47 protein-coding genes and 1 pseudogene (2 of these 48 only partly in view) are annotated in these 57671 nt (G+C 62.9%); 40 read left to right on the top strand and 8 right to left on the bottom strand.

What is annotated here, in order from left to right; all coding sequences use genetic code 11:
• The 12 genes from ACHMXK_RS14515 to ACHMXK_RS14460 all read left to right on the top strand — a co-directional run.
• A protein-coding gene (locus ACHMXK_RS14515) for an ABC transporter ATP-binding protein (protein WP_397441258.1) crosses the window boundary here: on the top strand, positions 1-511 show its 3' portion. The gene continues 281 nt to the left of window position 1, outside the view; 511 of the gene's 792 nt are visible here — the last part of the coding sequence; its start codon lies beyond the left edge, outside the window; it ends in the stop codon at positions 509-511.
• Between the two features lie 24 nt (positions 512-535).
• Positions 536-1117 carry a cob(I)yrinic acid a,c-diamide adenosyltransferase gene (gene cobO, locus ACHMXK_RS14510; protein ID WP_397441257.1) on the top strand — a complete coding sequence of 194 codons (582 nt, stop codon included), beginning with the start codon at positions 536-538 and terminating at the stop codon, positions 1115-1117.
• A 134-nt stretch (positions 1118-1251) separates the two neighbouring features.
• The gene (gene bluB / locus ACHMXK_RS14505) at positions 1252-1938 is read left to right on the top strand and encodes a 5,6-dimethylbenzimidazole synthase (RefSeq protein WP_397441256.1); all 687 of its coding nucleotides are present in this window, start codon (positions 1252-1254) and stop codon (positions 1936-1938) included.
• Positions 1939-2020: 82 nt separating this feature from the next.
• A complete protein-coding gene (locus ACHMXK_RS14500) occupies positions 2021-4147 on the top strand; it encodes a TonB-dependent receptor (protein ID WP_397441255.1) in 2127 nt (708 codons plus the stop codon).
• A gap of 10 nt (positions 4148-4157) precedes the next feature.
• Positions 4158-5672, top strand: a complete 1515-nt coding sequence (locus tag ACHMXK_RS14495; protein WP_397441254.1) for a PepSY domain-containing protein — start codon at positions 4158-4160, stop codon at positions 5670-5672.
• A 39-nt stretch (positions 5673-5711) separates the two neighbouring features.
• A complete protein-coding gene (locus tag ACHMXK_RS14490) occupies positions 5712-6188 on the top strand; it encodes a MotA/TolQ/ExbB proton channel family protein (protein ID WP_397441253.1) in 477 nt (158 codons plus the stop codon).
• Positions 6185-6544, top strand: a complete 360-nt coding sequence (locus ACHMXK_RS14485; RefSeq protein WP_397441252.1) for a DUF2149 domain-containing protein — start codon at positions 6185-6187, stop codon at positions 6542-6544. The genes ACHMXK_RS14490 and ACHMXK_RS14485 overlap by 4 nt, the downstream gene beginning before the upstream one ends.
• On the top strand, positions 6541-10722 hold the full coding sequence (cobN, locus tag ACHMXK_RS14480; protein WP_397441251.1) for a cobaltochelatase subunit CobN: 4182 nt from the start codon (positions 6541-6543) through the stop codon (positions 10720-10722). The genes ACHMXK_RS14485 and cobN overlap by 4 nt, the downstream gene beginning before the upstream one ends.
• Positions 10722-11735 (top strand): adenosylcobinamide-phosphate synthase CbiB, encoded by a 1014-nt coding sequence (cbiB, locus tag ACHMXK_RS14475; protein ID WP_397441250.1) that lies wholly within the window; start codon positions 10722-10724, stop codon positions 11733-11735. Before cobN ends, cbiB begins: the two co-directional genes overlap by 1 nt.
• Positions 11735-12751 carry an aminotransferase class I/II-fold pyridoxal phosphate-dependent enzyme gene (locus tag ACHMXK_RS14470; protein WP_397441249.1) on the top strand — a complete coding sequence of 339 codons (1017 nt, stop codon included), beginning with the start codon at positions 11735-11737 and terminating at the stop codon, positions 12749-12751. The genes cbiB and ACHMXK_RS14470 overlap by 1 nt, the downstream gene beginning before the upstream one ends.
• Positions 12748-14205, top strand: a complete 1458-nt coding sequence (locus tag ACHMXK_RS14465; protein ID WP_397441248.1) for a cobyric acid synthase — start codon at positions 12748-12750, stop codon at positions 14203-14205. Before ACHMXK_RS14470 ends, ACHMXK_RS14465 begins: the two co-directional genes overlap by 4 nt.
• A 55-nt stretch (positions 14206-14260) precedes the next feature.
• Complete coding sequence (locus ACHMXK_RS14460) at positions 14261-16588, top strand: ATP-dependent DNA helicase (RefSeq protein WP_397441247.1); 2328 nt, start codon at positions 14261-14263, stop codon at positions 16586-16588.
• A 62-nt stretch (positions 16589-16650) separates the two neighbouring features.
• Here the strand turns inward: ACHMXK_RS14460 and ACHMXK_RS14455 are convergent, their stop codons facing one another.
• The 5 genes and pseudogenes from ACHMXK_RS14455 to ACHMXK_RS14435 form a co-directional block, all read right to left on the bottom strand.
• Positions 16651-16965 (bottom strand): response regulator transcription factor, encoded by a 315-nt coding sequence (locus ACHMXK_RS14455; RefSeq protein ID WP_397441246.1) that lies wholly within the window; start codon positions 16963-16965, stop codon positions 16651-16653.
• 103 nt (positions 16966-17068) lie between these two features.
• Complete coding sequence (locus ACHMXK_RS14450; protein WP_397441245.1) at positions 17069-18982, bottom strand: ATP-binding protein; 1914 nt, start codon at positions 18980-18982, stop codon at positions 17069-17071.
• Between the two features lie 37 nt (positions 18983-19019).
• The gene (locus ACHMXK_RS14445; protein WP_397441244.1) at positions 19020-19715 is read right to left on the bottom strand and encodes a response regulator; all 696 of its coding nucleotides are present in this window, start codon (positions 19713-19715) and stop codon (positions 19020-19022) included.
• 311 nt (positions 19716-20026) lie between these two features.
• Positions 20027-21012: pseudogene (locus ACHMXK_RS14440) on the bottom strand (Bug family tripartite tricarboxylate transporter substrate binding protein).
• An 85-nt stretch (positions 21013-21097) separates the two neighbouring features.
• The gene (locus ACHMXK_RS14435; RefSeq protein ID WP_397441243.1) at positions 21098-22027 is read right to left on the bottom strand and encodes a LysR substrate-binding domain-containing protein; all 930 of its coding nucleotides are present in this window, start codon (positions 22025-22027) and stop codon (positions 21098-21100) included.
• Between the two features lie 89 nt (positions 22028-22116).
• On the opposite strand from ACHMXK_RS14435, the gene ACHMXK_RS14430 reads away from it, so the two are divergent.
• The 5 genes from ACHMXK_RS14430 to ACHMXK_RS14410 all read left to right on the top strand — a co-directional run bounded on the left by ACHMXK_RS14430 (position 22117) and on the right by ACHMXK_RS14410 (position 27226).
• A complete protein-coding gene (locus ACHMXK_RS14430) occupies positions 22117-22926 on the top strand; it encodes a hydroxypyruvate isomerase family protein (RefSeq protein ID WP_397441242.1) in 810 nt (269 codons plus the stop codon).
• 11 nt (positions 22927-22937) lie between these two features.
• The gene (locus ACHMXK_RS14425) at positions 22938-24263 is read left to right on the top strand and encodes a Rieske 2Fe-2S domain-containing protein (RefSeq protein ID WP_397441241.1); all 1326 of its coding nucleotides are present in this window, start codon (positions 22938-22940) and stop codon (positions 24261-24263) included.
• 35 nt (positions 24264-24298) lie between these two features.
• Complete coding sequence (locus ACHMXK_RS14420) at positions 24299-25306, top strand: Bug family tripartite tricarboxylate transporter substrate binding protein (protein WP_397441240.1); 1008 nt, start codon at positions 24299-24301, stop codon at positions 25304-25306.
• A 77-nt stretch (positions 25307-25383) separates the two neighbouring features.
• Positions 25384-26253, top strand: coding sequence for a fumarylacetoacetate hydrolase family protein (locus ACHMXK_RS14415; RefSeq protein WP_397441239.1), 870 nt, complete (start codon positions 25384-25386; stop codon positions 26251-26253).
• A 13-nt stretch (positions 26254-26266) separates the two neighbouring features.
• Positions 26267-27226: a PDR/VanB family oxidoreductase gene (locus ACHMXK_RS14410; RefSeq protein ID WP_397441238.1), complete on the top strand. Its 960-nt coding sequence runs from the start codon at positions 26267-26269 to the stop codon at positions 27224-27226.
• 43 nt (positions 27227-27269) lie between these two features.
• Here the strand turns inward: ACHMXK_RS14410 and ACHMXK_RS14405 are convergent, their stop codons facing one another.
• Complete coding sequence (locus ACHMXK_RS14405) at positions 27270-30344, bottom strand: FAD-binding and (Fe-S)-binding domain-containing protein (RefSeq protein WP_397441237.1); 3075 nt, start codon at positions 30342-30344, stop codon at positions 27270-27272.
• Entirely contained in the window at positions 30341-31024 is a 684-nt protein-coding gene (locus tag ACHMXK_RS14400) for a GntR family transcriptional regulator (protein WP_397441236.1), read from the bottom strand. Before ACHMXK_RS14400 ends, ACHMXK_RS14405 begins: the two co-directional genes overlap by 4 nt.
• Positions 31025-31139: 115 nt before the next feature.
• On the opposite strand from ACHMXK_RS14400, the gene ACHMXK_RS14395 reads away from it, so the two are divergent.
• From ACHMXK_RS14395 to ACHMXK_RS14370, 6 genes are all read left to right on the top strand, one after another.
• Positions 31140-32360 carry a pyridoxal-phosphate-dependent aminotransferase family protein gene (locus ACHMXK_RS14395; protein WP_397441235.1) on the top strand — a complete coding sequence of 407 codons (1221 nt, stop codon included), beginning with the start codon at positions 31140-31142 and terminating at the stop codon, positions 32358-32360.
• A gap of 73 nt (positions 32361-32433) precedes the next feature.
• Positions 32434-33402, top strand: a complete 969-nt coding sequence (locus tag ACHMXK_RS14390) for a Bug family tripartite tricarboxylate transporter substrate binding protein (RefSeq protein ID WP_397441234.1) — start codon at positions 32434-32436, stop codon at positions 33400-33402.
• Between the two features lie 100 nt (positions 33403-33502).
• On the top strand, positions 33503-34702 hold the full coding sequence (locus ACHMXK_RS14385) for a CaiB/BaiF CoA transferase family protein (protein WP_397441233.1): 1200 nt from the start codon (positions 33503-33505) through the stop codon (positions 34700-34702).
• Entirely contained in the window at positions 34699-35475 is a 777-nt protein-coding gene (locus tag ACHMXK_RS14380) for an enoyl-CoA hydratase/isomerase family protein (RefSeq protein WP_397441232.1), read from the top strand. The genes ACHMXK_RS14385 and ACHMXK_RS14380 overlap by 4 nt, the downstream gene beginning before the upstream one ends.
• A gap of 112 nt (positions 35476-35587) precedes the next feature.
• Entirely contained in the window at positions 35588-36709 is a 1122-nt protein-coding gene (locus ACHMXK_RS14375) for an ABC transporter substrate-binding protein (protein WP_397441231.1), read from the top strand.
• Between the two features lie 182 nt (positions 36710-36891).
• Positions 36892-38013 (top strand): ABC transporter substrate-binding protein, encoded by a 1122-nt coding sequence (locus tag ACHMXK_RS14370; RefSeq protein WP_397441230.1) that lies wholly within the window; start codon positions 36892-36894, stop codon positions 38011-38013.
• Positions 38014-38037: 24 nt separating this feature from the next.
• Here ACHMXK_RS14370 and ACHMXK_RS14365 read toward each other — a convergent pair whose 3' ends face one another.
• A complete protein-coding gene (locus ACHMXK_RS14365; RefSeq protein ID WP_397441229.1) occupies positions 38038-38940 on the bottom strand; it encodes a LysR substrate-binding domain-containing protein in 903 nt (300 codons plus the stop codon).
• A 249-nt stretch (positions 38941-39189) separates the two neighbouring features.
• Here ACHMXK_RS14365 and ACHMXK_RS14360 point away from each other — a divergent pair, with 249 nt between their 5' ends.
• The 17 genes from ACHMXK_RS14360 to ACHMXK_RS14280 form a co-directional block, all read left to right on the top strand.
• The gene (locus ACHMXK_RS14360) at positions 39190-40095 is read left to right on the top strand and encodes an SDR family NAD(P)-dependent oxidoreductase (protein ID WP_397442531.1); all 906 of its coding nucleotides are present in this window, start codon (positions 39190-39192) and stop codon (positions 40093-40095) included.
• 14 nt (positions 40096-40109) lie between these two features.
• A complete protein-coding gene (locus ACHMXK_RS14355) occupies positions 40110-40529 on the top strand; it encodes a Zn-ribbon domain-containing OB-fold protein (protein WP_397441228.1) in 420 nt (139 codons plus the stop codon).
• Positions 40526-41707, top strand: a complete 1182-nt coding sequence (locus tag ACHMXK_RS14350) for a thiolase (protein ID WP_397441227.1) — start codon at positions 40526-40528, stop codon at positions 41705-41707. The genes ACHMXK_RS14355 and ACHMXK_RS14350 overlap by 4 nt, the downstream gene beginning before the upstream one ends.
• Before the next feature lie 143 nt (positions 41708-41850).
• Positions 41851-43017 carry an acyl-CoA dehydrogenase family protein gene (locus ACHMXK_RS14345; protein ID WP_397441226.1) on the top strand — a complete coding sequence of 389 codons (1167 nt, stop codon included), beginning with the start codon at positions 41851-41853 and terminating at the stop codon, positions 43015-43017.
• Positions 43018-43158: 141 nt separating this feature from the next.
• Positions 43159-44145, top strand: coding sequence for a Bug family tripartite tricarboxylate transporter substrate binding protein (locus tag ACHMXK_RS14340; protein ID WP_397441225.1), 987 nt, complete (start codon positions 43159-43161; stop codon positions 44143-44145).
• A gap of 110 nt (positions 44146-44255) precedes the next feature.
• Complete coding sequence (locus ACHMXK_RS14335) at positions 44256-45761, top strand: class I adenylate-forming enzyme family protein (protein WP_397441224.1); 1506 nt, start codon at positions 44256-44258, stop codon at positions 45759-45761.
• Between the two features lie 76 nt (positions 45762-45837).
• Positions 45838-46719 (top strand): MaoC family dehydratase N-terminal domain-containing protein, encoded by an 882-nt coding sequence (locus tag ACHMXK_RS14330; protein ID WP_397441223.1) that lies wholly within the window; start codon positions 45838-45840, stop codon positions 46717-46719.
• Positions 46720-46746: 27 nt separating this feature from the next.
• The gene (locus tag ACHMXK_RS14325) at positions 46747-47916 is read left to right on the top strand and encodes an acyl-CoA dehydrogenase family protein (RefSeq protein WP_397441222.1); all 1170 of its coding nucleotides are present in this window, start codon (positions 46747-46749) and stop codon (positions 47914-47916) included.
• Between the two features lie 643 nt (positions 47917-48559).
• Complete coding sequence (locus ACHMXK_RS14320) at positions 48560-49759, top strand: CaiB/BaiF CoA transferase family protein (protein ID WP_397441221.1); 1200 nt, start codon at positions 48560-48562, stop codon at positions 49757-49759.
• A 94-nt stretch (positions 49760-49853) separates the two neighbouring features.
• Positions 49854-50861 carry a TRAP transporter substrate-binding protein gene (locus ACHMXK_RS14315; RefSeq protein WP_397441220.1) on the top strand — a complete coding sequence of 336 codons (1008 nt, stop codon included), beginning with the start codon at positions 49854-49856 and terminating at the stop codon, positions 50859-50861.
• 34 nt (positions 50862-50895) lie between these two features.
• Entirely contained in the window at positions 50896-51483 is a 588-nt protein-coding gene (locus ACHMXK_RS14310) for a TRAP transporter small permease (protein ID WP_397441219.1), read from the top strand.
• The gene (locus ACHMXK_RS14305; protein WP_397441218.1) at positions 51480-52760 is read left to right on the top strand and encodes a TRAP transporter large permease; all 1281 of its coding nucleotides are present in this window, start codon (positions 51480-51482) and stop codon (positions 52758-52760) included. Before ACHMXK_RS14310 ends, ACHMXK_RS14305 begins: the two co-directional genes overlap by 4 nt.
• 76 nt (positions 52761-52836) lie before the next feature.
• Positions 52837-54210, top strand: a complete 1374-nt coding sequence (locus ACHMXK_RS14300; RefSeq protein WP_397442529.1) for an MmgE/PrpD family protein — start codon at positions 52837-52839, stop codon at positions 54208-54210.
• Positions 54207-55061, top strand: coding sequence for an HpcH/HpaI aldolase/citrate lyase family protein (locus ACHMXK_RS14295; RefSeq protein ID WP_397441217.1), 855 nt, complete (start codon positions 54207-54209; stop codon positions 55059-55061). The genes ACHMXK_RS14300 and ACHMXK_RS14295 overlap by 4 nt, the downstream gene beginning before the upstream one ends.
• 70 nt (positions 55062-55131) lie before the next feature.
• The gene (locus ACHMXK_RS14290; protein ID WP_397441216.1) at positions 55132-56271 is read left to right on the top strand and encodes a M20 family metallopeptidase; all 1140 of its coding nucleotides are present in this window, start codon (positions 55132-55134) and stop codon (positions 56269-56271) included.
• A 3-nt stretch (positions 56272-56274) separates the two neighbouring features.
• The gene (locus ACHMXK_RS14285; RefSeq protein ID WP_397441215.1) at positions 56275-57243 is read left to right on the top strand and encodes a Bug family tripartite tricarboxylate transporter substrate binding protein; all 969 of its coding nucleotides are present in this window, start codon (positions 56275-56277) and stop codon (positions 57241-57243) included.
• A 123-nt stretch (positions 57244-57366) separates the two neighbouring features.
• A protein-coding gene (locus tag ACHMXK_RS14280) for a tripartite tricarboxylate transporter substrate binding protein BugD (protein WP_397441214.1) crosses the window boundary here: on the top strand, positions 57367-57671 show its 5' end (the start). The gene runs 685 nt beyond the window's last position; 305 of the gene's 990 nt are visible here — the first part of the coding sequence; it begins with the start codon at positions 57367-57369; its stop codon lies off the right edge, out of view.

Genomic DNA, 57671 nt, shown 5'->3' with positions numbered 1-57671 from the left:
CGAAAGTTCGGCCGACGACCTGACCGCCTACGATGTGGCCATGTTGGGCCGTTTGCCGCACCAGCCCTGGCTGGCGCCGCCCAGTGACTACGACCATGCCGCGGTGGAACGGGCTTTGCGCGCGACCCAGGCCTGGGACTGGCGTGACCGGGCGTTGGGCCAGCTTTCGGGCGGCGAGCGCCAGCGCGTGTTGCTGGCGCGCGCGTTGGCGGTCGAGGCCCAGGTCTTGCTGATGGATGAACCGCTGGCCAACCTCGACCCGCCGCACCAGGCCGACTGGCTGCGCATGGCGCGCGAGCTGGTCTCCAGCGGCAAAACCGTGGTCAGCGTCCTGCACGAAATTTCTTTTGCGTTGCAGGCCGACGAGCTGGTGGTGATGGCCGCAGGCCGCGTGACTCACCAGGGCGCTTGCAGCGACAGCACCACCCACCGCGCCCTCGAAGAGGTGTTTGACCAGCGTGTCGCCGTGCACCAACTGGCCGGCCAGTGGCTGGCCTTGCCAAAAATATAGAGATAGCTTTCCGAAAGACGCCTTATGCAAATCGAAACCCCACCGACCGTCAAACCTTACGACAAACCCGAAGGGGAACGCCGCGGCCTGGTCATCGTCAACACTGGTGACGGCAAGGGCAAAAGCACCGCCGCCTTCGGCCTGGCCCTGCGCGCCCAGGGCCGCCACCATGTGCACGGCAAGGCCGTGAAAATATTCCAGTTCATGAAAGTGCCGACAGCGCGTTTTGGCGAACACCGCATGTTCGAGCAACTCGGCATCCCTATCGAAGGCCTGGGCGATGGTTTCAGCTGGAAAAGCCAGGACCTGGAACATTCGGCCCAGTTGGCCCGCAACGGTTGGGAAAAGGCCAAGGCGGCGATCCTGAGCGGCGAGAACTTCATGGTGGTGCTGGACGAACTGACTTACCCGCTGATTTACGGCTGGATGCCGCTGGACGATGTGTTGCAGACCTTGAAGGACAGGCCGAAAGACGTGCATGTGGTGATCACCGGCCGGCGTTGCCCGCCCGAGATCATCGAACTGGCCGACACGGTCACGGAGATGACAAAAGTCAAACACGCGTTCAACGCAGGCATACCAGCACAGCGCGGCATCGAAGATTAGAAGATGCGAATAAATCTACTACGCCCACCGATCTCGCACCTGCGGTCCTCGCCGTACGTGTGTACGGCTGCTGTCCTCGATGCGACCTCGGCGCGCTCGCTGCGATTTCTTCACACCTTCTAAGTACGGTGGATATGAGCGATTCACCTTCTGGCCACGCCTTTTCCGCGTCCGACATTGCCGCGGTGTACCGCGCGATTTTCGAACGCCGCGACATGCGGCATTTTTCCGGCGGCGAGGTGGCGCCCGAGGTGATGCAGCGCCTGCTGCAGGCGGCGCACCACGCGCCCAGTGTCGGTTTCATGCAGCCCTGGCGGTTTGTGCGTATCGCGCAGCCGGCCTTGCGCCAGCAGTTGCATGCCCTGGTCGAGGCCGAGCGGGTCCTGACCGCACGTGCGCTGGGTCAGCGTGAAGACCAATTCATGCGGCTCAAGGTCGAGGGCCTGCTCAGCGCGGCGGAAGTCTGGGTTGTGGCCCTGGCCGACGGGCGCGAGAAACATGTGTTTGGCCGCCGCACCATGCCGCAGATGGATCTGGCCTCCGCCGCCTGCGCGATCCAGAACCTCTGGCTGGCGGCCCGCGCCGAAGGTCTGGGCATGGGCTGGGTGTCGCTGTTTGAGCCGGCGGCCGTGGCGGCCTTGTTGCAAATGCCGGCCGGTGCCGAACCGATCGCCGTCTTGTGTCTCGGGCCGGTGAGCGGCTTTTACGAAGCGCCCATGTTGCAGCAGGAACGCTGGGCCCAGCGTTGTGCGCTGGACGATCTGATTTTTGAAAACTGCTGGGGCCAGTCCATGACGCCGGCTTTACCCGGGAAAAGCTGAGCAGCCCGTCCGCATGGGTGCAGCCGTGCGGACCAGCCACCTTGGCGAATTGAAACAACTTGCCTTTCAGAAAAGGAATGGAATGAATCCGTCTGTCATCTGCATTGCCACCAGCGCGCTGATCCTGAGTCTGCACACTCCCGCGCAAAGCGCTGACTTGCCCATGGTGCATGTCACCGACACCGGCCTGGCGCCCAACAGCAGCCTGGGCCTGGATGTGCCCAGCGCCACCGGCTCACGCCTGGGCTTGACGCCACGCGACACGCCCGCCAGCATCAGCAGCATCAGCGCGGCCGATCTGGAAGAGCGCAACATCACCCGTGTGCAGGATGCCGTCAAACGTCTGCCGGGCTTCACCGACAGCGCTTCGGCCGGCAACGGTGGCACCGGCCTCACGGCGCGGGGTTTTTCCGGCCACAACTCGGTGGCGCAAATGATTGACGGTACACGCCTGGTGGTGGGTTCCGGCACCGTGACCTTTCCGTTTTCGACCTGGCCTTACGAAGCGATAGAAGCCTTGCGTGGCCCGGCTTCGGTCTTGTATGGCGACGGCAGCATAGGCGCGGCGGTCAACTACATCACCAAACAGCCCTTGCGTGACCGCCGCGAACACGAGGCCTTTTTCTCCCTGGGCTCTCACGGCACGGTGATGAGCGGCGTGGGTTCACGCGGGCCTATCAACGACTCACTGGCTTATTCGGCCTATGTCAGTGGCGAAAAAAGCAATGGCTTTCGCGAGGACAACGCCTATTCGCGCCAGAACTATTCGCTGGCCTTGCTGATCCAGCCCAACAGTGCGCTGAAGATCACCTTGTCTGCCGACGGCGCGCGCAACAACGACGCGACCTACCAGGGCACGCCGCTGATCAACGGCCAGCTCGACGATCGCCTGCGCCGCACCAGCTTCAATGTGCAGGACGCGCTGGTCAAGTACGACGACCAGTGGCTGCGTGCCAAGGTCGAGTTCCAGGCCAGCGACAGCATCAAGCTGCGCAATGAAACGTATGTGCTCAGCAGCGACCGGCATTGGCGCAACACGGAAAGTTATACCTATGTGCCGGCCACTGGCCGTGTCACACGCGGCGACTACCTGGAAATCCAGCATGACCTGCGACAGACCGGCAACCGTTTTGACGCCACCTTCGACGGCACGCTGGCCGGTATGAAAAACCGTTTTGTGGCTGGCTTTGATGTGTCGCGGGTGGATTTCCTGCATAGCAACAACAACGGAAATACGGCCAGCAGCACGGTGAATCCATTCAATGTGCTGCCCGGCAACTTCATCAGCACGGTGGCCACCGTGCCGGGGCGCCAGAGCAATCTCGACAGCACCGCATTTTTTGCCGAAAACGTGCTGGACCTGACGCAGCAATGGAAGCTGGTGGCCGGCTTGCGCCAGGATCACATGACCCTGGACTCCACCGACCTGCGCACCCGGGTGGCGGGCAGCAAGCGTTATTCGCCGTTGACCGGTCGCCTGGGCGCGGTCTGGCGTGCCAGCACAGAGCTGTCGCTGTATGGCCAGTATGCGACCGGCACCGACCCGCTCAGTGGCTCGCTGAGTTTGCCGGCCAACCTGACGCATGACCTGACCAAGGGGAAACAGATCGAGTTCGGTGCCAAAGGCGACTTGCCTTCGGTGCGCGGCGAATGGACGGCCTCGGTGTACCGCATCGAAAAACGCAACATCCTGTCGCGTGACGCCCTCAACCCGCTGCTCACGCAGCAGGTCGGCCAGCAGTCGTCCACCGGTGTGGAACTGGCGCTGGCGATGGAGCCGGTGCGCGGCTGGAGTGTGGACGCCAACCTGGCGATGCTGCGTGCGCGTTATGACAACTTCAATGAGCTGGTGGGTGCGGCGCTGGTCTCGCGCAACGGCAACACACCTGTCAATGTGCCGGAGCGCACCGCCAACCTCTGGACCAGTTACCGTTTTGCGCCGAAGTGGCAGGCCGGTGTGGGTCTGCAATATGTAGGCGTACGCGCAGCCAACACGGCCAACACGTTGACCCTGCCGGCCTACACCACGGTGGATGCCTTGCTGCGTTACGAGGTCTCGCGCAACCTGAACCTGGCCTTGTCGGTCAGCAACCTCAGCGACAAGGACTACGCGATTTCAGGCAGCGCCAACGCCGCAGGCACGGCCAACACACGCTGGTTGCTGGGTGCGCCGCGCACCGTTTACCTCACGGCCCGCGTGAAGCTCTGAGCGGCTGGCCATGTCGTTTCATCTCAAGCGGGCGATGCACAAGAGCCTGATTTTTCTGCACAAGTGGCTGGGTGTCAGCTTGGCGCTGCTGTTCCTGATGTGGTTCCTCAGCGGCCTGGTCTTGTATTACGTGCCTTTCCCTGGCCTGAGCCAAGCCGAACGTCTGGCCGGCCAGGCGCCTTTGCAACTGCCGTCCGGCTGCTGCCTGACGGCGCAGCAGGCCACGGACAAAGCCGGACTGACGGCCAGCGAAGCCAGGTTAGGCATGTTCGGTGCGCTGCCGGTCTGGCGTGTGCTGGCCAAAGACGGGCAGGGCGGTGCGCCACTGTGGCGCGCGATCGACGCGCGCAACGGGCAACTGCTGGCACCGCTGCCGGCCGAAGCTGCCGCAGCCGTGGCCGAAGCCTTCAGCGGCCGGCGTGCCGTACACAGCGAGCTGCTGGAGCGTGACCAGTGGACCGTGCCGCAAGGCCTGAACCCCTACCGCCCCTTGCTGCGTGTGGCGCTGGACGGACCGGACGGCCTGGAGCTGTATGTCTCGCCGGCCGCGGCCGAGGTGGTGCGTGACACACGCCGTGCCGAACGTTTCTGGAACTGGCTGGGCGCCGTGCCGCACTGGCTTTATTTCACCGAGCTGCGCCAATACCCCAAGACCTGGCGCAACGTGGTGGTCTGGCTGTCGATTCCGGGTGTGGTGCTGGCCGTGACCGGCCTCGTGCTGGGCACGTGGCATTTGTTTCTCAACCGCGCACGCTGGATTCCCTATCGCCAATTCTGGATGCGCTGGCACCACATCAGCGGCCTGGTGGCGGCAATTTTCACGCTGACCTGGATGTTTTCCGGCCTGCTGTCGATGAACCCGTTTGGTGTGTTTTCGCCGCGTGCCGCGCCAGCGGTAGAACGTATGGCCTGGACCGGCCCCAAGGCGGCTGTCACCTTGAACCCGGCGCAGGCCCTGGCTGCGGCGCCTGGCGTGCAGGCGCGGGAGATGGACGTGGTGCAGGTGGCGGGGCAGGCCTGGTACCGGCTGCGCGGCGTGGCTGAACAAACGCTGGTTCGGGCCGATGGTGTGGGCGCGTCCGTTCCGCAGGCCGCATTGCCGGAGGAGACCGTGCAAGCAGCGCTGCGTGCCCTGCGGCCGGGCGCCGTGACCATCACCCGGCTCACGGCCTACGACGACATGTATTACGCCCGCGAACTGAATGCCAACACGCCTTATGCACGGCCCTTGCCGGTCTGGCGGGCGCAGTGGGCCGACGGTGTGAGTGTTTATGCCGATCCGGCGTCCAGCCGGCTGCTGCTGCGTGCCGATGCCTCCAACCGCTGGCAACGCGTGCTTTACAACGGCCTGCACAGTTTTGACTTTGCGCCGCTGATGGCGCGGCCCTGGCTGCAGGGCAGCCTCATCGTGCTTTTGTCGCTGCTGGGCACGGCGCTGTGTGTCACCTCCTGCGTGATTGCCTGGCGGGTGTTGGTGCCGCGCAAACGTAAACGTATGCATGGACGCGCTGCGCGCCCCGCTTGAATTCCCCTTATTTTTTTGACTTGAAGAAAGACTGTCCTCATGTTTGCGTTTGAAACCATCTTGTTTGAACTGGCCCGGCTGTTTTTGTGGCCGGTGACCCTGGGCGTGTTGTTGTCCTTTGTGTATGCGCTCTACACCCTGGGCGCTTTCGGCATCGAGTTTGTGCAACGCAGGCGCGACCCCACACGCCCGCTGGTGCTGCATTCGCATGGCAACGACCAGGACCAGATGGAACTGGCCTTGCTCAAAGACCTGGAAGGTGTGCGCCTGTGCAGCCGTGTCGCGCCCATGCTGGGCCTGATCGCCACCATGATTCCCATGGGCCCGGCGCTGGTGGCCGTGGCCTCGGGCGAGTCGCAGGGCGTGGCGGCCAGCCTGGCGCCGGCGTTTGCCAGTGTGATCGTGGCACTGGCCTCGGCCTCCATCACCTTTGTGGTCTACACCGTGCGCCGCCGCTGGTTGATGCGTGAACTGGTGATGATTCTGGACGCGCAGACTGTGGGGGTGAAGGTATGAGTAAAAGGCAATTCTCCATTCTCAACAGCCTCGACGCGGACGATGACGACCCGGTCTTGTCCACCATCAACCTGATCGACGTGTTCATGGTGGTGATCGGCATGTTGATGATTGCGGTCATCAACAACCCCATGAACCCGTTTGCGCAGGACAAGCTGACGATCATCCGTAATGAAGGCCAGCCCAACATGGAAATCATCACCAAGGACGGCCAGAAGGTCACACGTTTCAAGGCCAGCGGCGCCTCGGGCGAGGGTGATGGCGAAAAAGCCGGCACCGCCTACCGCATGAAAGACGGCACCATGGTCTATGTGCCTGCCGCGACGGCGCCCACGGCCCCTGGAGCAAAACCATGAGCGTGATGCTGCGCGTGTTTGTTGGGCTGGCCGCCAGCATGGGGCTGGCGGCCGCGCAGCCTGTTCCATCACCCCAAGCGCCCGTCGTGTTGCTGAGCACCTACGTCGTGACACCGCCGCGCCTGGCGCAAGTGGTCGCGGCGGCACAGCAGGCCGGTGTGCCTTTGATCACCGTGTCGGCCGAGCAGGACACGCCGCAAGCTCTGGAGCAGGTTTTGCTTGGCGCACGCCTGTTGGTGATTGATGCGCCGCACAGCAGCGTGGCGCAAAACACGGCCGCCAAATTTGGCGAGCTGCTGGGCAAAAGCAACACCCCTTATGTGCTGGTCGGCGAGTTCAGCACGGTGGCGAAAAACCAGTCCTCGGCGGCAGCGCCGCTGGTCGCCGAGCGCGGTGTCAGCGCCGCCTGGGCGCAGCGTCTGCGCGAGTACTGGCGTTTTGGCGGCGCGACCAACATCGCTCTGGCGATGGCCGCCTTGAAGCCCGGGGCCGGCTTCACGGACGTCGCCGCCTTGCCGACTGCGGTGCAACTGCCGCTGGCCGGTTTTTACCATCCGCGCTGGCCGCAGATCGAAAGCCAGGCCGCCGCACTGGACAAACTCCCGGTTTATGCATCAAATGTGCCTCCAGCCCAGGAAGGACGGGCGCAAGAAGCTCCTAAAACCGTAGCGATTGCAGTCAACAACGCGGTCTTCAGCGGCGCCGACACGGCCTGGCTGGACAGCTTGATCAGCGCGCTGGAGCAGCGCGGCCTGCGTGCCTACGCTTTTTACGGCCCGCGCCAGCAAAAAGACCTGTTCTACCAGGCCACCCACATCAACACGGCCTCAGGCCAGCGGCGTGTGGCCGACCTCATCATCAACGCGGCCCTGGTGTTCAACCCGACCGAACGCAAGGCCGAACTCGAACGTATCGGTGTGCCGGTGTTGCAAACCATGCCGGCGCTGGCCATGAACCCCACCGAATGGGCGCAAAGCAAGGACGGGCTGGCGCTCAGCGATGTGTCGTATTACTACACGCCCAGCGAACTCTCCGGCATGGTCGATGCGATGTTGATCACCGCGCGTGACAGTGTCAGCGGCTCCTTGCTGCCCATCCCCGGCCAGATCAACGCGGTGGCCGACAAGGCCGCCGCCATGACCCGGCTGCAACAAACGCCGACGGCGCAGCGCCGTGTGGCGATGATGGTTTACAACTACCCGCTGGGTGAGGGCAATGTGGGTGCGTCTTTCCTCAACGTACCCAAAAGCCTGCACAACATGCTGGCCGCGATGAAAAGCGCCGGTTACCAGACCGAGGCACCGACGGCCGAGCAGATCACGCCGCAGGTGTTGGCCACCATGGCCGCGTTTTACAAACCCGAAGTGGTGCAAGGCCTGCAAGCCCAGGGGCTGGCCGAGGCTTTGCCGCTGTCGCGTTACCTGGCCTGGTTTCGCAGCCTGCCACCGGCCACACAAAAACGCATAGAAGACTATTGGGGTCCGGCCGACAAGGCCGCGATGGTGCGTCCTTCCGGCGTGGCCGGCCAGACCGGCCAACTGGAGCCGGCTTTTGTGATCCCGCGCCTGCAACTGGGCAATGTGGTGATCCTGCCGCAGCCGCTGCGGCATGAAATCACGGCGGCCAAATCGGCCGAGATGCGCAAGAAGCGGATCGGCCACCGTTCGCAGGTGCCACTCAGCCACAACTACCTGGCGACCTACCTGTGGCTGCGCACGCAACTCGGTGCCCATGTACTGGTGCATGTGGGTACACACGGCACGGTCGAGTGGGCGCCCGGCAAGGAGCGCGGCCTCTCGGCGCAGGACGACCCCTTGCTAGCGCTGGGCGATGTGCCCAATGTCTATCCCTACATCATGGACAACCTGGGTGAAGCGCTGACTGCCAAGCGGCGTGGCCGCGCCGTGCTGGTCAGCCACTCGACGCCCATGTTTTCGCCGGCCGGTTTTCGGCCGCAGGTGCACGAGATGCACGACCTGATGCATGACTGGGAAACCGTGGCACCCGGCCCGGTCAAGGCCGAGCTGGAGGCACGGCTGCTCGCGCATTTTGTCGAGCAGCAGTTCCACCGCGATCTGAAATGGAGCCAGGAAAAAATCCGCGCCGACTTTGCCGGTTTCATGGAAGTTTTGCACCCCTTTCTCGATGACCTGGCGCAAACCGCCCAGCCGCTGGGCCTGGCGGCGTTTGGCGAGGTGCCCGACGCCAACCGTCGCCTGCTGACCGTGTTGCAGACCTTGCGCAAGCCGCTGATCGACGCCATGGGCGAAGACATCGACGAGGTGTTTCTGCTCGACGGCGCACGCCTGATGCAGTCGCGTCCGGCGCGCTGGTTGCAGCTCGCGCTGAAAGACCCGCAGGCCGCGAGCCGTCTCGACTTGCGCGCGGAGGACACAAAAATGCCCAAGACCTCGGTGCCGAATCGCGCCGAAGCCAAGCTGCTGGACCCACAACAACTGCTGGCCCTGGCGCAACGCGCGATCCAGTTGGATGCCGCGCTTGCCAACAACGAGGAGATCAGCGGTTTCCTGAAAGCCCTCGACGGCCAGCACCTGGCCGCCAGTTATGGCGGCGACCCGGTGCGCAACCCCGAAAGCCTGCCGACCGGGCGCAACCTCTACGGTTTTGACCCCAGCCGTGTGCCGACGCGCCAGGCCTGGGACACCGGTGTGGCGGCCTTTGAGGCCTGGATGGTCCAGCACCGCAGCGAAAACAAGGGTCAGTGGCCGGAAAAAATCGCCTTTACGTTGTGGGCCGGCGAAACCATGCGGCACCAGGGCGTGATGGAAAGCCAGGCCTTGCATGCCCTGGGCCTGCGCCCGCGCTGGGACGAGGCCGGCCGTGTCGTGGGTCTGGACACCGTGCCTGCGGATACCTTGAAACGGCCGCGGCTCGACGTCTTGCTCAGCGTGACGGGTTCTTACCGCGACCAGTTCCCCACCGTGATGCGCTGGCTGGACGAAGGGGTGCAGCAGGTGGCGGCCTTGCGAGAGAAGGACAACTTTGTGGCGCGCAACTCGCAGGCCATTGCCAAAACCATGGTGGCCGGCGGCGCCAGTGCCGCGCAGGCGCAGCGCTGGTCCACCGCACGCGTGTTTTCCAACGAGCAGGGCACTTACAGCACCGGCCTGTCCGACGCGGCCCAAAACACCGACCTCTGGAAAACCGCAGGCAAGGGCGGCGGCGATGCCGAGATGAGCAGCTTGTACATGGCGCGTATGGGCCATGCTTATGGCGACAAACTCGGGGAACAGCCCGCCAGCGCCGGCCAGGCGCAGGTGCTGGAAAAAATGCGCAGTGGCGCCTACGCCAGCAACCTGGCGCAGGTCGACGTCGCCTTGCTTTCGCGCACCTCCAACACCTACGGTATGCTGAGCAGCGACGACCCTTTCCAGTACCTGGGCGGCATCGCACAAGCCGTGCGCCAGCTCACCGGCAAGGACCCGGCGCTGTATGTGCAAAACCTGCGCGACAACAGCGAAGTCAAAACCGAAAGTGCGGCCAGCGCGCTGACCAAGGAAATGCACACCCGTTACCTGCATCCGCAATGGATTACCGCGCAAAAGGCCGAAGGTTACAGCGGCACTTTGCAAGTGCTCAAGACCGCGCAGTTTTTGTGGGGCTGGCAGGTGACCGCGCCGCAAACCGTGCGCCAAGACCACTGGCAGTCCTTGCACAACGTGTATGTGCGTGACCAGTACAAGCTGGGCACGCGCGAGTGGCTGGAAGGCGATAACCGCGCCGCTTTTGCGCAGACGCTGGAACGTATGCTGGACGCGGTGCGCCTGAACTACTGGCAGCCCGACGACGCGACCAAAAAGGAACTGGTGCAGGCCTACCAGGAGGCGCTAAAAGCCACCGGCCTGCGCGAGAGCAATCCGGCGGTGCAGCGTTTTGCGGCAGCCCAGGCGCAGGCGGCCAAGCCGGCCGCACCAGGCCAGGCCAGTCCGGCGCAAGCCGCGCCGCAGCCGGCCCAGCCAACTGAAGCCAGCGCCGATGACGCCGCCCCTGCGCCGGTGCGCGGCCTGAAGCTGATGCCGCAAAGCGAGCCGACCACGCCGCCTGCGACGCAGGTGGTGAACAGCCTGGCGGCGCTGTTGGGTGCCGCGTTGTTGATCGCGCTGGGTGCGTGGCGCCAGTCGCGCCGCGTACGTTCCCGTGTGGCGCAGGCCCGCTGATGTTGCTGGCCCTGTTCTCCTTGCACGACCCACTGGCCTGGCTGGCCGTGGCCGCCGGTTGGCTGGCGGCCTTGTGGCTGGCCCTGGCCATCGATTGGCGCTGGGGCGAACCCGCGGCCGCCTGGCATCCGGTGGTCTGGATGGGGCGTTACCTGGGCCTGTGTGGCCAGCGCCTCAAGGCTTGGCCGCCGGCCGCGGCTTTTGTCGGTGGCGCGTTGGCCTGGTGGGCCGGTGCAGTTGTTGTGGGTGGGCTGGCGGGTGGCTTGCAGTGGCTGGTGGTGGATCAGTGGTTGCGCCTGGACCTGACGGCTTTGGCCTTGTCATGGGCCTGGCTCGCGTGGGCGGGCTTGGCGCTGCTGCTGGCGATCGCGCTCAAACCCATGTTGGCCTGGCGCATGTTGCGCAGCGAAGTGCTGGCCGTGGAAGCGGCCTTGCAGACCTCGCTGCCGGACGGGCGCAAACGCCTGACCTGGCTGGTCAGCCGCGCCACCGCGAGCTTGAGCGATAGTGAGGTGCGTGAAAGCGCGATCGAGTCGCTGGCCGAAAACCTGAACGATTCGGTGGTCGCGCCCATCTTCTGGTTTGTGTTGCTGGGGCTGCCCGGTGCGGCGGTTTACCGCTTTGCCAACACCGCCGATGCGATGTGGGGCTACCGCGGCGAGTGGGAATGGGCCGGCAAGTGTGCGGCGCGCGCCGACGATGTCTTGTCCTGGGTACCCGCACGGTTGACGGCCGGGCTGATCTGGCTGGTGGCCGGTGATTTTCGTCTGGCCGGCCTGCGTCGGGAAGCGGTGCAAACCCCGTCGCCGAACAGCGGCTGGCCGATGGCCGCCATGGCGCTGGCGCTGGGCGTGGCCCTGCGCAAGCCAGGGGTTTACGTGTTGAACCCCGCGGGCAGGGCGCCGCAGGCCGTGGACACGCTGCAGGCCATTGCTATTGCATCAAAAGTGATCCTGACCCTGGCTGCATTTGCGCTGCCAGCTACGGTATTGATAGCGTTTGGAATGGGTTGATGATGGCGGATTCTATTTTTTCTACACGCAGCCACGGCGGGCAGGACAGCCTGGGCGTGCCCCTGCATGATTTTTCCACCAACAGCCATGCCTGCGGACCCTGCCCGCCAGCGCTGCTGGCGGTGCAGCAGGCCGATGCCTCGGTCTACCCCGATGCGGCTTACAGCGACTTGCGTGTCCAACTGGCGGCTTTTCATGGCGTGGCGCTGCAGCGTGTGTTGCTGGCGGGAAGTGCCAGCGAGTTTATTTTTCGCATCACGGCTCTGGCCGCGCAGCGCGGCGCGGCGGCGGTCTGGCTGCCGCCACACAGCTACGGCGATTACGCACAGGCGGCGCAGGCCTGGGGCCTGACTGTGGTGGCGCAGCCGGCACAGGCCCAATTGCGCTGGGCCTGTGACCCGTCCAGCCCACTCGGTGCGGCGCATGCCGGTTTGGCGGAGCAGGTCAACATCGCAGCGCTGTGTGTGCTGGACCGCGCCTACGAACCCTTGCGGCTCAGCGGCGCGTTGGCCCTGAGTGATGAAACGCTGCAGCAGTGCTGGCAACTCTGGACGCCCAACAAGGCGCTGGGGCTGACCGGCGTGCGGGCGGCTTACGTGATTGCGCCGCTGGACGCAGACGAGGCGGTGATACAACTGGAGCGCCTGGCGCCTTCCTGGCCTGTTGGTGCGCACGGTGTGGCCATGTTGCAGGCCTGGACCACAACCGCGGTGCAAACCTGGCTGGCCGACAGCCTGGGTAGCTTGCGCGACTGGAAAACACGGCAAATCGCGCTGTGTGAATCCCTGGGCTGGACTTGTTTGCCCAGCGAGGCCAACTTCTTCTGTGCCCGTCCGGCCTTGCCGCCAACCATGAGTTTGCAGCAGGTGTTGAGCGAATTGCGCGCGCAAGGCATCAAGCTGCGCGACACCACCTCCTTCGACTTGCCCGGTCATGTGCGTATCAGCGTGTTGGCGCCCGCCGCGCAGGACGCATTGCACAATAGCTGGCAACACATCATCAAGAAAGCAGCATGAGCGCAAAAAGTGTCATGGTTCTGGGCACCACCAGCGGCGCCGGCAAAAGCTGGCTGACCACCGCCTTGTGCCGTTATTACGCACGGCAGGGGCTCAAGGTCGCGCCTTTCAAGGCGCAGAACATGAGCAACAACGCCCGGGTGGTTGCCGGTGGCGAAATCGGCAGCGCACAATATTTCCAGTCGTTGGCGGCCCGTAGCACGCCTGAAGTGCGCATGAACCCCTTGCTGCTCAAACCCGAGAAAGACACGCAAAGCCAGGTCGTGTTGATGGGCCAGGTCAATGCCGAGTTGTCGCGCATGGAATGGCGCGGCCGCAGCGCCTCGGTCTGGCCCGTGGTCGCGCAGGCGCTGGACGAGTTGCTGGCTGAAAACGACGTGGTGGTGATCGAAGGCGCAGGTTCGCCGGCCGAGATCAATCTCAAAAGCAGCGACATCGTCAACATGCGTGTGGCGCAACACGCCAGGGCGGCTTGTTTGCTGGTCACCGACATAGACAGGGGCGGCGCCTTTGCTCATTTGTACGGCACCTGGATGATGCTCGACGAAGCCGAGCGACAACTGATCAAGGGTTTTGTACTCAACAAGTTTCGTGGCGATGCGAAGCTGCTGGCCCCCGGCCCGCAAATGTTGCAGGACCTGACCGGCGTACCCACGGTTGCAACACTGCCGATGTGGTGGCAACACGGCTTGCCCGAAGAAGATGGCGTCTTTGATGACCGCAGCGTGGCCGCCGGCGTCGTGAGCAAAACCGTGGCGGTGATTGCCTACCCGCGTATCAGCAACCTCGACGAATTCCAGCCGCTGAAAAACGTGCCGGGCATTCATCTGAAATGGGTGCGCAGCCCGGCCGAGCTGGCCGGCTTGAGCGCCAGCGACTGGATCATCCTGCCCGGCTCCAAACACACCAGCGGTGATCTGGACTGGTTGCGTGCGCAGGGCTTGGACCGCGCCGTGGCGACACACGCCGGGCGGGGTGGCGCCGTGCTGGGTATTTGCGGCGGGCTGCAAATGTTGGGCGAAGCGCTGATTGATCCCCACGGCATCGACGGCAACGGGCCCGGCCTGGGCCTGCTGCCGGTGGTCACGCTGTTTGAAGCCGACAAAACCGTGCAGCGCCGGCAAGCGAGTTTTTCGGCCGTGGGCGGGGCTTGGGCGGCGCTGTCAGGGGTGGCGGTGCAAGGTTACGAAATCCACCACGGCCAGACCGCGCCGCACAGCGCCATGGCCGCGGCCGGCGATATCGCGCACGCTGTCATGCCCGAGGGCCTGGCCTGGCAAAACGGCAGCGGCAATGTGCTGGGTGTGTATCTGCACGGCCTGTTTGAAGACCCTGCCGTGTTGCAGGCCTTGTTCGGCGCCAGCACACCCACGCTGGAGTCGGTGTTTGAGGGGTTGGCCGATTACATTGGCCGGCATTTTGAGCCGGGCGTGTTGGATGGGCTGATCAGTTAGCTCTCGCTACAATACTGGTTATCCATACAGCAACCGATAACCCCAGCCCTTCCTGATGACCACCGCCCGCGCCCCGGAGCAGCCCTACGTCGTGGCCGTGCGTGCCTTGTGCGAGTTCACGGCCAAACGCGGTGACCTGGATTTGCGTTTCACACCTTCGCCGTCCGCGCTGGAAGGCATGGCTGGCCATCGCATGGTGGCAATGCGGCGGCCGGCGCATTACCAGACCGAAGTCAGCCTGAGCGGTGACTACAAGGACTTGCGGGTGCGTGGCCGGGCCGATGGTTACGATGCCGAGCTGGGACAACTCGAAGAAATCAAGACCTTTCGCGGCGATCTGGGCGCCATGCGCGAGAACCACCGCCAGTTGCATTGGGCGCAGCTCAAGGTTTATGGGCACCTGTTGTGCCGCCAGGAAAACCTGCCGGAGCTCAAACTGGCGCTGGTGTATTTCAACGTCGCCACGCAGGACGAAACCCTGCTGGTTGAATCTTTCAGCGCCGAGGATTTGTGCGCGTATTTTGAAGCGCAGTGCGAAGATTTTCTCGGTTGGGCGCGGCAGGAACTGGCACACCGGACGGCACGCAATACCGCGCTGACGACCTTGCCGTTTCCGCATGCAACTTTTCGACCGGGTCAGCGTGAACTGGCCGAAGCCGTCTACAAATCAGCCAGCAGCGGCCGCTGCCTGATGGCGCAAGCGCCTACCGGCATTGGCAAGACCGTTGGCACCTTGTTTCCCTTGCTGAAAGCCTGCCCGACGCAAGGACTCGACAAGGTGTTTTTCCTGGCGGCGAAAACGCCGGGCCGGCAACTGGCGCTGGATGCGCTGGCGCGTATCAAGGCTGCCGCACCGGCCTTGCCCTTGCGCGTGCTGGAACTGGTGGCGAAAGACAAGTCCTGCGAACACCCGGGCAAGGCCTGCCACGGCGACGCCTGTCCGCTGGCCCAGGGCTTTTACGATCGCCTGCCGGCCGCGCGTCAGGCGGCGGTCGACATCGCGGCTGCAAGCCCAGGACCGCTGGACAAAAACGCGCTGCGCGAAGTGGCACTGGCGCACCATGTCTGCCCCTATTACCTGGGCCAGGACTTGTTGCACTGGAGCGATGTGATGGTGGGTGACTACAACTACTACTTCGACGTGAACGCCATGTTGTACGCGCAGGCGCAGGCGAATCAGTGGCAGGTCAGTGTGCTGGTCGACGAGGCGCACAACCTGGTTGAACGTGCACGCAAGATGTATTCGGCCGAGCTGGACCCGGCCCACTTGGCGCTGGCGCGGCAGGCAGCGCCCACGGTGATCAAAAAGGTGCTGGACCGGCTGGCGCGCAGCTGGCGCGAGTTGCACCAGGACCAGGCGGACGACTACCAGGTCTATGAAGACGTGGCGCAGGACTTTCGCGGCGCGCTGCAACAAACCGCCAGCGCCATCCTGGATCACCTGGCCGACCATCCTTCGGGCATAGATGCCAGGCTGCAGAATTTTTTCTTCGAGGTGCTGCATTTTTCACGCATGGCGGACTTGCTGGGCGACCATTCGCTGTTTGACATCACCCAAGGCGAGGGCGGGGCGTTGCTGTGTCTGCGCAACGTCGTGCCCGCGCCATTTCTGGCGCCGCGTTTTGCCGCCGCACGGTCGGCAGCCCTGTTTTCCGCGACCCTGGGTCCGGCGCCTTATTACAGCGACCTGCTGGGCTTGCCTGACGACACGGCCTGGGTCGATGTGGTATCACCCTTCAAGGCCGAGCAGTTGTCAGTGCAAGTGGTGCGTGATGTGTCCACGCGTTTCCGGCACAGGGGCCACTCGCTGGCGCCGCTGGTGGATCTGATGGCCAGGCAATACGCGGCAGCGCCCGGCAACTACCTGAGTTTTGTCAGCAGCTTTGATTACCTGCAGCAACTCGCCGATTTGTTCAAGGTACGGTATCCGGCCATTCCGGTCTGGGAACAGTCGCGCGGCATGGAAGAGGGCGCGAAAAAAGCCTTTCTCGAACGCTTCAGCCCCGAGAGCCAGGGCATCGGTTTTGCGGTGCTGGGTGGCGCGTTTGCCGAAGGCATAGACCTGCCGGGCAAACGCCTGATTGGTGCGTTTATCGCCACCCTGGGCTTGCCGCAAATCAACCCGGTCAACGAGCAAATCAGGCAACGCATGGAGACCAGTTTCGGCAAGGGTTACGACTACACCTACCTCTACCCCGGCCTGCAAAAAGTGGTGCAGGCGGCGGGCCGGGTGATACGCACCGAGTCCGACCAGGGCGTGGTCTATCTGGTGGACGACCGGTATGCGCAGGCGCAAGTGCGTGAGCTGTTTCCCGGTTGGTGGCAAGTCGGCTACCAGCAAGCCGGGGCACAGAAAAAACGGCCTGAATTTTCAAAAACTTAAGGAAACAGGGCTCTAGCCCAGGAGGAACGGGCGCAATCAGCTATTAAAAGTGTAGCGATTGATCAGTTGATCAGGCCACGCTGGCGCGCTGCAAACAGGGCCTGCATGCGGTTGGACACCTTGAGCAAACCGTACAAAATTTGCACATGGCCGCGCACCGTGTGGTGAGACAGGGCCAGGCGGCGTGCGATCAGCTTGTCGGGCAGGCCTTCGCACAACAGGGTTAGCACCTGGCTCTGGCGCGAGGTCAGCGGCGTTTTCGGGGTGTGCTTGCCGTCCTCAGGCGGCGTGCTGACCAGTCCGGAAACCGGCAAGGTCACGGTGGAGCCCTGGCTTGTAGAAGGCCGGTTGGTCTGAAAGTGTTGCAGAGAACTCATGTATCAAATTAGACGCGCGGCGGCGCGGCGCTGCAAGCGCTGAAGGGCTTTGGACTGTCCCTAAAAATAGTGACAGACAGGCGCGTCAGACAAAAAAATAGATTCAGGCGGGCCGGCGTTTTTCGGGTACCCACAAGATCATGCGGCTGCCCCGGCCGGGCGATTCCCAGCGCACCTTGCCGCCTATGGACTGGGCCCGGCGCAATTGGTTTTTCAAACCTTTGCCACCGTTTTTGAAGGCCTCTTCGTGTGAGAAACCTTGTCCGTTGTCGGCGATGGTGACACTCACGCCGCCATCTTCCGCGCTGGTGCTGACACGGATTTCACTGGCCTCAGTGTGTTTGAGGATGTTGGCAAAGGCCTCCTGCAGGATGCGCAGGATATGCAGCGCGTTGCGCGGGTCCAGCCAATCCAGCGCCGGCACATCCACCACTTCCCAGCGCAGCGTGATACCGGCGCTGGCCAGGCGCGGCCCCAGCCGGAAACGCAAGGTGGCCAGCAACAGCAGCAGGTCGGCCTCGACCGGCTCCATGGAATCGATGGTCAGCTTGAGGTCGTCGATACAACTTTTGAGCACCTGGGCCACCTCGGTTTCGCTGAGGCGTCCGGCCTCGACCACACGCAGGGCGCTGACCAGCGAGGAACCCAGGCCATCGTGCATGTCCTGTGTCAGACGCTGGCGTTCCTGGCTCAGGGTTTGCCGCTGCTCGGCGGCGCGCAGGCGTTCGTAACTGTCGGCCAGTTCCGCTTCGCGGGTCTGCAGGCGTTGCTCGAGCTGGGCGTTGACCTGCTCCACGTCGGTGATGGCGCCTACATAGCGGCGGTACATCAGGTAGCCAAAGATGCCGAAGGTGATGGCATTGTTGTAGACGCCCAGGTACCAGCCTTCCGGGCTGATGAAGTTGTTTTGCAGCAGCCAGTCCACCACCCCGAGGCCGGTACAAATGCCTATGCCCATGGCGACCAGCATGGCCTCGGTGGAACGGCGCCAGGCGCTGAGGCCGCCCACGATGCCGACGGTGGCGCTCATCAGGGGCGCCAGGAAGTAGAGCAGCGGGGTCACCCGGGGCGTGATGGGCAATGCGGCCAGCAGGGGCAGTGTCAACACGCCAACCAGGGCGCAAAACCCGAGCAGGGTGCGGGTCAGCCAGGCATGGGGGCGGCCATGCAAGCGCTCGATCGAGATATGCACCACCGTGATCATCCAGAACAGGGAGTTGGCCGTCAGCCAGCCGAACCAGTCCCTGGCGACCGGGAAGTCGGCAGAAAAATGCAGGCCGCGCGAGACGCTAGCCAGGGCGACGGCGAAGAACAACAGGTAGTCGGTGGCCTGCCGGCGCCGGAACCAGACCAGCAGCGCAAACACGCCGACGGCCATGAAGGCCGCGTTGAACACCGACGGCAACTCGAGCTGGAACCACTGGCGCCAGCGGTAGCGCCAGCTCAAGCTGTCGACGGTGCCCAGCCACAGCGAGGACAAGGCGACCTGGCTGGCGCGCGAGTGTTCCAGACGAATCAGGATCTCGCGCGGTGGTGTGTTGTGGCCATCGTTTTCCAGCAGCACCCACAGCGGCTCGCGCGAGCTGTTCCAGTGCAGGCCCTGGGGTTGCGCTCGGTGCACCAGGTGGCCGTCGATATACACCGCCACCGTGCCGTCGGTCTTGATACGCGCGCCATACAGGGCCAGCGGGCCGGGCAGGGCTTTCAGATCGGGCAGCGAGACCTTGAACCAGGTCGTGCGTGTGCTGCGCAAGGGGGCACCGGCCGTGGCCTGGTGCAGCAAGTCTATGGGCAAGGCGTGCGGCAGCGTGACACTTTGCCAGCGGTCCGGCAAGGCCGCAGGGCTCAAGGTGAGCGGTGGTGTGCTGAAGCCCGGTGCATCCACGCTTTGCCATTGGGCCTCGGTGATGTGCAGGCTGGCGGCGGGGGCTGCGTGCGCGTCCAGGGCCACCAGCAGGGCCAAAACCGGGATCAGCCGCAGGACTTTGGCGAGACGAAGGACAAACGAAAAAAGCATGGGGTGCTTATACCGCAGGCACACCGCGGGCCGGCGGTTAAGGCGCCAGAAGGCCTTGTTGTCTGGCTTCATAAATCGCTTCGGCTTTCGAGGTGACTTTGAGCTTGCCGTACACGCGCCGCACGTAAGTCTGCACGGTGTGGACCGAGACTTGCATCAGCCGCGCGATTTCCTCGGCGGTGAAACCTTTGGTGATCAGTTCCAGCACTTCTTTTTCGCGGCTGGACAAGATGGCGGGGGTGTCGTCGGCGCGCGGGGCCGGTGGTGTGGGAGCCGCGGCCGGAACCGCCGCCTGGCGAAAACGCATCAATATCTGCCGCGCAATCAGCGGGCTGATCGGGCTGCCGCCGCCGTGCAGGCTACGGATTTCTTCCAGCATGTTCTCGGGCGCGCTGTCCTTGAGCAAATAACCCGAGGCGCCGGCTTCAATCGACTGCAACACATGGGCCTCGTCGCCAAAGGTGGTGCAGACCATCACGGCGCAATTCGGCCACAACTGGTGCGCGGCCTGGATCACGTCAATGCCCGAACCATCGGGCAGGCCCAGGTCCACCAGCAAGACATCGGCCGGCGTGGCTTGCAGCGCCAGCAAGGCCTCCGCCCGGGTGCTGGACACGCTGAGCAGGGTCATGTCAGCGGCGGCGGCGATGGCCGTGGCGATGGCATTCTGGAAATGAACGTCGTCTTCCACAAGGGCCACCTGGATCAGCGGGTTGGAGGAATCTGTGGGCATGGCGGGGTGGGATCCTGGAGTCGTGCCGCAGTTGTTTCCAAACCGGCGTCAATAAGGACGCCATTTTGCGTCAAGCGCCACCCGGTCGTGTCGCTAAAACTGAGGACAGACATGAATTGCCCCGCCGTGCTGGCAGCCGCCGCAGAAGCCGCAGAAGCCGAGGCCAGCGATGCGCTGTGAGTTTCAGAACAAACGCAGCCAAAAGTTGGTTTGTCCTGAAATTTTAAGAAAAAGAGGGCTCTAGCCCATAGGGGCTGGGCGCAAGCAGCTATCAAAAGAGTAGCGACTGCGAGAGCCCCCTCAGCCCAGGTTTATTGCGCCTGGAAACCGCTGGCCTTGATGATGCGGGCCCAGGTCTGGGCATACGCGTGTTCGCGGCCGGCCAGTTGTTGGGGCGACATATAACCCACGGTCAGACCCATGGCAGTGAGTTTTTCGCGCACGTCGGGCATGGCCACCACCTTGCTCATGGCTTCGGCAAAACGGTCAATCGTGGCCTTGGGCGTGCCCGCGGGCGCGAAGATGCCGTAATACGGCACGTCTTCAAAACCGGCCAGGCCCAGTTCGGCAAAGGTCGGCACATCGGGCAGGGCGGCCTGGCGGGTGCCGCCCAAGACGGCGACCACGCGGATTTTGCCGGCCTTGTGGTTTTCGATGAAGTCGGGGATGGAACCCACACCGGCGCCAATCTGGTTGCCCAGCATGTCGGCGATCATGGGCGCGCTGCCGCGGTAAGGCGCAGCCTGCAGGTCCAGCGCGTATTTCTGGCCAATCAGCTTGACCAAAAACTCGGGCACCGAAGCCGGGGCGGGTACACCCACATTGCCTTTGCCGGCTTGTGTACTGCGCACCCAGCTCACGTACTCGTTCATGGACTTGGCGGGCGTGCCGCCGGCGACGGCGAAGGCGTTCACAAAGGTTGCAAAGCCGGCCACCGCCACAAAATCCTGGCCGGGTCAAAGCCCGGATTTTTGGTCACCAGCGGCAGGATGGACACGGTGTGATCGTGGGTCAGGAACAAGGTCATGCCGTCGGCCGGGGCCGCCTTCAGCGCTTGCGCGGCAATCTGCCCGCCCGCGCCGGCGCGGTTTTCCACAATCACGGGCGTGCCCAACTGGTCCTTGAGTTTTTCAGCCAAGGTGCGGGCAATCACGTCGGTGCCGCCGCCGGCCGGAAAACCGACCAGCAAGCGGATGGTGCCGGTCTGTGCCTGGGCCACACCGGCCAGCAACAAGGCGCTGAGCGTGAGGGCGTTGCGCAAGGTGCGGAGGGCACGCGTGCCGGGTGAGCTGACCATGAGGAACTCCATTTCGTGGGTGGAAAACAAGATCGGTATTTTGCAGCAAGAAGCCTGTCGGCCGCGCGGCACGCATAGACGGGGGCTAGATGGCCTCGTTTGTCGTTGCGTTAGTCTCTTCGCCCATGGCCTGGCACAGGAATTCCCTGAAGCTGGCCGCCGCCGGTGACAGCTCATGACCGCGTTTGTAAAAGAGCGAGAGATGGCGGTGCACCACAGGCGCCACGATAGGCCTGGCCACCAGGCCGAAAGGCGCGATCAGCGGCAGCGAGCGGCCGGGCTGTGCCGTGATGCCGTGGCCCCATTGCACCATGCCGAGTGCGGTGGTGATGAAGGAGACATCGTGGGCCGGGTTCAACACCAGTTTTTCCGAATGTTTGAACAGATCGCCCTGCAGGCGGGTGGTGAAGTCGCGGGTGAGGCTGACAAAAGGCTGCTGCAGCACCTGCGCCCAGGTCACGCGTTTGAGTGCCGCCAGTGCATGGTCCGGCCGGCAGATCAGCCACATGCGATCGCGAAAAAGGCTCTCCTGCACCAGTTCCGGCGGCGCGGTCCGTTGTGGTGCAATACCCAGGTCGGCCTCGCCGCTAACCACACGTGCCAGCGCCTGCTGGTTCAGCGAGTCCAGCACATAGACCGCAATGGCCGGGTACTGTTGCCGATAACGCAAGATCAGTTCCGGCAGCGTGGTGGACGCATACAGCGGCGTGCAGGCGATACGCACCGTGCCGCGTTTTTTTTGCTCCAGGTCCTGCGTGGTTTCCAGCGCCAGCGCCAGGTCGTCCAGCACCTTGCGCGCCAGCGGGTAAAACTCGCTGCCCGCCAGCGACAGGACCGTGCTGCGTGTGGTGCGGTCGAACAGGCGGACATGCATGCTGCTTTCCAGCTCCTTGATCAGCAGACTCAGTGCCGAGGGTGTCAGGTGTAGCCGGCGCGCCGCCGCCGCAAAGCCGCCGGCATCCGCGATCGCGAGAAACGCGCGCAACTGGCGCAGGGTGACATGACTTGTATTCATTAATAAAACTCAATGCTTACTAAATATTGCTGGTTTGTCTAAACAGTGAGGGCACCTTACCATGCCGGCATAAAAGGAGTTTCCCCACGATGCTGCGTTTTGATCCCAACCTGAGATGGCTGTTTACCGAAGTCCCCATGCTGGAACGTTATGAAGCCGCCGCTGCGGCCGGTTTCCAGGGTGTGGAAGTAGCTTTCCCCTATGACTACCCGGCGGCAGAAATCGCCGCGCGCCTGCAGGGCAACGGGCTGCAACTGGTCCAAATCCTCTCGCCTTTCGACTGGGATGCCGGCGAGCGTGGTTTGGCCGCCTTGCCGGGGCGCGAAGAGGCGTTTCGGGCCAGCATACGTACCGCACTGGATTACGCGGTACAGGTCGGCAAACCCATGATCCACGTCATGCCCGGCAACATGACGCCGGAGCTGGACCGCCGCCAGTGCATGGATCTGTTCCTGTCGAATATCGCCTGGGCCGCCGATCTGGCGAAAACAGCCGGCGTGACCCTGATTCTGGAACCCTGCTGCCGCGCACGTTTCCCGCAGTTCCTGTACCACCGCATTGACGAGGGTGTGGTGGTGGTCAAGACGCTGGGCCGCGACAACGTCAAGCTGTGTTTCGACACCTTCCACATTCAGATGGAAGAGGGCGCCATTGCCGCCCGGCTGCAGGCCGCCTGGCCGCACATCGGACACATCCAGGTGGGCAATGTGCCCGGCCGCCACGAACCCGGTACCGGAGAAATCCACTTCCCCTACCTGCTGGGCCTGATCGAAAAGCTGGGCTGGGACCGCTGGATAGGCTGCGAATACACCCCCTCTGGCCACACGCTGGACACCCTGGCTTGGGGCAAGCCTTATGGCCTGCGTGACCCGCGCAAAGCGGCTACAGCCACCCACTGAAAGGACTTGCCATGTTGACTGCTGCCGACAATGAACTGCTGACGTGCACAGGTGCGCAGACCCCGATGGGGCAATATTTCCGCCGTTTCTGGCAGCCGGTTGCGCTGTCGCGTGAACTGGCCGAAAACGACGGTGCGCCGCTGCGCGTGAACATCATGGGTGAAAACCTGGTCGCCTTTCGCAACAGCGACGGTGTGGTTGGGCTGACGGATTCGCGCTGCCCGCACCGCGGCGCCAACCTGTACTTTGGCCGCAACGAAAACTGTGCCATCCGTTGTGTGTTCCACGGCTGGAAGTTCGATCTGCAGGGCAAACCCATCGAGTTGCCGAATGTGCCGCCCGGTTCGGCCTACCACCAGACCATTCGCCTGAAGGCCTACCCGACGCGCGAGTACGGCGATGTCGTGTGGGCCTACATGGGCCCCGATCCCTGGGACCGGGTCTTGCCGGAGGTGCCCGAGCTTGAGTTTGGTGCCTTGCCCGCCTCGCACCGCTATGTGACCAAGAAGCTGCAGGAATGCAACTGGGCACAATCGATCGAAGGTGCGCTGGACACCTCGCATTTTTCCTTTCTGCACATGCCCGCGACGGGTGTGCCGTCCAACGCAAACCCGGACGCACCTGCCGATGAAAAACGCCTGCGCTGGATCCGTGACGACCCGCTGCCGAAGTTCTCCATTCTTGAGCACGAGGTAGGTTTTGTGGTGGGCGGCGCGCGCAAGGCCGAAGGCGATACGCGTTACTGGCGCAGCGCCCAGTTTGCGCTGCCCGCGCACAGCACCACACCGTCCACCTTGCCGGGGGAAACGCATTTCGGCTACACCTGGGTGCCGATTGATGATGTCAATTGCTGGATCTACACCTATGCGTGGAACCCCGACCGGCCACTGACGGAAGAGGAAATCCTGAAATTCAAGGGCGGCCATGGTGTCATCGCCGAAGTGGATGACAAGTTCATTCCCATCCGCAACCGCAGCAATGAATACCTGATTGACCGGCAGCAGCAGAAACACATCAGTTTCACCGGCGTGCGTGGCGTGGCCGAGCAGGACGCCATGATCCAGGACAGCCAGGGCGGCATTGCGGACCGAACGCAGGAGCATCTGTCGCCCTCGGACGCGGCGGTGGTCCGGTTTCGCCGTGCCGTGTTGAGCGGCGCCAAGGCCCTCGCCGCCGGCAACGAACCGCAGGCACCGCTCAAACACGAGGCCTACAGGCTGCGTTCGGGCAGCTGGTTTGCCGCCGAAGGCGTGTCCTTTGAACAGGTCATGCGGGAACGATTTGGTGACCCGGTCGGACGTGTCACGGCCAACACGGCCGGCGTAGCGGCCACCTGACGGCCGCACCCATCACACTTAACAGGAGACAAGACATGAACCCTTTTACTGATTTTTCTCGAGCGCGCCGCGGTGTATTTCGCCTGGCCCTGGCCCTGCCTCTGGCTTGCGGCCTGGCCTTCAGCGGCGCGGCCCAGGCCCAGGCTTATCCCAACAAGGCGATCAAGCTCATCATTCCTTATGCCGTGGGTGGCTCTACCGACCAGACCGGCCGGCTGGTGGCGCAGTCGCTGTCCATTCGTCTGGGCCAGCCGGTGGTGGTGGAAAACCGCGCCGGGGCGGGCGGTACCCTGGGTCATGACCTGGTGGCCAAATCGCCGGCCGACGGCTACACGCTGCTGTTCAGTGCCGCCGGTCCGCTGACCGTGACGCCTCACACCTACCCCAAGCTGAGTTATGAGCCGGTGAAAGGTTTTGAGCCGATCACACTCGTCGCAACGCAGCCGCTGCTGTTGGTCGTCAACCCTGCACTGAAGGTCAACACCGTTGCCGATCTGATTCGGGACGCACAAGCCCGGCCCGGCAAGCTGAGTTATGGCTCTTTCGGCAACGGCAGTGCGGCCCACCTGGCCGGCGAGTATTTCAAGACACTGGCCAAGGTCGACATGGTGCATGTGCCCTACAAAGGCAGCGGGCCCGCCCTGGTGGATCTGGTCGGCGGGCAGATTGACCTGATGTTCGATGTGTTCAGCACCGCCGCACCTCTGGCCAAAAGTGGCAAGTTGCGTCCGATCGCGATCACCTCCAGCGAACGTTCACCGCAGTTTCCCGATGTGCCCACCATGCAGCAAGCCGGCGTGACCGGTTTCGAGGCCGGGACCTGGTTCGGTGTGTTGGCACCGGCGGGCACCCCCAAGCCGCTGATCGCGCAATTGTCGAAAGAGTTGAACGCGGTGCTGGAAGACAAAGGCCTGCGCGACACCCTGGCGGCTCAGGGCGCCGTGGTTCGTGGCGGTACACCCGCGCAGTTCAGCACCTTCTTCAAGGCTGAATTCGACAAGTGGGGAAAAATCGTCAAGGCCGCTGGCGTGACGACTGACTGACTGACGTTCCTTTTTTTCATCCGGCCTGACTGGTCTGTTGCAGCGGCTTTCCGCTGCCCCTTTTTTTTCTGTTCTTCATGAAACTTCTGAGTTATTCCTTTCGCGGCGTTCCCAGCTGGGGCGCCCTCATCAACGGCCGCATCGTGGACCTGCAGGCGGCTTTTCAGGGACGTGCACCCACGCTGCGCAGCGCGCTGGCGCAGTTCTCGCCGGATGAGATTGAAACGCTGGTCGCATCACATCCGGCCAGCATAGACGCCAAAGACGTTGCCTGGCTGCCCGTCATCCCGGATGCCGCCAAAATTTTCTGCATTGGCCTGAACTACGACGAACACCGCATCGAGGCCAATCGCGACAAGACCGCGCAGCCCACGGTGTTCCTGCGGCTGGCCGCCTCGCAGATCGGTCATGACGAGCCGCTGTTGCTGCCGCCGGAGTCGGAACGTTTCGATTACGAAGGTGAGATCGCCGTCATCATCGGCCGCGCCGGCCGCCGTATTCCGGAAGACGAGGCCTGGGGCCACATCGCCGGTTATGCGCCCTACAACGATGGCTCCATCCGCGATTGGCAAAGCCACACCACGCAATGGACGCCGGGGAAAAACTTTCCGGCGACGGGCGGCTTCGGCCCCTGGATGGTCACACGCGGGGAAATTGCCGATGGGCAGGAGTTGACTCTGACCACGCGTCTGAACGGCGAAGTGATGCAGCAGGCCACCACGGCGCAATTGATTTTCTCCATTCCACGCCTGATCAGCTACCTGTCGACCTTTGTTCCGCTGGAGCCTGGCGACGTGATCGTGACCGGCACGCCGGGTGGCGTCGGTTTCAAACGCACACCGCCGGTGTTCATGCGTGCCGGTGACACGGTGGAGGTGGAGGTCAGCAGCGTGGGCACACTGATCAACACCGTGGCGGCCGAAACGCCCGTGCCTGGCAAGGCCTGAGCTACACGTCGGCATGCAGAACAATCTCATCGAGGTTCGCGTGGTCCGCAAGGCCATTGAGGCCGTGGACATCTGTTCGCTGGAGCTGGCGAGTGTGTCTGGCGAACCCTTGCCGCCGTTTAGCGCGGGTGCCCATATCGATCTTCATGTCGGCGGTTTTGTGCGTCAGTATTCGCTGTGCAACAACCCGTCGGAGCGGCACCGCTACCAGGTGGCGGTCTTGCGGGAGCCGCAATCACGCGGCGGCTCTGTGGCCATTCATGATGGTTTGTTACTGGCGCAGACGTTGAAAATCAGCCCGCCCCGCAACCATTTTCCATTGCTGCAGGAGGCACAGCACTCGCTGCTGCTTGCCGCGGGTGTGGGGATCACGCCGATTCTGAGCATGGCGGAGCGTCTGGCGAACGCGAAGGCCGCTTTCACCATGCACTATTGCACGCGATCCCGCGCACGTACCGCCTTCCGGCATCGCATCGCGCAGTCGGCGTTTGCCGAGGCCGTCAACTTTCACTTCGACGAAGATGGCCAGGCGGGGAAGTTTGACCTGGCCGCCGCCTTGCAGGCTGCGCCTGCCGGCACACACCTGTACACCTGCGGGCCTGCGGGTTTTCTCGGCCATGTTCTCCAGACGGCCCGGGATCACGGCTGGCCGGAGGAACGTTTGCATTACGAGTATTTTTCCGCCGCACCCTCGACATTGCCACAAGGTGCTTTTGAAGTCTGTATTGCCAGCACCGGCAAACGCCATGTGGTGGCGGCAGGAGAAAGTGTGGTGGATGCGCTCGCCCGCGAAGGTATCCACCTGCCCATATCGTGCGGGCAGGGCGTGTGTGGCACCTGCTTGACGGGTGTGCTGGCGGGTGTGCCCGATCATCGGGACATGTTTCTGACCGCGGAGGAGCAGTCGCGCAACGACCAGTTTGCGCCTTGCTGCTCCCGGGCACACAGCACCAGTCTGACGCTGGACCTTTGAGGCTGGACGGGCGGTCGCGGCATGGTGTCGCGACCGCGCAGTATCAAGGCCGCAACTGCTGCGCCATCAACACCGCCACGTGAATCGCTTCGCGCTGGGCGCCGTCCCGGATCTGGTGGCGGCAACTGGTGCCGTCGGCCACGACGATGGCGTCGGGTTGCTGGCGCACTGCCGGCAGCAGGCTGAGTTCGGCCATCTGCATGGAGACCTCGTAATGGCTGGCTTCGTAACCAAAACTGCCGGCCATGCCGCAGCAACTGGACTCGATCAGCTCGGGCTGGGCACCGGGGATCAGCTTGAGCACGTCGAGGATGGGACTCACCGCGCCGAAGGCCTTCTGGTGGCAGTGGCCGTGCAGCAGGATGGCTTGCGCCGTAGGCTGCAGCTGGGCTTTGAGTTGCTCGAGCTTGCCGGCCGCCGCTTCGCGCGCCAGAAACTCTTCAAACAGCAAGGCCTGGCCGCTGATGGTTTGCGCCGCCTCGCCCAGGCCCATGACCAGCATCTCGTCGCGCATGGTCAACAGGCAAGAGGGCTCCAGGCCCACGATGGCGATGCCTTTTTCGGCAAAAGGCAGCAGGGCGTTCACCAGTTCCTGGGCCTTGGCCTTGGCTTGGTCCACCATGCCGCTGGCCAGAAAGGTGCGGCCGCAACACAGTTGTTTGCCGTCTGCTACTGTTTTGGTAGCTACGTGCGCAGTGTAGCCGGCGGCTTGAAGCACTTTCAAGGCTGAACTGGCGTTGTCGGACTCAAAATAACCGTTGAAGGTGTCGACAAACAACACCACCGGTTTGCTGGCGGCCAGTACCTCATCGCGGCTGGCGCTGCGCGGCGCGGAGTTGAAAAAGGTTTTTGTCTGCCACTGCGGCAAGGTCCGTTTGGCGGACAAACCGATGAGTTTTTCGCTCAATCCGGCCAGGCCGGGGATTTTGTCGCGCAGGTTCAGCAGCGGCGCAAAACGGCTGGCCCAGCGGGCGTAGTCCGGCAGGTAGGCGACCAGTTTGTCCTTCAAGGTGTAGCCGTGTTTGGCCTTGTAGTGGTGCAAAAACTCGACCTTCATCTTGGCCATGTCGACGCCGGTCGGGCAGTCGCGTTTGCAACCTTTGCAGCCCACACACAGGTCCAGGGCTTCCTGCACGGCTTCGCTGGTGAAGGCGTCTTGTGCCTGGATGCCGGGCAACTGGCCGGAGAGTGCCAGGCGCAAGGTGTTGGCGCGGCCACGGGTCACATGTTTTTCGTCGCGTGTGACGCGGTAGCTGGGGCACATGGTGCCGCTGTCAAACTTGCGGCAGTGGCCGTTGTTGTTGCACATCTCCACGGCTTTGGCCAGGCCTTGTGCCGGGTCGCCGCCGCTGCCGGGGGCGCTGGTCTGTTCGGTGGCCGGATCGTTCTGCACGTCCCAGGCCTGCCAGTCGAGTGCGGTCTTGATCGGGATGACCTTGTAACTGGGCGGAAAACGCATGAGCCGCGTGTCGTCCATCTTGGGCGGGTTGATCATGCGGCCGGGGCTGAGCAGGCCCAGCGGGTCCATGAACTGCTTGATCTTGGCAAAAGCCTCGTTGATCTGCGGGCCGAACTGCCACTCTATCCACTCGCCGCGGCACAGGCCGTCGCCATGTTCGCCGCTGTAAGCGCCCTTGAACTTGCGCACCAGCTCGGAGGCTTCTTCGGCAATCGCGCGCATCTTGGGCGCACCTTCGCGCCGCATGTCCAAAATGGGCCGCACATGCAGGGTGCCGACCGAGGCGTGGGCATACCAGGTGCCTTTGCTGCCGTATTTTTTGAAGACTTCGGTCAAGGCGTCGGTGTATTCGGCCAGGTGCTCCAGCGGCACGGCGCAGTCTTCGATAAAACTCACGGGTTTGCCGTCGCCCTTGAGGCTCATCATGATGTTGAGCCCGGCCTTGCGCACTTCCCAGAGGTTTTTTTGCGGCGCGTCTTCGGTCATTTCAACGACAGAGTCGGGCAGCAGCAAGTCGCCCATCAACTCGCCCAGGCGTTTGAGTTGGGGCAAGAGTTCGGCCTTGCTCGCGCCCGAAAACTCCACAAGCAAAATCGCGGCCGGCTGGCCGATCAGCGCGCTGCGAATCGTCGGTGCAAACGCCGGATTCTGCAGCGACAAATCAATCATGGTGCGGTCCACCAACTCGACCGCCGTCAGGCTGCCATCGCCTATCTTGACGATGTGTTGCGCCACGTCCATGGCGCGGTAAAAGGTCGGGAAATTCACCACGCCCAGCACCTTGGCGCGGGGCAACTCGCTCAGTTGCAAAGTCAACGACTTGGTCAGTGCCAGCGTGCCTTCGCTGCCGACCAGCAAATGCGCGAGGTTGACCGAACCGTCGCTGGTGTAAGGCCGCTCGCTGCGCGGGTCAAAAATATCCAGGTTGTAGCCGCCCACACGTCGCATGACCTTGGGCCAGAGCCGGCTGATGGCCGGTTGCAACTCCTCGGCCAGGCTGCGCACATAAGTGCCTAACTCGCGCGCCTTGCCGCTGCTGTTGGCATAGCTGCCTAGTTGCAACAACTGGCCGTCGGAGGTCCAGGCCTCTGCGCCCAAGACGTTGTGCACCATGTTGCCGTAGGCAATGCTGCGGCTGCCGCAGGAGTTGTTGCCGGCCATGCCGCCCAGGGTCGCCTGCGCGCTGGTGGAGACGTCCACCGGGTACCAGAGCCCGTGTTTTTTGAGCGCGGCGTTGAGATGGTCCAGCACGATGCCGGGTTCGACCTCGGCCGTGCGTTTGTCGACGTTCACATCGATGATGTTGCGTATGTGTTTGGCATGGTCTATCACCAGCCCGGTGCCCACGGTCTGGCCGCACTGGCTGGTGCCGCCGCCGCGCGACACGATGGGCACACCCAGGTCGCGGCAGATGTCCAGCGCGGTCTTGACGTCGGACGTGCTGCGCGGCACCAACACACCGACCGGCATCACCTGGTAGATCGAGGCGTCCGTCGCATAACGGCCGCGGTCGGCCGGGGCAAACAAGACTTCGCCGCTGGTCTCGGCGGCCAGCCTGGCCGCCAGCCGTCCGGCCACTTCGTTGCTCACCTGGGCCACAGTTTCGTAGGCGTGGGCCGCGGTTTCCCGCGTTACGTTCAAAGGCAGGGGCGCGTTCATGCTTTGGCCGTTTGTTTGGCTGCGCGCAGTTGCTCCACCACCACATCGCGTTTGTTGTCCAAGTGGGCCAGCAACACGGCGCGCATGGCGGCCGCGTCGCGCTTGCTCAGCGCGTCAATCATTTGTTCATGTTCTTTCACGGCGGTGCGCCATTTGTCGCCGTCCTGGTTGGAGCGAAAACGCAGGGCCTGCAGCCGCGCGTTGACCTGGTTGTAGGTCGCGGTGAGTACCGGGTTTTTGGCGGCGCTATTGATGGCGCGGTGGATCGCGGAATTAAGCTGGTAATAAGCGGGCAGGTCGCGCCGTGTGTAGGCCGCCAACATCTCGTAATGCATGGCCTTGATTTCGTCGAGTTCGGCCTCCGTGATGCGTTCGGCGGCCAGGCTGCCGGACTGGGCCTCCAGCCCGGACATGACTTCAAAGGTGTTCAGGATGTCGGCTTCCGACAACTCCACCGCGATGGCGCCGCGATTGGGCAGCAACTCGACCAGGCCTTCGGCGGCCAGCATCTTGATGGCCTCGCGCAGCGGTGTGCGCGAGACATTGAGGATTTCGCTGAGCTCGCGCTCATTGAGTTTGGCGCCAGGCGCGATGCGGTTTTCGACCAGCATCTGGCGCAGGCGGTGCGCCACCTGCTCATGCAGGGCGGCGCGCGGGATAGGGATGATTTCAGCACTCATATATAAATTTTGTATGCAAAAAGTTTGCATGTCAAACCCAGTGTTTCCCCTTGTTATGGTTGACAAATGAATTTTGTATGCAAAAAATGGCGAATATTCATCGGAGAACCTGTTTATGCTCATGCTTGACTTTCACCCCACCGGCCGTCACTTTTTGCAAATTCCCGGCCCGTCGCCGGTGCCGGACCGCATCTTGCGTGCCCTGAGCCTGCCCACCATCGACCACCGCGGCCCCGAGTTCGGCGCGCTGGGGCTGAAAGTGCTGGCGGACATCAAGAAAATCTTCAAGACCAAACAGCCCGTGGTGATTTACCCGGCCTCGGGCACCGGCGCCTGGGAGGCGGCCCTGGCCAACACGCTGAGCCCCGGCGACCATGTGTTGATGTATGAAACCGGCCACTTTGCCGCCTTGTGGCAAAAACTGGCGGCGCGTGTGGGCCTGAAAACCGAGGTCATGAGCAGCCCGGGTGCCGATATCTGGCGTCACGGCGTGCGCGCCGATTTGATCGAAGAGCGGCTCAAGGCCGACACCCAACACAGCATCAAGGCCGTCTGTGTGGTGCACAACGAAACCTCCACCGGCGTGACCAGCAACATCGCCGCCGTGCGCCAGGCCATCGACGCCGCCAAACACCCGGCGCTGCTGCTGGTGGACACCATCTCCGGCCTGGGTTCGGCCGACTACCGGCATGACGATTGGGGCGTGGACGTCAGCATCAGCGGCTCGCAAAAGGGTTTGATGTTGCCGCCCGGCATCAGCTTCAACGCGGTGTCTGCCAAAGCCCTGGAGGCCAGCAAAACCGCCAAACTGCCGAAAGCCTTCTGGGCCTGGGACGAAATCATAGAGATGAACAAGACCGGTTACTGGCCATCGACACCCAATACCAACCTGCTTTACGGCCTCAACGAAGCCTGCGACATGTTGCTGGAGCATGGGCTGGACGTGGTGTTTGCGCGGCATCAGCGCTGGGCCGAAGGTGTGCGCGCCGCGGTCAAGGCCTGGGGCCTGCAGATCCAGTGCGCCGATGCGGCGGTGTATTCCCCCGTGCTCACCGGCGTGATGACGCCTGAAGGGGTGGACGCCGACGTGGTGCGCAAAATCATTTACGAACGGTTTGACTGCTCGCTGGGCACCGGCCTGGGCAAGCTCAAGGGCCGGATGTTCCGCATCGGCCACCTCGGCGATTGCAACGACCTGACCCTGATGGCGGCGCTGTCGGGTTGCGAGATGGGCCTCAAGCTGGCCGGCGTCAAGCTCGCCGGTTCGGGTGTGTTGGCCGCGATGGATCATTTCGCCAGCCACACCGCCGTTTTGCCGCTGAAGAAGGCGGCCTGACACCCGTTAGCACCTTCCCGCTTTCCCGCGTTTCTTTTCTGACGATTTCAAAAACAACCTACTGGAGACAAATATGCAACGCAGAACCCTTGTCACCGCCGGTGCCGCGGCACTGGCCTTTCCTTCTCTGATCCTCGCGCAGAACCTGCCGGCCGGGCCGGTGCGCATCATCGTTGGTTTCGCGCCCGGTGGCGGCACCGATATCCTGGCGCGGGTGATCGGCCAGAAGCTGGGCGAGATGTGGAAAACGCAGGTCATTGTCGAGAACAAGGCGGGTGCCTCGGGCACCATCGCCGCCGACTATGTGTCTAAGCAGGCCGGTGACGGCAACACCTTGTTGATGGCACATATCAACAGCCAGGCGATCACGCCCGCGCTGCAAAAAGTGAACTACGACCCGGCCAAGGACTTCCAGTCGATTGTGCTGGTCGGCGTCACGCCCAACCTGCTGATCTGCAACGAAAACCAGCCGGCCAAGACCGTGAAAGACCTGGTCGAGTTGTGCCGCGCCAAGCCGGGCCAGGTGAGTTTCGGTTCGGCCGGCACCGGCAGCGCGCAGCACCTGGCGCTGGAGATGTTCATGCTGGCCGCCAAGGTCAAGGCCATCCACGTGCCGTACAAGGGTTCTGGTCCCATGCTCACCGACCTGATAGGCGGCAACATCCAGTACAGCTTTGACACCATGACGGCGGCCACGCCCCACGTGAAAAGCGGCAAGGCCATTGCCCTGGCGCAGACGCGCCAGAACCGCGTGCCCGCCTACGCCAACGTGCCGACCATGGCCGAGTCGGGCTTCCCCGGCTTTGAGGCGACGACCTGGTATGGGCTGGTCGGTCCCGCGAAGATGCCACTGGCCATGGCCAAACGCATGAACGAGGATGTCAACAAGGTCATGCAAATGCCCGACGTGATGGAAAAGCTGGCTGCTTCGGGTGCCCAGGATGGCGGTGGCTCGACCGAGAAGTTCGGCGACTTCATGCGTGCCGAGCAGATCAAGTGGGCCAAGATCATCAAGGACGGCGGCGTCAAAGGCGAAGCTTGAACCACCCCCGAAGCGCCTCCGGCGCTTCCCCCTCTAGGGGGCGCCACCTGTGGCCCGGCAGAGCCGGTTCCACGCTGGCCTAGGTATTTGAAAGACATTCATGAAAAAACTTCCTCTCGAGGGCGTTCGCGTACTCGACATCAGCCAGGTCATGGCCGGCCCTTATGCCTGCATGTTGCTGGCGGACATGGGCGCCGATGTGATCAAGATCGAGCCGCCTGACGGTGGCGATCAGACGCGTGGCGCCATGGGTTTCAAGATGAAAGGCGCTGACAGCCTGGGCTTTTTGAACATGAACCGCAACAAACGCAGCGTCACGCTGAATTTGAAGTCCAAGGCCGGACGGGAAGTGTTGCTGCGCATGGTGAAGGATGCCGACATCCTGCTCGAAAACTACCGACCCGGCGCGATGAAACGCCTGGGCCTGGGTTACGAGGTATTGAAGGAAATCAATCCGCGCCTGGTCTACACCAGCATTTCGGGTTTTGGCCAGTTCGGTCCCTGGGCCGATCGCCCGGGTTTTGACTTGATGGCGCAAGCCATGTCTGGCGTGATGAGTGTGACCGGTTATCCCGGTGGCCCGCCCGTGAAAGCCGGCGTGCCGGTGGCCGACATCGGCTGCGCCCTGTTTGCCGTGTATGCCACCTTGTCGGCCTACATCGGGGCCAAAAACAGCGGCGAAGGCCAGCATGTGGATGCGTCTTTGTTTGACACGGCGCTGGCCTTTTCCGTCTGGGACATCTGCGACTACTGGGGCACCGGCAAAGCGCCCGAGCCGCTGGGCACCTCCAACAAAATGACCGCGCCTTACCAGGCCATGGCCTGCTCGGACGGCCACTTTGTCATGGGCGCCAACAACCAGAAACTGTGGCTGCAACTGTGCGCTTTGCTGGAGCGGCAGGACTTGCTGCAGGACCCGCGTTTCACCACCATCTCGCTGCGCCTGGCCAACCGGCCCGCGCTGGAAACCGCGCTGGAGCAGACGTTTCGCCAGCATCCCAAAGATTATTGGGTGCAGACCTTGCTCGACGCGGGGATTCCTGCGGGGCCGATTCTGAGCTACCCGGAGGCCTTTGGCAGCGACCATGCGCTGGCACGTGGCATGCGTATGGAGATTGATCATCCGGTCGAAGGGTCGGTGCCCAACATCGGGTTTGCCGTCAAGTTGTCCGGCACGCCGCAACAGGTGCGCCGCCATCCGCCCTTGCTGGGTGAACACACCGATGAGGTGTTGGGCGAGTTGGGCATCCCGGCCGCTGAACTGGCCGAACTCCGCGCGCAGGGCGCGTTTGCATCATGAGTGAAGGCGCTGTTCAACTGAGCATCAGCGGCGGCGTGGCGGCCGTGGTGTTTGATCGCCCGGCCGCGCGTAATGCCATGACCTGGGCCATGTATGAACAACTGGGCGACATCTGCCGGCGGTTGCCGACTGAACCGGGCGTTCGTGTCGTGACCTTTCAGGGCGCCGGTGGTGAGGCTTTTGTGGCCGGCACCGACATAGAGCAATTCCAGTCTTTTCAAAGCGGCGAAGACGGCGTGGCCTACGAGCGCAGCATCGATGCCGGCATAGGTTTGATCGAAGCCTTGCCCATGCCTACCGTGGCGGTGATCTCTGGCTGGACCATAGGCGGCGGCCTGGCGATGGCCACGGCTTGCGATTTCCGCATCGCCACACCGGCCTCACGCTTTGGCGTGCCGATTGCCAAAACCCTGGGCAATTGCCTGTCGATCAGCAACCTGGCCCGGTTGAGCGCCGTGTGGAGCCCGCAACGTGTCAAACGCATGTTGCTGCTGGCGGAACTGATCAACGCCGACGAAGCGCTGGCCTGCGGTTTTTTGCAGCAGCTTTGCCCATCCGACGAGCTGGCCGCAGCGGCCAGCCGCTTGTGTGAACGTCTGGCTGCGCTGGCACCGGTCACGCAAAAAGTCAGCAAGGAAGGTTTGCGCCGTTTGTTGTTGCGGGATTTGCCGGCTGCGGAAGACCTGATACGCCAGTGTTATGGCAGTGAGGACTTCCACGAGGGTGTGGCTGCGTTTGTCATGAAAAGAAGCCCGGTGTGGAAGGGGGGCTAACACTCTTGTCTGGTCCGGCCAGAACCAGCAGAATGCGGTCCATCAACGCGGCCCGCGTACCGAGCTGCTTGTGAACTTGTCATTCTTTCAACCGAGAACGGGGATTTATTTCATGAGAGTTGAGTTTTCCAAAGTCGGCGCCTGGCTGGCCGCGTTGGGTTTTTGTCTGGCCAGCGCCAGTGCGTCGGCAGAGATCGTGCTGGGCCACTCGGGTGATTTGTCCGGCTCCACCGCCGCGTTGACGACCGACTATGTGCGCGGCATGAACGCGTATTTCGACGACCTTAATAAAAAGGGCGGCATACGTGGCGAGAAGATCAAGCTGATCAGCCTGGACGATGGTTTCAACCCCGACAAGACCGCTGAAAACACCCAACTCCTGATCGAGAAACACAACGCGGTGGCCTTGGTCGGTTTTCGCGGCACGGCCAACATGCTGAAAATCGTGCCTATCGTCCAGGCCGCCGGCATCGCCCAGATCGGCAACACCAGCGGCGCCAAGTCGCTGCGTGACCCCTATGTGCAGGGCCTGTTCCATGTGCGCGCCAGCACCACCGACGAGATCGAAGCGGCCGTCAACCACGCCTGGACCATAGGCATCAAAAAGATCGCCGTGGTTTACCAGGACGACGCTTTCGGCAAGGAGGGCCTGGAGGCCATGAATACCGCCATGCAAAAGCGGGGCGCCGCACCCGCTGCCGTGGCCCCGGTGCCGCGCGGCACGGTGGATGTGGCCAAGGCGATCGATGTGGTGGCGGCGGCCCAGCCGCAAGCGGTTTTGCTGATTGGCCAGGCCAAGCCGAATTCGGCCTTTATCAAGGGCCTGCGCCAGAAAGGCGTGAGCCCGCAGTTTTTTGTACTCAGCGTGTCCTCGGGCCTGCATGCCGAACTCAAGGAACCGTCGGCCGGCGTCATCGTGACCCAGGTCGTGCCTTACCCCTTCACCGAACTGGGCAACACCGTGGTGCGTGAGTACCAGACAATTATTTCGCAGACTGCGGATAAAAAATACAGCTACAACAGCATGGAAGGTTTCCTGAATGCCAAGCTGGTGGCCCGCGCCCTGCAGAAAACCCCGGGTGCACCCACACGCGCCAAACTCATCAACACGCTGGAGTCTTTCACCAGCGAAGACCTGGGCGGTTTTGCGCTGACCTACAGCAAACAAAGCAACCTGGGTTCGCGTTTTGTGAATCTGACCATGATTCGCGCCGACGGCTCGTTTGCGCGTTAAGCCGCGGGGTCGGGCCCCTGTGGTCGCAGGGGCCCCGGCTGGCGTGTTGCGTGCAGCCGACGCAGGGTGGATCCGTATTGTCCTGGGCTGTGCCGTGATCTAGAGTGCTTGCGTCGGTAGCAAAAAATCACAACAATTTTGCGCCGCCTCATTTTTACTTTAGCCACGGACAACCCCTTCCCATGTTCGCCATCAAAAAATCAAGCGTCTCAGCCCTCTGTTTGTCTTGCCTTTTTTTGGCGGGCGCCAGCCATGCCCAAAAAGCCTGGGTCGTGGGGCAGTCTGCGCCCTTGAGCGGTAGCAACGCCAATTTTGGCCGTGACATCCGTGATGGGGCCGCGGCCTATTTCAAATCCGTCAACGCCAGGGGCGGGGTTGCTGGCCTGCCGATTGAACTGGTCGCCCTGGATGACAAAAACGAGCGAAAAATCGCGGGTGCCAACACGCAGAAGCTGCTGGAAAGCAACGAGGCCGTGGCCTTGTTTGGTTATGCGTCGGCCACCCTGAGCCTGGACGCCATGCCGCAGGCGGAAAAAGCCGGCGTCTTGTTTTTTGCGCCGTTTTCAGGTGCGAACCCGGTCCGCAAATCCAGCCCGGTGGTGTTCACCTTGCGCGCGTCCTATGGCGACGAGTTGGAAAAAATGCTTTCCTTCTGGACCGGCCTGGGCCTCAAACAAGTGGTGGTGGTGCATTACGACGACGAGGTGGGCAAGCAGAACCTGGCCGTGGTCACGCAATACCTGGCCAAGCAAGGCAAGACACCTGCGGCTTATTCCCTGCAGCGTAATGCCAAACTGGGTGCCGCAGAGGTGGCCGATCTGCTCAAACTCAAGCCCGATGTGATCATCAACACGGTGCTGTCAGGGCCGGCCGCCGAAATCAGCAAACAAATTGTCGCGCAGGGGAAATTCATACCCACCTCCAGCCTGTCCTTTGTGGGCGCGCAGCAATACATCGAAGCCGCCGGCGAAGCCGGTGCCGGCGTTTCCATTTCGCAGGTGGTGCCCAACGCCGCATCCACCCTGCCGGTGGTCAAGGAATGCGCCAAGGCCTTGAAGGATGCCGGTGTGAGCCAGGCCATGAACAGCGCCCACCTCGAATCCTGCATAGGCGCCAAAGTGCTGACGGAAGCGATGCGCCGCAGCAAAAAGCCCGGCGACGCCAAAGCCTTGTTGGCCGCCATGAAAAACCTGGGCAGTTACGACGCCGGTGGTTTTACCGTGACCTACGGTTCCGATCAGCAACATGGCAGCAAGTATGTGGAGCTGGGCATGGTGACGCGCGAAGGCAAGCTGCGCAACTGATACTGATACGGACCGAGCAAGGCCTCAGGCCGCCGGTTCCCGGTAATGCGCACACAAGGTTTCAATCAGCGACTCGGCATAACGTGGCAGGGCGTCGCGGTTGCGCACCAGGATGTAACGCTCGCGCACACTCCATACGTCGGTCAGTTCGATCAGTGCAATACCCATGCCGGCCTGGTTGCGCCGCGCCGCCGACTCCGGAACAATACCGACGCCTACACCGGCACCAATCATGCGGCACATGCCGTCAAAACTGGACAGCTGGATACGCAGTTTCATGGGTTTGCCCAGGGCATCGGTCACTTGCGATAAAAAAGTTTGCAGGGTGCTGCCGTATTGCATGCCCACGGCGTCTTCATCCAGCGTTTCGGCAAAGGCGATTTTTTTGCGGCGCGCAAAACGGTGGTTTTTGGCGGTCGCCAGCACCAAGCGGTCGGTGCTGAAATGGATGGCCTGCAAACCCAACGTATCGACTTTGCCGGCCACGATGCCGATGTCGGCCCGGCCATCGAGCACGCCACGCGCAATTTCGGCGTTGGGTTTTTCCTGCAGGTCAATATTGATCTTGGGGTTGGCCGATAAAAAACCCGGCAGGATTTCCGGCAAAAAATCCGTGACCGCCGTGGTGTTGGCAAATACCCGTAGATGCCCGCGCAGGCCGCCGCCGTATTCCTGCAGGTCGGTGCGCAACTGCTCGGCCTGCCGCAACACGCCGCGTGCGTGGTACAAAAAAGCTTCGCCGGGCGGTGTCAGGCGTACGCCCCTGGCTTCGCGGTAAAACAGGCTCAGGCCGGACTGGGCTTCCAGGGATTTGACACGGGCGCTGGCCGCGGCCAGCGACAGGTGTTGGCGTTCCGCGGCGCGTGTCATGTTGCCTTCGTCGGCGATCAGCACAAAAAGCCGCAGGTCGGTCAGGTCGAATTGCATGGCGCCATGCTAATACACGACAGGTCAAGCCTTCGATCTCGCTTAAGTCATTTTCGGCAAGGGTTAACCCTTTGTTGGTGATCCCAGTAGAGAGAAGGGCGCGGATGCCATCCGAAAGGCTTCCAAATTTCCGAAGACTGGCTGCGGAAATTGCAGATTGTTGAGCGCTTGGCTTGCGACGACGATGCCTTTTGTTCGCCGAACCGGCGCTTCACGACACATGAGGAATCAACAATGAGCAGAACAGGCATGCTGCAAGGCAAGGTAGTGGTGGTCACCGGGGCCGGTGGCGGTATCGGGCGCGACATGGCGCTGGCGATGGCGCGTGAAGGCGCCCGGGTGGTGGTCAACGACATTGGTGCGTCGGTGGCGGGCGAGGGCAGTGACGCCGGTCCGGCCCAGGCGGTGGTCAATGAAATACGCGCCGCCGGCGGCGAGGCCGTGGCCAACACCGACAGCGTGTCGCAGGCCCAGAGCGCCCAGCAGATCATCACCAGCGCGATGGACAACTTCGGCCGCATCGACTGCGTGGTCAATAACGCCGGCATTTTGCGCGACCGTTTTTTCCACAAGATGGCGGATGAAGAATGGGACGCCGTGATCAAGGTCCACCTGTACGGCGCCTACCACGTCAGCCGCGCCGCCGCACCACATTTCAAGGCGCAGGCGTCGGGCAACTACATCCACATGACCTCGACCTCGGGCCTGGTCGGCAACTTCGGCCAGGCCAACTACTCGGCGGCCAAGCTCGGTGTGGTGGCACTGTCCAAGTCGATTGCCCTGGACATGCTCAAGTTCAATGTGCGTTCCAACTGCATTGCGCCGTTTGCCTGGAGCCGCATGATAGGTGCGATTCCCACCGACACGCCGGAAGAGCAGGCCCGGGTCGACCGCATCAAACAAATGACACCGGCCAAGATTGCGCCGCTGGCCGTCTGCCTGGCCAGCGAAGAGGGGCGTGATGCCAACGGGCAAATTTTTGCGGTGCGTAACAACGAGATTTTCCTGATCAGCCAGCCGCGGCCGGTCCGCTCGGTGCATCGCTCGGAAGGCTGGAGTCCGCAGTCGGTGGCCAGCCACGCGCTGCCCGCCCTCAAGGCCAGCTTCTATTCGCTGGACCGCTCGGCTGACGTGTTCAGCTGGGACCCGATTTGAAACAGGCGCCCGCTATGACTCAAGAACAAACCCTTTCTGGCGCCAGCGATGGCGTTCAGGCCATGCACCAGGCGGCGCTCGACGCCGGGCGCTTGCTGATCCAGCGCTGCACCGACTGTAGCCAGCATGTTTATTTTCCGCGTGAAAGTTGCCCGCATTGCGGTTCGGCCGCGCTGGACTGGGTTGCGCCCACTGGCCTGGGCACGGTGTACGCCGTGACCACGGTGCGGCGCAAGCCCGAGGCCGGCGGCGACTACAACGTCTCGCTGGTGGACCTGGACGAAGGGGTGCGGCTGATGAGCCGTGTCGACAACATCCCGCCGCTGGATTTAAAGATCGGCCAGCGTGTGCAGGCGCGAGTCCATCTGACCGACGGATGCGGCCTGGTGCTGTTCGATCCGCTGCCTGCGGCCCTGGTGGGAGTTGCACCATGAGCGACACCTCCCTGAAAGCCTTGCGCGGCAGCGCGGCGATTGCCGGCGTGGCAACTTTTGGTTGCGGTGAAACTCCGGGCTTTAGCGACATGGAGTTACTGGCACGTTCTGCGCGCGCGGCGGTCGCCGATGCCGGCCTGAAGATGAGCGACATCGACGGCTTGTGCACCGCCAGCGCCTCGGCCACCATGTGGGCCATGCCGGTGGTCGAGTACCTGGGCCTGCGCCCGCGCTACATCGACAGCACCATGCTGGGTGGCTCCAGCTTTATCGCCCATCTGCTGCCGGCCATGCAGGCCTTGCAGTCCGGCCAGTGCAATGCGGTTCTTGTGTGTTACGGCAGCGCCCAGCGTTCGGCGCAGTTCGGCCGGCGCGAGATTGGCGCGGCGCGCCGCTGGATGGACCCGCAGCCTTATGAGGCAGCGTACGAGCCGCTGCAGCCGCTGTCGGCCTACGCGTTGGCGGCCTCGCGCCACATGTTTGAATTTGGCACCACACGCCGCCAACTCGCCGAAGTCGCGGTGGCCGCGCGCCAATGGGCCGGTTTGAATCCTGAAGCCTTCATGCGTGCGCCGCTCAGCATCGAGGATGTGCTGGCCGCCCGCATGGTGTCCGACCCTTTGAGCGTGCGCGATTGTTGCCTGGTCACCGACGGCGGTGGCGCCTACGTGCTGGTGCGCGCCGAGCGTGCCCGCGATCTGCCGAAACCACCGGTCTATGTGCTGGGCAACGCCACTGCCGTGTGGAACCGGCAGATCTCGTCCATGCATGATCTGACGGTCACTGCGGCCAGCCAGTCCGGCCGCGAGGCTTATGCGATGGCGGGGCTGGCGGCCAAGGACATGGATGTGGTGCAGGTCTACGACGCCTTCACCATCAACACCTTGCTGTTCCTGGAAGACCTGGGTTTTTGCAAAAAGGGCGAGGCCGGCAGCTTTGTCGAAAACGGCGGCATTGCGCCCGGCGGCCATTTGCCGGTCAACACCAACGGTGGCGGCCTGTCTTGTGTACACCCCGGCATGTACGGCATTTTTGCGCTGATCGAGGCGGTGCGCCAGTTACGCGGCGAAGGCGGCGCACGGCAAATCGCCGGTGCGACGACCGCGCTGGCGCATGGCAACGGCGGCACCTTGTCGAGCCAGGCCACGGCCATTCTGGGCACGGCGGCGGCACTGTGACCGGTCTGTGGAAGACGGTTGCTCCTGAAAGAATAGCTGCTTGCGCCCGCTAGATAAGGGCTAGAGGCCTATTTTTCTTAAGAAATGATTGAAATCGCTGCCGCCCGCTGGGCCGGGCGCGGCGATACACCCAAGGAATACCCATGATCAGAGATGCCGAAACCATGACCGCCTTGCTGGACACCGTGAACCGCTTCGTGCGCGAACGCCTGGTGCCGGCCGAGAAGGAGGTCGAGGAGACCGACCAGATCCCGCCGGCCATCGTGCAGGAGATGAAAGCCATGGGCTTGTTCGGCCTGACCGTGCCCGAAGAATACGGCGGCTTTGCGTTGACCATGGAAGAAGAGGCGCAGGTGATCATGGCGCTGGGCAAAACTTCGCCGTCCTTCCGGTCGCTGATAGGCACCTCGGTCGGTATCGGCTCGCAAGGCATTGTGTTTGACGGCACGCCCGAGCAAAAAGCCAAATACCTGCCCAAACTCGCCACCGGCGAACTCATCGCCTCGTTTGCGCTGACCGAACCCGATGCCGGCTCGGACGCCGCGTCGCTGCGCACCACGGCGATTCGCGGCACGGACGCTGACGGCGAGCACTACATCGTCAACGGCACCAAGCGTTACATCACCAATGCGCCGCAAGCCGGCATCTTTACCCTGATGGCGCGCACCGATCCGTCCAACAAGGGCGCGGGCGGGGTCTCCGCCTTTATCGTCGAGGCCGGCACGCCGGGTTTGTCGATCGGCAAGATCGACAAAAAGATGGGCCAGCGCGGCGCGCACATCGCCGATGTGATTTTCGAGAACTGCCGGGTGCCGGCGAGTCAACTGATAGGCGGCAAGGAAGGCCAGGGTTTCAAGACCGCGATGAAGGTGCTGGAAAAAGGCCGCATCCACATTGCCGCCCTGTGTGTCGGCGTGGCCGAACGTATGCTGAAAGACGCCCTGAACTACGCGATCGAGCGCAAGCAGTTCGGCCAGGCGATTGCCGGCTTCCAGCTGGTGCAGGCCATGCTGGCCGACAGCCAGGCCGAGTTGTACGCGGCGCGCTGCATGGTGCTGGACGCCGCGCGCCGGCGTGACGAGGGCCTCAACGTCTCGACCGAGGCCTCGTGTTGCAAGCTGTTTGCTTCCGAGATGTGCGGCCGCGTGGCGGACCGCGCGGTGCAGATTTTTGGCGGCGCCGGTTACCTCAGCGAATACAGCATCGAGCGCTTTTACCGCGACGTGCGCATTTTCCGCCTGTACGAGGGCACCAGCCAGATCCAGCAGATCGTGATTGCCCGCAACATGGTGCGGGACGCCACGGCATGACATGACCAGCTGCATCGCCGGCTTGTTACGGCGGGTGGCCGTGCATCGCTATCAGTCAAGGGTGGGAGGGGCCTGAGTCCGGACCACCGTGCAGAGCAGAGACAAGAAAAATTCACCAACCATCCCTTGAGGAGACAAGCCATGCGCAGCCCTTTTATTTCGACCCGCCTTTCTCGCCGACGCCTGATGGCGGGTTTGCTCGCCAGCGCGGCGCTGGTGGCGGCACCGGCCGGCGCCCAGACTGGCCAAACCCTGCGCTTGGTCGTCGGTTACGCCCCCGGTGGGCCGGTCGATGCCGCCGCCCGGTTGTTTGCGCCGGCGTTTTCCCGGGAGCTGGGCATGCCGGTGATTGTGGAAAACCGCCCCGGGGCCAGCGGGGTCATGGCCGGCCACTCGGTGGTCAAAGCCCCGGCAGACGGGCTGCAGGTGTTTTTTGCTGCCAGCCCGACCATGACCATCAGCCCGCACATCCTGAAGTCCATGTCTTTCAATCCGGCCAAGGACCTCAGCCCGATTGCCCCCATCCTCAGTTATTCGAACGTGCTGGTGGTCGGCAAGGAGCAGCCCTTTAAAACCGTCAAGGAGTTGCTGGCCTACGCCAAAGCCAACCCCGGCAAGCTGACCTATGGCTCGGCCGGCGTGGGCGCTTCCAACCACCTCAGCGGTGAGTTGTTTGCCAAACGCACCGGCACCACCTTCAACCACATTCCCTACAAAGGCAATGCCCCGGCCATGACCGACGTCATAGGCGGGCAGTTGCACATGATGTTCGACATTGTGGGCAGCGCCCGCAACTACATCTCCTCGGGTCGGGTGCGCGCGCTGGCCGTGACATCGAGCGAACGCAATGCCTCGCTGCCAGAGGTGCCCAGCATGCGTGAAGAAGGGGTGGCCGACTACGAGGTCGGCGGCTGGTACGGCCTGTACGGCCCCGCCGGGCTGCCTGCCGCCATCGTGGCCCGTTACAACGAGGCGACCCGCAAGGCGCTGGCCCATGAGGAATTGCGCAGCAAGCTGGTCGAGCAGGGCTACGAGTTGTGGCTGGGTTCGCCGAAAACGCTGTCCGACCGGGCCGCCAAGGAGCTCGCCATGTGGGGCAGCGTGACCAAGGGCATTCAGGTGGAGTAAACAAGCCCTGGCGATTTGCATCCTGTTCCGCTCAAGCCTTCACCCGACTGTCATCCCGGACCTGGTCCGGGATCGCAATGACAGCCTTGAATTTTCTCCAGAGACATTGCATGACTGATCAACGTATCCATTCACTGTTTGACCAGCGCCTGAAGGAATCGCCGGACCGGCCTTTCCTGCTTTTGCCGGACGCGAGCATGAGTTACGCCGCCTTGGGCGTCTGGGTGACCCTGCTGGCGCAGGAGTTGCGCGACGACGGTGTGTTGCCCGGCGACCGGGTCATGGTTGTGGCTGAAAACTGCCCCGAACATGTGGCCCTGATCCTGGCCTGCAGCCGTGTGGGGGCCTGGTCCTGTGGCGTCAATGCCCGCATGTCGGCCGGTGAAATCAAGGCCTTTGTCGACAAAGCCGATCCCCGCGTGACCTATTTCACCCAGGGCGTGTCGGAGGCGGCGCAGCAGCACGCGGAGCGCGCAAGTGCCCGACCTTCGGTCCTCGCAGCCTTGCGGCGCAGCCCGGTGCGTGCCGCAGCCAGCGCCGAGCGGGGCGAGTTGGCGCCAGCTGTGGCGGCGGTGATTTTCACCTCCGGCACCACGGGCGCGCCCAAAGGCGTATTGGTCACCCATGCCGGGCTGCTGCAGTTTGCGCGTGTGTCGGCGGCCTCGCGGGCACTGGGACCTGACGATCTGTCCTATGCCTATTTGCCGATGACCCACATCTTTGGCCTGGGCACCGTGTTGATGGCCTCGCTGCATGCCGGCGCCGGCCTGGTGATGCGCAGCCGCTTCGATCCGGAAGACCTGTTCCATGCACTCGCCCACCTGGGGGTATCCAACCTGCAGGGCCCGCCCGCGATGTTTACGCGCCTGCTGGCCTGGCTGGACGAAACCGGTATCGGCAAGCCGGATTGCCCCGAGCTGCGTTATGTCTATACCGGCGCGGCGCCGCTGGACATGGCGCTCAAACAGGCGGTGGAGTCCCGCTTTGGCCAGCCGCTGTACCACGGCTACGGCCTGTCCGAATATGCCGGCGCCTTGTGTCTGACCCCGCGTGGCGTGGCGCGCCAGGACACCTCGGCAGGTTACCTGGTGGACGGTGCCGAGCTGCGTATCGTGGACAGCAGCGGCGCCGATGCCCCGGCCGGTGAACGGGGCGAGATCTGGATGCGCGGCGTCGGCCTGATGCCCGGTTACCTCGGTGATGACGCCGCCACGGTCCAGGTGATGCGCCCCGGCGGTTGGTACGCCAGCGGCGATCTGGGTTATCTGGCGACCGACGGCGCCTTGTTTGTCGTGGGTCGGCTCAAGGAAATGATCATTCGCTCCGGTTTCAATGTGTACCCCGGCGAGGTGGAAGCCGTGCTCAACCGTTTTGCCGGCATCCAGCGTAGCGCTGTCATCGGGCGGCGCGAGTCCGACGGCAACGAGGAAATACTGGCGTTTGTCGAACTTGTTCCCGATACAACGCTCGACATGGCCGCGCTGCAGGCCTTCATTCGGGAGAACCTGGCGCCTTACAAACGCCCGGCGCAGGTTCTTCCCATCGCATCGCTGCCCATGACCCACAGCGGCAAGGTGCTCAAACGCAGCCTGCTGGAACTGTATCCGCAGCCCTAAGCTTCATTTTTGATGAAGCCTTGCTCTCAAATTTGCAGATTGCATTGACAGGCATCTCGCGCGACGATCACACACCATGAATACAGACATTCGAACCCTGGACGCCGCCAAGCTGGCCCATCTGCAAAGCTGGGTCGGCAAGACCGAGACCCTGAGCGACGACATCACCGCTGCGCCGCTGCGTGCCTTGTCGGCCACGCTGGACCGCGACGATGCCGACCCGCTGCCCGGCACGGCGCTGCCGGCCTTGTGGCACTGGCTGTATTTTTTGCCGCACCAACGCCAGTCCGAGATTGGCCCCGACGGCCATGCCAAACGCGGCGGTTTTTTGCCGCCGGTGCCGCTGCCGCGCCGCATGTGGGCGGGCGGGCGCCTGCAATGGCATCAGCCGGTTTTGCAGGTCGGAGACGCGGTCAAACGAATATCTCGCATTGAATCGGTCACGCACAAGGCCGGCCGTACCGGTGACCTGCTGTTTGTGCTGGTGAAACACGAGCTGCACAACGCCCGGGGCCTGGCGCTCAGCGAAGAACACGACATCGTCTATCGCGCCAACCCCCAGCCCGGCGACCCGGTGCCGCCGCCGCAAGCTGCAGCTCAGGGCGCCGCATGGACGCGTGCCATCGTTCCCGATGACGTGTTGTTGTTCCGATATTCGGCGCTGACCTTCAATGGCCACCGCATTCACTATGACCGGCGTTATGTCACCGAGGTCGAGGGTTACCCCGGCCTCATCGTGCACGGCCCGCTGATCGCTACTTTGCTGGTGGACTTGTTGCGCCAAAACCTGCCCGGCGCCCGTTTGCTGAATTTCCAGTTTCGCGCGGTGCGACCGGTGTTTGACATCGCGCCGTTCAAGATCCACGGCACACCATCGCCCGATGGCAAAACCGTGCAGCTCTGGACCGAAGACCACGAAGGCTGGCTCACCATGCAAGCCACGGCCACGCTGGCCTGATTTCTTTCTTATTCAACAAACACAGCCATGAAAACCCAGATTCCCACTCCCGACGCCTACCAGGACATGCGCGAAGCCTTGCGCGGCATGCTGGCCGGTTTTGATTCCGCCTACTGGCAAAAAGTCGACCACGAGCGTGCTTATCCCGAAACCTTTGTCAACGCGCTGACCGAAGCCGGCTGGCTGGCCGCGCTGATTCCGGCCGAATACGGCGGCTCCGGCCTGGGCCTGGCCGAAGCCTCGGTGATCATGGAAGAGATCAACTTCGCCGGCGGCAACGCCGGCGCCTGTCACGGCCAGATGTACAACATGGGCACCTTGCTGCGCCATGGCTCGGACGCGCAGAAAAAAATGTACCTGCCCAAGATCGCGACCGGCGAGTTGCGCCTGCAGTCCATGGCCGTGACCGAGCCGACCACGGGCACCGACACCACCCAGCTCAAGACCACCGCCGTCAAGAAGGGCGACAAGTATGTGGTCAACGGGCAAAAGGTCTGGATATCGCGTATCCAGCATTCCGACCTGATGATTCTGCTGGCGCGCACCACGCCGCTGGCCGAGGTCAAGAAAAAGTCCGAAGGCATGTCGATTTTTATCGTCAACCTGAAAGACGCGATTGGCCAAGGCATGGCGGTGCAGCCGATTGCCAATATGGTCAACCACGAAACCAATGAAGTCTTTTTCGACAACCTGGAAATCCCTGCGGCAAACCTGATCGGCGAAGAAGGCAAAGGCTTCAAATACATCCTCGACGGCCTGAATGCCGAGCGCACCTTGATCGCCGCCGAATGTATTGGTGACGCCTACTGGTTTGTCGACAAGGCGCGCCGTTACGCCAGCGAGCGCGTGGTGTTCAACCGACCCATCGGCCAGAACCAGGGTGTGCAGTTCCCCATGGCCGACGCCTACATCGAGACCGAAGCCGCCAACCTGATGCGTTTCAAGGCCTGCGAGTTGTTTGACGCCGGAAAACCCTGCGGCGCTGAAGCCAACATGGCCAAGTACCTGGCGGCCAAAGCCTCGTGGGAGGCCGCCAATATGTGTCTGCAAACCCATGGGGGTTTTGGTTTTGCCTGTGAATACGACGTGGAACGCAAGTTCCGTGAGACGCGGCTTTACCAGGTGGCGCCGATTTCTACGAATTTGATTTATTCCTATGTGGCTGAGCATTTGCTTGGTTTGCCGAGATCGTTCTGAACGGATTCGTTGAAGAGATGAACCGTTCATTGATTCCTGCTGTTTTGGTTTGCCAACTGGCCGGGGGTTGCCCGGCGGCAACTCACTTTCTTTTGCTTCGCCAAAAGAAAGTAAGCAAAGAAAAGGCGACCCCGCTGTCTGCGTCCCCTTCGCTGACGCTCAGGGGCAACCTGCGGTGCTCGGTCCAGCCGGGGTCGAGCTCGAACTCGCCTTCGGCTCAGACAATCGCTCGCCCTGATCCGGCTGGCCCTGCGCTCCTCGGCGCATACAGAAGGGGTGGGGGAGTGGGAACGCAATCGGGCTCCGGCCATGGCGCGCAAAGCGCGCCATGGCCTCCCCGCATCCGGTTTTCTCCGCAAAGCCCGTTTGGCAGGGCCGAGGAGCACAGCCAAAAGCGGATCAGGGCGAGCGATTGTCTGAGCGCAGCGAGTTCGAGCTCGACCCCGCTTTTGGCGCGCACCGCAGGTTGCCCGCAGCGAAGCGCAGGGACCCGGCCAGTCGGGTCGCCTTTCTTTTCCTTAGGTTTCTTTGGCGAAGCAAAGAAACGTAAGTCGCCCGCCGGGGCGAGTCCCGGCTTGCAGACAAACCGCTATCGCCCTATCAACGCAGCAGCCAAGGCGATCAGTGCCCGAATGGATACCCAATGACAAACCAGACACGCCCCCTCGATGGCATCACCGTCATCTCCCTCGAACACGCCATCGCCGCACCGTTCTGCACCCGACAGCTCGCCGACCTGGGCGCCCGCGTGATCAAGGTCGAGCGCCCCGGCGCCGGCGACTTTGCGCGGGCCTATGATCAGCGGGTGGATGGCATGGCCTCGCATTTCGTCTGGGTCAACCGCTCCAAGGAAAGTTTGACGCTAGATCTGAAACAACCAGCGGCGCTGGCGGTGCTCAGGCAGTTGTTGAGCACGGCCGATGTGCTGGTACAAAACCTGGCGCCCGGTGCGTCGGCGCGCATGGGCCTGGGCTTTGAGGAACTGAGCGCGGTCAACCCCAAGCTGATCGTTTGTGACATTTCCGGTTACGGCGAAGACGGTCCTTACCGCGACAAAAAAGCCTACGACTTGTTGATTCAGAGCGAAGCGGGATTTTTGTCGGTGACCGGCACACCGGAAGAGCCTTGCAAGTCGGGCAACTCGATGGCCGATATCGCCGCTGGCATGTATGCCTACACCAGCATCTTGGCGGCGCTGCTGCAGCGCGACAAAGTCGGCGGAAGCGGTCAGGGCGCACACATCGACGTGTCCATGCTTGAATCGCTGGCCGAGTGGATGGGTTACCCCATGTATTACGCCTATGACGGTGCGCCACCACCGCCGCGCAGTGCGGCGGCCCACGCCACGATCTACCCTTATGGGCCGTTTGCGGCAGGTGATGGCGGCACCGTCATGCTGGGGCTGCAGAACGAGCGCGAGTGGAAGGTGTTTTGCGAGGTCGTGTTGCAGGACGCGGCGCTGGCTACCGACCCGCGTTTTGACAGCAACGCGCGCCGCAATGAGCACCGCGAGGCGCTCAAAGCCATCATCCTGGGCGCTTTTGGCCGGCTCACCACCGCCGGCGTGCTGGCGCGCTTGGACGAGGCACAGATTGCCAACGCGCGCATGAACGACATGGCCGGGCTCTGGGCCCATCCGCAACTGCAGGCGCGCCAGCGCTGGCAGAACGTGGGCTCACCGGTCGGCGACATTCCGGCGCTGCTGCCGCCAGGCCGCAACAGCCGCTTTGACTACCGCATGGACCCGATTCCCGCCGTGGGCCAGCATACCGACGCACTGCTGACCGAGCTGGGCCTGGGCAGCGCGCAGATTTTGCAACTTCGCGCTGAAGGCACGATCTGAGCTAGGGGTAGCGAGCTTATTTCCCTAAAAGGTCAGTCCCAGAATCGATACGCTACCCCGGCTCCATACATCCATTAACACCAGGAGACAAGCCATGACCCATCCCATCACCCGCCGTACCGTTCTCGCTGGCGCTGCCGTGCTCGCAGCGCCGCTGGCGTTTGCGCAGGCGCAGGCGCCTATCGTCATCAAGTTCAGTCACGTGGTTGCGCCGAACACGCCCAAGGGCAGTGGCGCCGAGTTCTTCGCCAAGCGCGCCGCCGAACTGACCAAGGGCCGGGTCAAGGTGGAGGTCTACCCGAATAGCCAGCTTTACAAGGACAAGGAGGAGCTCGAGGCACTGCAACTGGGCGCGGTGCAGATGCTCGCGCCCTCGCTGGCCAAGTTTGGCCCGCTGGGGGTGAAGGAGTTCGAAGCCTTTGATCTGCCCTTTATCTTTCCGGACAAGGCGGCGCTGCGCAAGATCACCGACGGCGCCGTGGGCGCCAGGCTCATGGCCAAGCTTGACCCGAAAGGCTTCAAGGGTCTGGCCTACTGGGACAACGGCTTCAAGATCATGACGGCCAACAAGCCCATCATGAAGCCTGAGGACATGAAGGGCATGAAGGTACGCATCCAGTCGTCCAAGGTGCTGGAGGCGCAGATGCGCGCGCTGGGTGCGATCCCCCAGGTGATGGCTTTCTCAGAGGTCTACCAGGCTTTGCAGACCGGTGTGGTCGATGGGACAGAGAACACGCCGTCCAATGTCTACTCGCAAAAGACGCACGAGGTCCAGCCCTTTGGCGCGCTCACCGACCACGGCTACATTGGGTATGCGGTGATCGTCAATAAAAAGTTTTGGGAAGGGCTGCCGGCCGACATCCGCAGTGCGCTGGACCAGGCGATGAAGGACGCCACCGAGCGCAACAACGAGGTATCACAACGCGACAACGACGAAGCCATCGCGGCCATGAAGGCCAGCGGCAAGATCAAGCTGCACACGCTCACGCCCGAAGAAAAACAGTTGTGGATCGCCAAGCTCAAGCCGGTGCACAAGGAGATGGCCTCACGGGTCGGCCCGGCGCTGATTCAGGAAATCTACCAGGCGCTGGGAACCAAGTAAGCGCTCCCCGGAACCCCCTGCGGGAAACAGCCCCATGAAAATACTCGACCGTCTCGAGGAATGGCTGATCGCCAGCCTCATGGGCGCCGCGACCTTGCTGATTTTTGTCGCCGTCATTCACCGCTATGCCGCCGGCCTGCCGATACCCGGCGTGCAGGACTGGTTGCTGCACATCAACCTGAGCTGGGCCCAGGAGTTGTGCATTTTCATGTTTGTGTGGATGGCCAAGTTCGGCGCGGCCTATGGCGTGCGCACCGGCATTCACGTTGGCGTGGATGTGCTGGTCAACCGGCTGAACGCGCCCATGCGGCGCAAGGTTGTGTTGTTCGGCTTGTTTGCCGGGGCGCTGTTCACGGCGGTGGTTGGTACGCTGGGCGCGCGGCTGGTCTGGGGCCTGTCGCATACCGACCAGACCACGCCCGATCTGGAGCTGCCGAGCTGGATCGCCTACCTCGCTGTGCCGTTGGGCTCCTACCTGATGTGTTTTCGCTTCCTGCAAGTGGCGGTGCAGTTCTGGACGACTGGCGAATTGCCGCGGCACGACCACAGCCATGTGGAGGGTCTGGAGGCCGGAGGCGACGCGGCGACCACCGGGCCGATGGATGCTGGGGAGCGCAAATGAACGGCATCATCATTTTTACCGTGCTGCTGGCGCTCATGCTGACCGGCATGCCGGTGTCGATTGCGCTCGGGCTGACCGTGCTGACTTTTCTGTTCACGATGACCAGCGTGCCGCTCGAGGCGGTAGCGCTCAAGTTGTTCACGGGCATCGAAAACTTCGAGATCATGGCGATCCCGTTTTTTATTCTGGCCGGCAACTTTCTGACCCACGGCGGGGTGGCCAAACGCATGATCAATTTCGCCTCGTCGATGGTCGGCCACTGGTACGGCGGCCTGGGCTTGAGCGGGGTCATGGCTTGCGCGCTGTTTGCGGCGGTCTCGGGGTCCAGCCCGGCCACCGTGGTCGCAATCGGCTCGATCCTGATGCCGGCGATGGTCAAGGCCGGGTTTCCGAACCGCTTCGGCGCCGGCGTGATCACGACCTCAGGCGCCTTGGGCATCCTGATCCCGCCGTCGATCGTGATGGTGATGTACGCGGTGGCGACCAACACCTCGATAGGCGCGCTGTTCATGGCGGGCGTGGTGCCAGGCATCGCCCTGGCGTTATTGCTCGGCGCCGTGACCTGGTACCGCGCCTGGAAAAACGGCTACCCGCGGCTGCCCAGGATGAGCTGGCGCGCGCGCGCCAAGGCGTTTCGCGAGGCGATCTGGGGCCTGCTGTTGATCGTGGTGGTGATGGGCGGCATCTACACCGGCATCTTCACGCCGACCGAGGCCGCCGCGATGAGCGCGGTGTATGCATTTTTTGTCGCTGTGTTTGTCTACAAAGACCTGACGCTCAAGGACGTGCCCCGGGTGCTGCTCAGTTCGGCCAACATGAGCGCGATGCTGCTTTACATCATCACCAACGCGGTGATGTTCTCCTTCATCCTGGCCAACGAGAACATTCCGCAAAGCCTGGGCAACTGGATGGTCGGCCAGGGGCTGGGGACCGTCAGCTTCCTGCTGGCGTGCAATGTGATTCTTCTGGTCGCGGGTAACTTCATGGAGCCTTCGTCGATTGTGCTGATCTTCGCGCCCATCCTGTTCCCGGTGGCCGTCAAGCTCGGTATCGATCCGGTTCACTTCGGCATCATGATGGTCGTCAACATGGAGGTCGGCATGTGCCACCCGCCGGTGGGCCTGAATCTGTATGTGGCCAGCGGCATCACCAAGATGGGCATCACCGAACTCACGGTGGCGGTCTGGCCGTGGCTGCTGGCGATGCTGGGTTTCCTCGGCGTCGTCACCTACTGGCCGGGGCTGTCCTTGTGGCTGCCGCACCTCTTGCTCAAGTAGGCTGGTCTAGATTTGCTATTAATAACATAGCTATTTTCGCAGGCAGCATAAGGGCTGCAGGCATATTTTATTGAGAATCATGCACGACATTCACTCTCCCTCCGCCCAACTCGCCGCCTTCGCCGCCGGCCTGACATTCGACGCCATCCCCGCACCTGTCATACGCAAGACCGAAGACCTGCTGGTGGACTGGTTTGGTTCGGCCATTGCCGGCAAGGGCTCACGCCCGGTCGAAACCATCACGCGGTTTGCCGCCAGCATGGGGCCAGCCAGCGGCGCGGCCGAAGTGCTGATCAACCGCAGCCAGAGCAGCGCCTACTTCGCCGCCATGGCGAATGCGGCGGCCTCACATGTGGCCGAGCAGGACGATGTGCACAACGGCTCGGTGTTTCACCCGGCCACGGTGGTGTTCCCGGCCGCGCTGGCCATGGCGCAAACCCTGGGCAGCAGTGGCAAGGCTTTGCTGACGGCGGCGGTGGTGGGTTACGAAGTCGGCATCCGTGTCGGCGAGTTTTTGGGCCGCTCGCATTACAAGGTTTTTCACACCACCGGTACCGCCGGCACGCTGGCGGCCGCGGCCGCCGCGGGCAGCTTGCTGGGGTTGAATACGGCGCAGATGCAACATGCGTTTGGTTCGGCCGGCACGCAGTCGGCCGGACTCTGGGAGTTTTTGCGCACGGCCGCCGATTCCAAGCAGTTGCACACTGCCCATGCGGCGGCGGCAGGTTTGATGTCGGCTTATCTGGCGAAAGACGGTTTCACCGGTGCCGCGCAAATCCTCGAAGGCCCGCAAGGCATGGCTGCCGGCATGTCCAGCGACGCCGATCCGGCCAAGTTGACCGATGGCCTGGGCACACGCTGGGCCACAGCCGAAACGTCTTTCAAGTACCACGCCTCCTGTCGCCACACGCACCCGGCGGCCGATGCGCTGTTGCAGGTGATGCAGGCGCATCAGCTCCAACCGGCCGATCTGGCGCGAGTGGTCACGCATGTGCACCAGGGCGCGATCGACGTGTTGGGCCCTGTCGTCAACCCGGCCACCGTGCACCAGAGCAAATTTTCCATGGGCACGGTGCTGGGCCTGGTCGCGCGTTTTGGCCATGCCGGCCTGGTGGAGTTCGACCAACATTTCCAGGAAGAACTCACGGTCGCCTTGCGTGAAAAGGTCGAGATGGTGCTGGACGTCGAAGTGGATGCGGCCTACCCGCGCCGCTGGATAGGCAAGGTCACGGTCACCACCACCGATGGCCGCACGCTGCAGGGCCGGGTGGACGAACCCAAGGGCGACCCCGGCAACACCTTGAGCCGCGACGAAATCACCGCCAAGGCGCAGCGGCTGGCGGCCTTCAGCCAGGGCGCGACCGAGGCCGAGATGGCACGCGCGATCGATGGCTTGTGGGCCATCGCGCAGAGCGCCAAGGTCGGGCGTCTGCTGGAAAGCCGTGCATGAGTGCCATCCACCTGGCGCGCTCCTTTCTTTTTGTGCCCGCCAATCGCCCCGAGCGTTATGCCAAGGCGCTGGCCTCGGGCGCAGACGCAGTGATCATCGATCTGGAAGACGCCGTGGCGCCCGATGCGAAAACAGCGGCGCGCCAGCAACTGGCCCAAGGTTTTGCCAGCCTGTCGGCCGCTGACCGAACCCGTGTGCTGGTGCGTATCAACGCCGACGGCACGCCCTGGCAGGAGGATGACCTCCAACTGCTGGCGCAGCTCGCGCAAGGCGGGCTGGCCGGTGTGGTCTTGCCCAAGGTGGAGTCGGCGGCCGAGATCAGCCGCGTGTCGGCCCGTGTCGGCCACAACTGCGCGCTGCTGCCCATGCTGGAGTCGGCCGCTGGCCTGGCGGCGCTGGATTCTCTTGCTGGCGGCGAAGGCGTGACCCGGCTGGTGTTTGGCAACCTTGATTTTCAGGCGGACCTGGGCATGGCTTGCGGGCCCGACGAAGCCGAGTTGCAGCCGGTGCGGCTGGCCCTGGTGCTGGCCTCGCGCCGCGCCGGCTTGGCCGCGCCTGTCGATGGTGTCACGCCCGGCACGGATGATCTGGCGCAACTGCAGCGGGATGCCGAGCGCAGCCGGCGCGGCGGCTTTGGCGCCAAGCTGTGTATTCACCCGACCCAGGTGGCTGCGGTGCATGCGGCCTTTGCCCCGTCGCCTGAGCAGCTCGCGTGGGCCAGCCGCGTGGTGGCAGGTTTCGAGCTCGCACAGGGCGGCGTGTTCAGTGTCGACGGTCGCATGGTCGATGCGCCTGTGGTCAAGCTGGCGAAGCAGATGCTGCGGCGCACCAGCGTCTTGTCCAAAGAGTGAGCGGCAGCCAAACGTGCGTCGGAGCGCCCGAGCGCGGATAGTTCAGCAGTCATACGATGAAAGGAACGAGATGAAGGAATTCGAAACCTGGTTTCAAGGCCAGTTTGACCAGTACGTGAAAGACCTGGAGACCCTGGTCAACATCGACTCTGGCAGTCGGGACCAGGAAGGCGTGCGCCAGGTGCTTGCCTGGCTGGAAACATTTTTCAAACAGCGCAATATCCCGTGTGAGCGGCACCACCACGGCGAGACCTGGGTGGCCTTGTCGGCATCGGTGGGAGAGGCTGCAGCGCGCGAGAAAAACATTCTGCTGCTGGGCCATTGCGACACCGTGTTTCCTGCGGGAGAGGCCGCGCGTCGACCGTTCAAGGTCAAGGACGGCATCGGCTACGGCCCTGGCGTGACAGACATGAAGGCGGGCGTGCTGATGAACGCCTACCTGTTACATGCATGGCAACTGATGGGGCGCCAGGACATGGCGCTGAGCTGCCTGTTCACGTCGGACGAGGAAATCGCTTCGCCGCGCAGCGCCGAGGCGGTGGCCGCTTTTTCCACCCGCAGTGCCTATGTCTTTAATTCGGAGCCCGGGCGCCCGAACGGTAACGTGGTGATTGGGCGCCGGGGCGGCGTGTTCTTCGGCCTCGAGATTCAGGGTAGGGCGGCGCACGCCGGCAATAACTTTTATGAGGGCATCAGCGCCATTTCATCGTTGGCAGACAAGATCCGCCAGATCGATCAACTGACCTCACGCGAGGACGACGTCACGGTGAGCGTTGGCTTGATCCGCGGCGGGGTGTCGGTCAACACGGTGGCGCCCCATGCCAGTGCGGAGATTGATCTGCGCGTGCCCGACATGGCGCAGCGTGACCGCTACTACACCTTGATTGGTGATATCTGTCGAGACAATCCGCGCGGCGAAACCTCATCGCTGACCATCAAGGGAGAGTTCCAGTCCTTTGTACAGAGCGACGCCTCCAAGCGGCTGGCCGAAATGTATTTGTCCACCTCGGTCAAACACGGCTTGATGGTGCAGGGCCAATTCACAGGCGGTTGCTCCGACGCCGGCATTGCCTCAACCTGCGGCGCGGCCGTGATCTGCGCGGTAGGCCCCAGCGGCGGCGGCTACCACACCGAAGACGAATACGTCGACTTGGGCAGCGTGGTGCCCAAGGCCAGCATTTTGTTCAACACCATGAAGCAATTGGGATAAAGCATGAAGTCTATTTTCAGAACGTTTTTGGCCATATCTCTGGCGCTGGGCTGCGGCCTGAACGCCACGGCGCAGAGCATGGACACCGAGCGAATCATCGTTCCTTACCCCGCCGGTGGCCCCAGCGACGCGACGGGGCGCACCTTTGCCAATGCGCTGGGTGACGCCGGCAGCCGTTTCATCGTCGAAAACATTGCTGGCGCCACCGGCCTGGTGGCGGTGAACAAGTTTCTGGCCAACCCGAAGGGCCAGGTGTTCCAGGGCACGCAGAACGAAGTCGTGTTGCCCGTACTCCTTAACCCAGCGGCCAAATTCAAGTCTGAAGACTTTCTGCCAGTGCAATACGTGACCAAGACGCACCTGGTCATTGTCACACGCAAGAACCTGGGTGTGAAGACGCTGGACGACTTCTTCGCATTGGCCAAAAAGCGCGAGGCGGATCCGCTGTCGTATGGCACGGTCGGCATCGGCTCGCTGTACCACATCATTGGCGAATACATGGCGCGTACCAAGCAGGTCAAGTTCAACCACATTCCGTACAAGGGCGCAGCGCCAGCGCTGCAGGACTTGCTGGGCAGGCAGATCGATTTTTCCATCATTCCCTACCAGACCTCCTTGGACGAGATGCGGGACAAGGGCATGCTGAACATCATCGCCGTGTTTTCGAAGAACGTGCCGAACACGCTGGCAGGGGTGGAGCCGGTGACCCGTCACAAGGGCCTGGAGAACTTCGAATTCGCGAGCTTCGCGGGTTTCTACCTCAAGAGCAACGCCTCCGAAGCCGACATCGCCAAGTACCACGCGCTGTTTTCCAAGGCCGTGGCCAGCGACAAGGTCAAGAGCGCGCTGTCGGCTGATGGCAGAACCGTCATGCCGCCTATGTCCGTCAAGGACGCGGGCGATACCTACCGCACGGAAATCGCGAAGTACACCAAGATGTTGAATGAGTTGAAGGACATCAAGTTCAACTGATGGTGCGTGGCGCAACAAACCCTGGCTTCGCAAACTGGAAATTGAAGCGAAGCCGGGGTATTCCTCGATGGCAGGGTGGTAAGCGCCGCTGTACATTTTTTAAACAATCACAAGGAGACAAAGATGAAGTCGAAATTTAAAACCCTGCTGCTGGCTTGCGCCGCGGCCACCACCCTGGGCGCGGGCACACAGGCACACAGCCAGGCCGCTTTTCCGGACAAACCGGTGTCCATGGTGGTGCCGTTTGCCGCTGGCGGCCCCACCGATGTGGTCGCCCGCATGATTGCCATTCCCATGGGCAAGGCGCTGGGTCAGACCGTGCTGGTCGAAAACACCGTCGGTGCCGGTGGCACCATTGCGTCTGCCCGCGTGGCACGCGCCACGCCCAATGGCTACATGATTTTTCTGCACCACATGGGCATGGCCAC

Source organism: Polaromonas sp. UC242_47 (genome assembly GCF_044452385.1).
In the GTDB taxonomy this organism is placed as follows: Bacteria; Pseudomonadota; Gammaproteobacteria; order Burkholderiales; family Burkholderiaceae_C; genus Polaromonas.
Note: the sequence above shows the minus strand (reverse complement) of the source record. Positions and strands in the feature narration are given on the sequence as shown.

Bases quoted from the DNA above. Each gene is read 5' to 3' on its own strand.
- cobO (WP_397441257.1), top strand. From the start codon at position 536: ATGCAAATCGAAACCCCACCGACCGTCAAACCTTACGACAAACCCGAA.
- bluB (WP_397441256.1), top strand. From the start codon at position 1,252: ATGAGCGATTCACCTTCTGGCCACGCCTTTTCCGCGTCCGACATTGCC.
- ACHMXK_RS14500 (WP_397441255.1), top strand. From the start codon at position 2,021: ATGAATCCGTCTGTCATCTGCATTGCCACCAGCGCGCTGATCCTGAGT.
- ACHMXK_RS14495 (WP_397441254.1), top strand. From the start codon at position 4,158: ATGTCGTTTCATCTCAAGCGGGCGATGCACAAGAGCCTGATTTTTCTG.
- ACHMXK_RS14490 (WP_397441253.1), top strand. From the start codon at position 5,712: ATGTTTGCGTTTGAAACCATCTTGTTTGAACTGGCCCGGCTGTTTTTG.
- ACHMXK_RS14485 (WP_397441252.1), top strand. From the start codon at position 6,185: ATGAGTAAAAGGCAATTCTCCATTCTCAACAGCCTCGACGCGGACGAT.
- cobN (WP_397441251.1), top strand. From the start codon at position 6,541: ATGAGCGTGATGCTGCGCGTGTTTGTTGGGCTGGCCGCCAGCATGGGG.
- cbiB (WP_397441250.1), top strand. From the start codon at position 10,722: ATGTTGCTGGCCCTGTTCTCCTTGCACGACCCACTGGCCTGGCTGGCC.
- ACHMXK_RS14470 (WP_397441249.1), top strand. From the start codon at position 11,735: ATGATGGCGGATTCTATTTTTTCTACACGCAGCCACGGCGGGCAGGAC.
- ACHMXK_RS14465 (WP_397441248.1), top strand. From the start codon at position 12,748: ATGAGCGCAAAAAGTGTCATGGTTCTGGGCACCACCAGCGGCGCCGGC.
- ACHMXK_RS14460 (WP_397441247.1), top strand. From the start codon at position 14,261: ATGACCACCGCCCGCGCCCCGGAGCAGCCCTACGTCGTGGCCGTGCGT.
- ACHMXK_RS14455 (WP_397441246.1), bottom strand. From the start codon at position 16,965: ATGAGTTCTCTGCAACACTTTCAGACCAACCGGCCTTCTACAAGCCAG.
- ACHMXK_RS14450 (WP_397441245.1), bottom strand. From the start codon at position 18,982: ATGCTTTTTTCGTTTGTCCTTCGTCTCGCCAAAGTCCTGCGGCTGATC.
- ACHMXK_RS14445 (WP_397441244.1), bottom strand. From the start codon at position 19,715: ATGCCCACAGATTCCTCCAACCCGCTGATCCAGGTGGCCCTTGTGGAA.
- ACHMXK_RS14435 (WP_397441243.1), bottom strand. From the start codon at position 22,027: ATGAATACAAGTCATGTCACCCTGCGCCAGTTGCGCGCGTTTCTCGCG.
- ACHMXK_RS14430 (WP_397441242.1), top strand. From the start codon at position 22,117: ATGCTGCGTTTTGATCCCAACCTGAGATGGCTGTTTACCGAAGTCCCC.
- ACHMXK_RS14425 (WP_397441241.1), top strand. From the start codon at position 22,938: ATGTTGACTGCTGCCGACAATGAACTGCTGACGTGCACAGGTGCGCAG.
- ACHMXK_RS14420 (WP_397441240.1), top strand. From the start codon at position 24,299: ATGAACCCTTTTACTGATTTTTCTCGAGCGCGCCGCGGTGTATTTCGC.
- ACHMXK_RS14415 (WP_397441239.1), top strand. From the start codon at position 25,384: ATGAAACTTCTGAGTTATTCCTTTCGCGGCGTTCCCAGCTGGGGCGCC.
- ACHMXK_RS14410 (WP_397441238.1), top strand. From the start codon at position 26,267: ATGCAGAACAATCTCATCGAGGTTCGCGTGGTCCGCAAGGCCATTGAG.
- ACHMXK_RS14405 (WP_397441237.1), bottom strand. From the start codon at position 30,344: ATGAACGCGCCCCTGCCTTTGAACGTAACGCGGGAAACCGCGGCCCAC.
- ACHMXK_RS14400 (WP_397441236.1), bottom strand. From the start codon at position 31,024: ATGAGTGCTGAAATCATCCCTATCCCGCGCGCCGCCCTGCATGAGCAG.
- ACHMXK_RS14395 (WP_397441235.1), top strand. From the start codon at position 31,140: ATGCTCATGCTTGACTTTCACCCCACCGGCCGTCACTTTTTGCAAATT.
- ACHMXK_RS14390 (WP_397441234.1), top strand. From the start codon at position 32,434: ATGCAACGCAGAACCCTTGTCACCGCCGGTGCCGCGGCACTGGCCTTT.
- ACHMXK_RS14385 (WP_397441233.1), top strand. From the start codon at position 33,503: ATGAAAAAACTTCCTCTCGAGGGCGTTCGCGTACTCGACATCAGCCAG.
- ACHMXK_RS14380 (WP_397441232.1), top strand. From the start codon at position 34,699: ATGAGTGAAGGCGCTGTTCAACTGAGCATCAGCGGCGGCGTGGCGGCC.
- ACHMXK_RS14375 (WP_397441231.1), top strand. From the start codon at position 35,588: ATGAGAGTTGAGTTTTCCAAAGTCGGCGCCTGGCTGGCCGCGTTGGGT.
- ACHMXK_RS14370 (WP_397441230.1), top strand. From the start codon at position 36,892: ATGTTCGCCATCAAAAAATCAAGCGTCTCAGCCCTCTGTTTGTCTTGC.
- ACHMXK_RS14365 (WP_397441229.1), bottom strand. From the start codon at position 38,940: ATGCAATTCGACCTGACCGACCTGCGGCTTTTTGTGCTGATCGCCGAC.
- ACHMXK_RS14360 (WP_397442531.1), top strand. From the start codon at position 39,190: ATGCTGCAAGGCAAGGTAGTGGTGGTCACCGGGGCCGGTGGCGGTATC.
- ACHMXK_RS14355 (WP_397441228.1), top strand. From the start codon at position 40,110: ATGACTCAAGAACAAACCCTTTCTGGCGCCAGCGATGGCGTTCAGGCC.
- ACHMXK_RS14350 (WP_397441227.1), top strand. From the start codon at position 40,526: ATGAGCGACACCTCCCTGAAAGCCTTGCGCGGCAGCGCGGCGATTGCC.
- ACHMXK_RS14345 (WP_397441226.1), top strand. From the start codon at position 41,851: ATGATCAGAGATGCCGAAACCATGACCGCCTTGCTGGACACCGTGAAC.
- ACHMXK_RS14340 (WP_397441225.1), top strand. From the start codon at position 43,159: ATGCGCAGCCCTTTTATTTCGACCCGCCTTTCTCGCCGACGCCTGATG.
- ACHMXK_RS14335 (WP_397441224.1), top strand. From the start codon at position 44,256: ATGACTGATCAACGTATCCATTCACTGTTTGACCAGCGCCTGAAGGAA.
- ACHMXK_RS14330 (WP_397441223.1), top strand. From the start codon at position 45,838: ATGAATACAGACATTCGAACCCTGGACGCCGCCAAGCTGGCCCATCTG.
- ACHMXK_RS14325 (WP_397441222.1), top strand. From the start codon at position 46,747: ATGAAAACCCAGATTCCCACTCCCGACGCCTACCAGGACATGCGCGAA.
- ACHMXK_RS14320 (WP_397441221.1), top strand. From the start codon at position 48,560: ATGACAAACCAGACACGCCCCCTCGATGGCATCACCGTCATCTCCCTC.
- ACHMXK_RS14315 (WP_397441220.1), top strand. From the start codon at position 49,854: ATGACCCATCCCATCACCCGCCGTACCGTTCTCGCTGGCGCTGCCGTG.
- ACHMXK_RS14310 (WP_397441219.1), top strand. From the start codon at position 50,896: ATGAAAATACTCGACCGTCTCGAGGAATGGCTGATCGCCAGCCTCATG.
- ACHMXK_RS14305 (WP_397441218.1), top strand. From the start codon at position 51,480: ATGAACGGCATCATCATTTTTACCGTGCTGCTGGCGCTCATGCTGACC.
- ACHMXK_RS14295 (WP_397441217.1), top strand. From the start codon at position 54,207: ATGAGTGCCATCCACCTGGCGCGCTCCTTTCTTTTTGTGCCCGCCAAT.
- ACHMXK_RS14290 (WP_397441216.1), top strand. From the start codon at position 55,132: ATGAAGGAATTCGAAACCTGGTTTCAAGGCCAGTTTGACCAGTACGTG.
- ACHMXK_RS14285 (WP_397441215.1), top strand. From the start codon at position 56,275: ATGAAGTCTATTTTCAGAACGTTTTTGGCCATATCTCTGGCGCTGGGC.